The organism is Sphingobium sp. RC1 (genome assembly GCF_059738765.1).
In genome coordinates this window covers 1-55,973 of record NZ_AP027308.1, presented here as the reverse complement: position 1 = coordinate 55,973, position 55,973 = coordinate 1, and the positions used below count along the sequence as shown (strand labels likewise).

Genomic DNA, 55,973 nt, shown 5'->3' with positions numbered 1-55,973 from the left:
CGATGAATGCGCCGCTGCTCCACAGTCTGGCAGGCGAAGCAGCGGACGCCGACCTGATCGTCGCGGAGGGCGTGATGGGCCTGTTCGACGGCGCTCCGGCGCGCGGCGCAAGCGGCAACGGCAGCAGCTCCGACATAGCGGCTGCGCTTGGCTGGCCGGTCATCCTGATCATCGATGTATCGGGACAGAGCCAGTCGGCGGCTGCGATCGCGCATGGATTCCGCATGCTGCGGCCGGATGTGCACGTGGCAGGCGTCATCCTCAACCGCGTCGCTAGCTTCCGCCACGAGGCCATGATCCGGCAGGCGATGGCGGATGTGGGCATGCCCGTGCTGGGCGCGATCCCGCGATCTGCGGCCCTCTCCATCCCCGAACGGCACCTTGGCCTTGTCCAGGCGAACGAGCAGAAAGAGGTTGAGCAGACGATCGACGCCATCGCGGATATGATCGAGGCGCATGTCGATATTGCGGCTCTTCAAAAGGCGGCCGACGCGTTCCCCGGCACATCAGCGCTCCCCTATAGCTGCCCCCCACCGGGGCAGCGGATTGCACTGGCGCAGGATGCCGCCTTCTCCTTCACCTACGCCCATATGCTGAACGGCTGGCGCGCGGCGGGGGCGGAGATATTACCCTTTTCCCCCTTGGCTGATGAAGCGCCCGACCGCCAGGCCGACGCCATCTGGCTGCCCGGTGGTTATCCCGAACTGCATGCGGCTCAGATCGCCAATGCAGCGCGGTTTCTGGATGGCCTGCGCTTTCATGCGCTCAACCGTCCGATCCACGGCGAATGCGGCGGCTATATGGTGTTGGGACAAGCGATCATCGATGCGCAGGGGCGGTCGCATGCGATGGCAGGGCTGCTCGGGCTGGTATCCAGCTTTGCCGAACGACGGTTGCAACTGGGCTATCGGCAAGCGCAGCTGCTAGCGCCGATGGGCGGCCATGAGGCGGGAGCGGCGTTGTACGGGCATGAGTTTCACTATTCGACGATCGTGGATCAGCCCGACGCACCGCTTGCCCATGTCGTGGATGCGATGGACGCTGCCGTCGCCGCGACTGGATCGCACCGGGGACGGGTGACGGGCAGCTTCTTCCATCTTATCGCGGGTGCCGCATGATCCGCTTGTCACTGATCGGCATCGGCACGGGCAATCCCGATCATCTGACGCTCGCCGCCATCCGGGCGATGAACGATGCTGACCTGATCCTGCTGCCGCGCAAGGGAGAGGCCAAGTCCGACCTGATCGACCTGCGCCGGTCCATCTGTGCGCAGCTACTGACCGGCCCCGCACAGGTCGTCGAATTCGACATGCCCACGCGCGCCGATCAGGCCGCCTATGTCGAGGCGGTCCTCAACTGGCATGATGCAATCGCCGCGATCTGGATGGAGCAGATCGCGCTGCACCTGCCCGATGGCGGTACGGTTGCGCTGCTCGTCTGGGGTGACCCTTCGCTCTATGACAGCAGCCTGCGGATCGCGGAACGGCTTGGCCCATCGGTCGAGGTCAGCGTCGTGCCCGGCATCACCAGCGTTCAGGTGTTGACGGCCGCGCATGGCATCTGCCTCAACCGCCTGGCTGACCCGGTGCTGATCACCACCGGCAGGCAGTTGCGCGAACGCGGCTGGCCCAGTGGCATGCGCGATGTCGTCGTGATGCTGGACGGGGACTGCACCTTCCAGACGCTGGAGTCGGCAAAGCTGACGATCTGGTGGGGCGCCTATCTGGGCATGGAGCATCAGGCGCTGGCGCACGGTCCTTTGGCCGTGACGGGACCGGAAATCATCGACCGCCGGGCACAGCTGCGCCAGCGATATGGATGGATCATGGACGTGTATCTGCTGCGCCGGGACGCCTGAGGAAAAAGCGCTTCAGGCGGCGTTGACGGTCAGCTCGATTACCGGTTTGCTGATCACCGGACTAACTCCATCGATCGTCCCCATCGCGGCACGACGACGAAATTCGGCGGCCATTGCCTGATGCATGGTCCGCGCGGACGCATCGGCGGTTGTTGCCGCAAGCTGTTCATGCATCCGGGCTCGTTCAAGACATTCTTGTGCATTGAGGGCATGAGTCATGAAAATGCTCTCCTGCTTCTTTTTGAGCGCTCCATGCATCGCAGGATAAGACCGATCGCTGGAGCCACTCGCGAAACGCGGCAGAATTTACGCTTTTCCGCCTTGCTTTGGAAATGGAATCTTCGGACCGCCGGGGGCTGGCCGCCACGGCGCACCGCTTCAGCCGATCCAGCCCTGCTGTGGCTGGCAACGATGGCTTTTCAACTCCTTGCGGCTCTCGGCATGAACTTCGCTTAGCGCCACCTCATAACCCCATAGATTGGCGAGACTTTGCAGCACCATCGTCGCATCGGACGCGTCCAACACCACCCCATCGATGACCGCATGTTCCAGCATCAGCGTCCGGTCGCCCGCCAGGTCGACATCCACCACCTGGATATCGGGCTCCTGCCGGGCAATGTCATGCTCACGCGCGAGGGCGCGGCGGATACGGCGATAGCCGCGCTCATCATGAATGGCATCGACGCGCAGTTCCGACTCGCTTTCATGGTCGATCAGCTTGAACAGGCGCCACTGGCGGATAAGGTGCGGGCTAAGGAACTGCGATACGAAGCTTTCGTCGCGATAATTGGCCCAGATATCCTTCAGCACCTCGACCGGGTCGCGCGAACCGGCAATGTCGCTGAACCATTCGCGGTCTTCCGGCGTCGGGTCCATGCAGATCCGCTCGATGTCGGACATGATGCCAAAGCCCAGCGCATAGGGATTGAAGCCACCGAAATGGCCGGAATCGAACGTCGGCTGATAGACGACGCCTGTATGCGACTGGATGAATTCCATGAACGCGCCATCGGTTATCCAGCCGCGATCGTGCAGGATCGTCATGATGCGATAATGGGTGTAGGTGGCGCAGCCCTCGTTCATCGCCTTGGTCTGGCGCTGGGGGTAGAAATATTGGGCGATCAGGCGGACGATGCGCAAAATCTCGCGCTGCCAGCTTTGGAGGAGCGGGCCGGTCTTTTCCAGGAAATAGAGGATATTCTCCTGCGGCAGGCCAAGCGCGGCGCGGCGCTCGTCCGAGGGGACGGCGGCCGCTTTCGCGCCGACGGGGACGGTACGCCAGAGGTCGTCATAAATGCGATCGCGATAGGCTTGGCGCTCCGCCTCCCGCTCCGCCTCCGCCCTCAGGTCCCGGGGGCGAATGCGCGGATAACGGTGCACGCCCTGGTTCATGAGCGCATGGGCGGCGTCCAGCACTCGCTCGACGGCCAGTTGACCATATCGCTCTTCGCATTGCGTGATGTAGCCCTTGGCAAATTCCAGATAATCGAGAATGCCTTCCGCGTCCGTCCATTGGCGAAAGACATAATTATTCTTGAAGAAGTGGTTATGCCCGAAAGCAGCATGGGCGATGACCAGCGTCTGCATGGTCGCGCTGTTTTCCTGCATCAGATAGTTGATGCAGGGATCGCTGTTGATCACCAGCTCATAGGCTAGGCCGCGAAGCCCCTTGCGATAGAGCATTTCATTGGTCACGAACTGCTTGCCGAACGACCAATGTTTATAAAATAACGGCATGCCGATGGACGAATAGGCATCCAGCATCTGTTCGGCGCTGATGATCTCTATCTGATTGGGATAGATGTTGAGCTTCATCTCCTGAAGCGCGATCGGTTCGATCACTTCATAAATGCGGTTGATCAGCGAAAAATCCCAGTCGCTGCCGGTGAACAGCGGGGCGGATGCGCGCTCCCCCGTCAAGCGGGTGTCCCTTCGCCAACACCACGCCGCTGGAACAGTTCGCGGAACACCGGATATATTTCCCGCCGGTGCGACACCTTGCGCATCGTGAATTGCCGGTTCGCCTGACTGACGGGCGCATAAGCTTCCCAAAGCCCCGTGGCGGAAGTTGCCGCTTCGATCGAGGCGAACTCTTCCCGGCCGACTTCCAAATAGGCGAAATATTGGCAGAAGGGCAGGATTTCATTCTGCATCAGGTTGGCCACCCGCGCATTGTCCGACGCCAGCGTGTCGCCGTCCGAAGCCTGCGCGACATAGATGTTCCAGTCGCTGGGGCTGTACCGATCCTTGACCACCTCGATCAGCTTGTCGAGCGCGCTCGATACCAGCGTCCCGCCCGTCACCGTGCTGTAGAAGAATGTTTCCTCATCCACTTCGGCCGCGCGGTCGGTATGGTGGATGAACACCACGTCCACATGCTCGTAGCAGCGCGACAGAAACAGGTGAAGCAGCGCAAAGAAGCGCTTGGCGAGATCCTTCATATGCGCCGTCATGGAACCCGAAACGTCCATCAGGCAGAACATCACCGCCTGGGCCACGGGCCGGGGAACCGGCTCGAAACGGCGGAAACGCAGGTCGACGGGATCGATATAGGCGATGAGGTTGCGACGGCGAATGATGTGCGCTCGTTCCTCCTTCAGCCTTTCCAGCGCCACGGCATCGTCGGGCAAAGGCACCGCACGCCCCTCGATCTCGGCGATGGCCTCGTCAACCCGGCTAAGGTCGCGGCCACTCGGACGGCGCAGTGCGATGCGGCGGGACATCGCCTTTTGCATCGTGCGTGGGACGGACAGGTTGGACGGGTTGCCGATCGTCGAATAACCCGCCCGGCGCATGCCCTCTATCTTGCCCGCAACCAGCTTCTTCTTGGCCATGTCGGGCAGTTCAAGATCGTCGAGGAAAAGGTCGAGAAACTCCTCGCGGCTAAGCGCGAAGCGGAAATCATCCTGATCCTCGCCCTCCCCAGCCTGTGACCCGCCACCACCGCCGCCGTCGGGGCGCTTGATCCGGTCGCCTTCCAGAAACTCCTTATTGCCCGGCAGCACGCGTTCCCGGTCGCCGCCCTTTGCCGATCGATGCAGCGTGGGTTCGTGGATCGCGTCGCGCCGGATGGTGATTTCGCCTTCTCCGGCGAGGTCCTTGATGCTGCGGTCCTTCAGGCTGTCGCGCACCGCCTGGCTGACATAGGCCTTCGCCCTCCTCAGGAACCGTTGCCGGTTGACAAGGCTCTTGCCCCCTGGGTTCAGCCGTCTGTCGACTATGTGCATGGTGGCCTAAGCACCTCCATCCGTTTATCCGGCCTGCTTGACCCTTATATACCATTCCACCAGCCGACGGACCTGCCGTTCGGTGTAGCCACGCTCGATCATCCGCGCGACGAACTCGTCATGCTTGCCCGCCGTGTCGCCGTCCTTCTTGGACCCGAAGCTGATGACGGGCAGAAGGTCCTCGACCTGGCTGAACATCCGCTTTTCGATGACTTCGCGGATTTTCTCATAGCTCGTCCAGCTGGGATTGCGCCCGTCATTGCTGGCCCGCATGCGCAGCGCGAACTTCACGACCTCGTTCCGAAAATCCTTGGGATTGGCGATCCCGGCAGGCTTTTCGGTCTTGGACAATTCCTGATTGATGATTTCGCGATCAAGAAGCTGCCCGGTGTCGGGGTCCTTGAAATCCAAATCCTCGATCCACGCGTCGGCATAGGCGACATAGCGGTCGAACAGGTTCTGCCCATAGTCGTTATAGGATTCCAGATAGGCCTTCTGGATTTCATTGCCGATGAACTCGGCATAACGTGGCGCAAGCTCGCCCTTGATGAATTCCAGATATTTGGCCTCGACATCGGCGGGGAATTGTTCCTGCCGGACCATTCCTTCCAGCACATACATGAGGTGAACGGGGTCGGCGGCTATCTCACTGCTGTCATGGTTGAAGGTCGCAGACAGCGCCTTGAAGGCGAAGCGGGTAGACGTGCCCGACATGCCCTCATCCACACCGGCGGCATCGCGATATTCCTGCATGCTCTTGGCGCGCGGGTCGATCTCCCGCAGCATTTCGCCGTCGTAAACTCGCATCTTGGAATATAGATTGCTGTTCTCATGCTCCCGCAGGCGGGTCAGGACAGAAAAGCGCGCCAGCATGTCCAATGTCCCCGGAGCGCAAGGCGCCTTGCTGAGGTCAGATTCCCTCAGCAGTTTTTCATACACATGCCGTTCTTCAGTCGCCTGCAAGCTATAAGGCACCTTAATGACATAGATACGGTCAATGAAAGCTTCATTATTCTTGTTATTCTTGAAATTCGACCATTCCGATTCATTGGAATGGGCCATGATGATGCCATTGAAGGGGATGGCTCCGATATTCTCGGTGCCGATATAATTGCCCTCCTGCGTCGCGGTCAGCAGCGGATGGAGCATCTTGATCGGGGCCTTGAACATCTCGACAAACTCGAGCATCCCCTGGTTCGCACGATTCAGGCCACCGGAATAGCTGTAGGCGTCGGGATCGTTTTGCGACAGCATCTCCAGCTTGCGGATATCGACCTTACCGACCAACGAGCTGATGTCCTGATTATTCTCATCGCCCGGCTCGGTCTTGGCTATCGCGATCTGCCGCATGCGTGACGGCATGAGGCGGATGACCTTGAACTGAGAGATATCGCCTGAAAACTCATCCAGCCGCTTGCGTGCCCACGGGCTGATCATGCCAGTCAGGCGGCGGCGCGGGATGCTGTAATTATCCTCGATAAACGCGCCATGCGTTTCCGCGTCGAACAATGCCAGCGGGCTTTCGAAGATCGGGCTGATCTCGTCCCCCGCCTTGAGCGCATAGATGGGGTGCGTTTCCATCAACGCCTTGAGCCGTTCGGCCAGCGATGACTTGCCGCCGCCGACGGGGCCGAGCAGGTAGAGGATCTGCTTACGCTCCTCCAGACCCTGGCTGGCATGGCGCAGGAAGCTGACGATATGTTCGATCGTCGCTTCCATGCCGTAGAAATTGGCGAAGCTTTTATATCGGCGGATGGTGCGGTTCATGAAGATCCGCCCGAGCCGCTGATCGCGGGATGTGTCTATGATTTCCGGCTCGCCGATCGCCGCCAGCAGGCGCTCCGGTGCTGATGCATGCATCAGAGGATCATTGCGGCATCCCAGCAAATAATCCTCAATCGACATCTCGGCTTGACGCCGTTCGTCAAAATTCCGGGTGAAGCTCGAAAACAGTTCGCTTTTCGTCACTGACGACTCCCGCCGCAGTAGTCATGTTACGAATATAATACGCGCGAGACCGCAAAAATAGTCCTACAAAATTGAATGACTGTAAAAATTATTCCTGACCATCCGGATATTTCACGATAAACTGCCTGCGGAGCGCAGTCACCTTGACGATGTATGCGCCCCGCCGCGAACTCTGTCGCAGCGAGCGGAGCGAGCCTCATTGCTCCGCTCCCGAAGCCTTACTTCTTGCCGTTGCCGTTGCCCGAGCTTCCATTCCCGGAACTGCCGTTACCCGAACTCCCGTTCCCGGAGCTGCCATTTCCGGAGCTTCCATTGCCCGAGCTGGTGCCGCCCGTCGTAGTCCCGCCAGTGCTCGTCGTCGTGGTGCCACCTCCGCCGGTGCTGGAGCTACTTCCGCCGGTCGATGAGCCGCCAGCACTCGATCCACCGCTGGATGAACTTGACGAACTGGCCGAGCTACTCCCTGCGGATGATGCGAACAGGGCTACCTGCTGGTTCATCTGGCTACCTACCGCCTGCCCCAACAGCCAGGTTGCCCCGACCATCCCGCCGCCGATGATGGCCAGCAAAAGCGCATATTCGGCTGCCGTAGCGCCTCCATGATCGCGCCACAGTCCTGATATTGAAGCTGAAAAGATTCCAGACATGATGCTTCCCCCATTCGCCGATGCGCCTTCCCGGCGCACGGCGTCCACACCCGCCTTTAGATATATAGCATAAATGCTATTAACCGCGATGGGCAAAGAAGGGTATAAGAAGGCGACCGTTTCGCGGTCTTAAGAGCATGGAGAGGTGCGATGACATCCATTCTGCTCCACATTCACGACGATAGCGGCATGGAGAGCCGAATCCAGGCCGCCAGTGACATTGCCCGGGCGCTCGATGCGCATATCCACTGCGTGCAGGTCACCTCCATGCCTAACCTTGTCGCCGGGGATCTTTACGGCGGGGCATCCATCGCCCCCGCGATCATGGCCGAACTGCATCAGATCGATGCACGGATGCGTGCGAAGGTAGAACAACGGCTGCAACGCGAAGACGTGAATTGGGATTGGCGGCAGGTCGATGGCGACATTGTTCACGGCCTGCTTTCAGCGTCCGCCCTATGCGACTTCATGATCGTGACGCTGCCCGCTGGCCCTCGCCGTGAAATGAGCGATCCGTTGCATCTCGCCGCCGATCTGGCGATGGGCGGCCGCACACCAGTCCTCGCCGTGCCGGAGGACGCGCGGGGCATGATGATCACGGGCCGGGCGCTCGTCGCCTGGGAAGGATCGCGCGAGGCATCGGCCGCGCTCCGTCTGGCCGTGCCGCTGCTGAAGCATGCCGCCGAAGTGGATGTGGTAACCGTGGAGGAGGCAGGCAAATACCCCTTCCCCGCGACCGATGCGCCCGAATATCTCTCCCGCCATGGCGTCAGGACGCAATTCCACACATGGCCCCAGGATGGCCGCACCGTGGAGGCGACACTGAAAGCCGCGATCAATGTGCTGAAGCCCGATTGGATGGTGATGGGCGCTTTCGGGCACAGCCGCTGGCGCGAACTCGTCTTTGGTGGCGTAACCCGCACGATGCTGCGCGAGGCCCATGTCCCGCTGTTGCTGGCGCACTGACGAGGCCGCAGCGAAGCTCCGATCCGGAGAGATTGCGCCAAATTGAACCTTTCACGGGCCTGGGCACACGCAAGAAAAGCCCTTGCGCGCGCCGCGCCACGCAAATGCCGGGCGAAGAAGTTAACGCCGGGCAATCTTTGCCCCTCCGGTCCCATCAAATCGGCGGCATCTCCGGTCCCATCGGCCGCCGATAAAGCATAGATTCCCCGAAGCTACAGGGTCTTGCCTCCACGCGGGGCGAATTGCGTGGACGCAAGATCAAGGGGGGAATTGATGCAATTGGGGTGGAAAGCCAGGATCATGATGGTTGCAGGCATGGTTGCCGCCATGCTGTTCCTGCTGCTGGGCGTTCGCGAAATGCAACGATCGTCAGCCGCGACGGTCCCGCCGATCCGCTCGGAAGCGGACAGTCGATCCCCCCAACCCGTCGTCCTTGCATCCGCCGCCCGCCCGATCCGGACAGGCGAGACGATCACCGCCGCGATGATCCGCAATGCGATAGCTGACCCCACTCGCCACCCGACCGCCGCCACGCCCGCCGAACTGATCGGCAAGGTCGCCACCCGCGCCATTGCCGCAGGTGCGCTTATCCCCCGGGACGCGGTCGGCGGCGAGGAAAAGCTCGCGATCCGCGTGCCCGTAGGCATGCGGGCGATCAGCATCGACACCACGGCCGAAATCGCGGTGGCAGGCCTTGTCCGCCCCGGCGACCGCGTGGACGTGCAGGTCGTCTATCCCGGCGCTGACGCCATCAGCGGCGCGCGCGGCGCAGGCCGCAGCCGCGCCCAGACATTGCTTCAGATGGTTCAGGTGCTTGCCGTGGGCGACGCCGTCCTCGGCACCGCGCCAGCATCAGGGACGAAAGACCAGCTTTCCGCCCCGCCACTGCCCGCCCGAACCGTGACACTGGCGCTCGATCCCCGCCAAGTCTCCATCCTGTCGTTGGCTAAAAGCACGGGCGCGCTCACTCTTTCCCTTCGCAATCCGGTAGACAGCGAGCAGGTCGCGGTCGCGGCGGCCAATTCCAACAGTCCTGATCCCGCCCCGCTCGCCCCGGCCCTGGCCGCGCGCCCTGCGCCCGTGTCCGCGCAGGCCCGCCCCGCCCCTGCCCCCCGCCAGCCGATCGAGCTGGTCATCGGCGAGCGCCGCGAAACCATCTATTCGGGGAGCGCCCAGCGTTGAAGCTCATCCTCGCCCTCGCAGCAGCGCTCGCCGCAGCACCGCCCGCCCAGGCGCAGGACCAAAGGTCGCTGTCGATCCAGCAGAAGCGGACGCTCACCTACCCCCGCCCCATCGGTCGGATAGAGGTGGATCGCGACGACGTCATTTCGGTCGCCGCGCCAACCGCCCGGTCCTTGAGCGTGACCGGCATCGGGTCCGGCACCACCACAGTCAGCATATTCAGCCGCGACGGGTCGCTGATGGCGGAAACGCGCTTTGCCGTGTCGTCCTCCCCAGTAACCGCGCGGGAGCCGGGCGCACTCCTCAGCCCGCATATCGTCGCAGGCGAGCAGGTCGTCGCCGTCGATGTGCAATTCGCCGCCGTATCCTCCTCCACGCTCAAGGCTTTGGGGTTCAACTTCTCCAAACTGAGCGGCGACATTCAGGGCGCGGTCGTCTCCCCCAGCAGCTTCAAGAGCGCCAGCTTCGCACCCGGTGGCTCCTCGCTGGACGCAAGCGTGCCGATCCAGAATGCGTTCAACCTGTTCCTATCCGCCCCCAATCGCGGCATCAACGCGGTGCTGAGCGCCCTGTCCTCCAACGGGCTGTCCGAACTGCTGGCCCAGCCCACCCTGCTGGTCCGATCGGGCGAGCAGGCAAGCTTCCTCGCCGGGGGCGAAATACCGGTCCCGGTGCCGCAAGCGTCGGGCAACGGCAACGCCATCTCCATCCAATATAAGGAATTCGGCGTCCGCCTGTCCGTCACCCCCTTCGTCCTGTCACCCGACCAGATCGTGCTGAAAATCGCGCCGGAAGTCAGCGAACTCGACTATAATAGCGGCGTCCAGTTGCAGGGCTATGTCGTGCCGGGCCTGCGCCGCCGTTCTGCGGAAACCACAGTGGAACTTGGCAGCGGCCAGAGCTTCGTGATCGCGGGCCTAAGCTATTCCAGCCAATCGACCACACGGGAAAAGACGCCGCTGCTAGGCGACATTCCCGTGATCGGCGCCTTCTTCCGCCGCCAGCAGACGCAGAAGGAACGGCAGGAATTGGTCATCGTCGCAACCCCCCGGCTGGTGGGACCGGTGCAGGCAAAGGACGTGCCCGCCCTGCCCGGATCGCTGCTCGACACCAAAGACCCGATCGTCCCCTTCGGCGTGGTGAGGCCATGACGATGGCGCGCATCATCCTCCTGTCAGTCGACCACAGCCTCGCCGCCCGGATCAGCGATGCCATGGAAGGCCGCGCAGCGGTCGAGCTGGCACAAGCAGTCACGCCGGAGATGGTCGAGGGGCCATGCGTAATCCTGGTGGACCGGGACGCGATCCCTCCAGAACGCTCGATAGCAACAGCCCTGTCGGCAGTGGCCGAAGGCGCGACCGGACGCCCGATCGTGCTTGTCACCGGCGAAACGGGCGCCGACGAGATATTACACGCCATCCGTTCCGGCGCGGACGATGTCATTCCCCGCGCGGCGGAAGGTGACGAAATCGCCACTGTTCTCGGGCGCCTCCTCAACCGCTCGACCGCCGATCATGGCAAGGACGGACGGCTGACACTGGTCCTCGGCGCGGACGCCGAAGCCGCCGCGATGGTCGCGACCGACATGGCAGTCAGCCGCGCCCGCGCCGGTTCATCGACGCTGCTGATAGACTTCACCATGCCGACCAGCGCGGCCGAGGCCTATCTCGACCTCCCGGTAAGCTACGGCATTGCATCGGCCATCGCCGACATAGAGCGCCTCGACGCAAGCCTGCTGTCCAGCGCCCTCGCCCGGCATGATCCAAGCGGCCTGATGCTCCTCACGCTGGACGGCGGATCGGGAACAGAACCTGCGGGCATCGCCCCCGCCGATATCGCCGCGCTCGTCCGCCTGCTGCGTGCCTGCTGCGGCGACCTGATCCTCTGCGCGGGCAGTCTGCGTCATCCGGGCCTCCTGCGCACACTGGCTTCGCTCGCCGACCGCATCGAGCTGGTCTGCGCGCAATCAATCCGCGAGATGGACGCCTGCCGCCGCCTGCTGGAGCGCATCGGCGATGATGAAAGCACGCTCGCCCGCACACGCCTGCTCGTCTGGGATCATCAGCCCGCCATTTTGCTGGACAGCCGCCGCATGAGCGACATCCTGCGCACCAGCAGCACCCTGCCGCTCCCCATCGACCAGATAGGCCTGCGCAACGCCCTGAATGCGGGCCGCCCGCTCGCCATGGAGGCCGCGCCGGATCGCTATATGCGCGCCATCCGCACCGCCTGCGGCATCGAACCACAGCGATCGTCCAACAACCTCGAACGCCTGCGCCGCCTGCTCCAGCGCCCGGTCGAGCCAGCAGCGTGAGCCTGCTCTTCGACACCAGCCTGCCACGCGGCACGGCACGGCCCGCTCCGGTGGCGCAGCCAGCCGCCCAGCGGATGAGCGATAGCTATCAGGCCGTCATGGCGCAGACCTGCGCGCAAGTCATCGAACAGCTGGAAGAACGCGGCAGCACCGCCGAAACATTAGGCGCCCGAGCCCTCCGCGCCGAAATAGAACAAGTCATCACCAGCCGCAGCAGGCGCGGACAACTCGCCCTCAATTCAGCGGAACGGCTGCTGCTGATCGAGGATGTGGAGGATGAGGTCGCCGGGCTCGGCCCGCTCGCGCCGCTGCTCCGCGATGGCAGCATCGACGACATCATCGTCAACGGCCCCGGCACCATCTATGTCGAACGCAGCGGCCTGCTGGAGAAGGTGGACCGGCGCTTCCGCGACGACGCGCATCTTATGAACATCATCCAGCGGATCGTCGGCCCCATCGGCCGCCGCGTGGATGAAGCCAGCCCCTATGTCGACGCGCGCCTTGCCGACGGCTCCCGCGTCAATATCGTCATCCCGCCGGTCGCCCTCGACGGCCCCATGCTGTCCATCCGCAAGTTCCGCATGCAGGCGCTGGGCATAGAGGATTTCATCAACCGCCAGGTGATGAGCGCCGAAATGGCCGCCTATCTTGCCGCCGCCGTGCGGTCGCGGCTCAACATCCTCATCTGCGGCGGCACCGGCGCGGGCAAATCCACCCTGCTGAACATGCTGTCCCACTTCATCAGCGAGCGCGAGCGGCTGATCACCATAGAGGATGCCGCCGAGTTGCAATTGCGGCAGGACCATGTCGTCCGGCTGGAAACCCGCCCGCCCAATGTCGATGGCAATCGAGAGATCAGCGCGCGCGAACTCGTCCGCAACGCGCTGCGCATGCGGCCCGACCGCATCATCCTGGGCGAGGTACGCGGGGTCGAGGTCGTGGAGATGCTGCAAGCCATGTCCACCGGCCATGACGGGTCGATGGCGACGCTGCACGGCAACAGCCCCCGCGATGCCTTCGCCCGTCTCGAAATGCTGATGGGCTTTGCCGGGGTCCAGAATGACATCCGCGCGATCCGCCGCTTCATCGCCAACAGCGTGCATGTCGTAGTGCATATCCAGCGCCTGTCGAACGGCAGCCGCCGCGTCACCGGCGTGACGGAAGTCACCGGCATTGAGGGCGAAGCCTATTCCTTCAACGAGCTGTTCAGCTTTCACGAACAGCCCGCCATGTCCGGCATGGGCGAATTTCGCAGCCACTCGCCTCGGCCCTATTTCGCGCCGCGCCTGCGCGATTATGCGCCCGCCCCCCTCCGGCAGGGCATAGTATGAAGGCGGCGGCGTTCCTCCTGCTCGCGCTGCTGACGCTGGCAGCGGCGGCCTCCCCGCTGCTCGCCCTGCGCATGCGGGAACAGGCGCGCCTTACACGGCGGCTGGCCGCGATCGCTCCCGGCAATGCCCCGGCGCTTCGGCAAAACGTCCGCCTGACGGTCCCCAGCCTCGCCGCGCCACTGCTGGCCCGCGCGCAACTGGAGGTCACGACGCGCGCGATCGGCATCTTCGGCGGCTGCATGGCGTTGTTCACCCTCGCCACATTGCTGGCCGCCGGTCCCATCGCGACGGTGATCGTGCTGCCCCTGCCGCCTGCACTCATGTTCCTGTGGATCAGGTCGCGCGCTCAGCGCCGGGTGAATGCCCTTATCGAGGCCCTCCCCTTCTACATCGATGCCGTACGCCAGATGCAGGCGGTCGGCAGCTCCCTGCCGCAAGCGCTGGAACGATCACTCACCGACGCACCCGGCATCGTCCGCAGCTATCTTGCGCCAGCCGCACGCCGCCTCGAACTCGGCGCCCCGGTGAGCGAGGCGATGCAGCAACTCGCAGACCGGCTGCGCGTTCCTGAAATGTCGATGCTGGCCGCCGCGATCCGCACCAATATGCGCTATGGCGGCCCCGTCAGCGCGGTGCTGTCGAACCTTTCCGCGATCCTGCGCGAACGCATCCGCATCGCCCGCGAGCTAAAGGCCGCGACCTCGGAAGCCAAGGTCAGCTCCCGCGTGCTGATCGCCATGCCGATCGTCGCGATGGCGCTGCTGATGGCATCCAACCCCGCCTATATCGACTTCTTCCTCGACGACGCGCGCGGCCACCGCATGGCTGTGATCGCCATCGGGCTTCAGATCGCAGGCATGCTGGTCATGCGCCGGGTGATGAGGCTCGCCTTCTGATGCAGTCGGCCTTCCTCCTCGCCTGCCTCCTCATGGCGCTCATCGGACTCGGCATAGCCTTGCTCGGCAGCCGGATGCTGATCGCCGACCAAAGGCTGGAGGCACGGCTCGCCCGGATTACGCCAACGAGGCAAGCCAAGCCCACGCTCCGCCTGCCCACCATCCTCGGCGCCGAGGGCCGCGATCGGTCCAGCCTCGAAAAACAATTGCAGCTAGCGGGTTATCAAGACCCGCGCGCCATCAACCACTTCCTCTGGCTGCGCCTGGCCACAACCATCCTGGCGGCGCTGCTGGCCGCGCTTCTATGCCGCATCGCCTGGGGCGGCTGGCTATCGCGCCCAATGCTCATCATCATCGCCGCAGGACTCGCCTTCGTCGGCGCGCGCCAAGCGCTGAACCTGCTCGCATCCGGCCGGGCAAGGAAGATCACCGCCGAATTTCCCTTCCTGCTCGATCTCATGCTGATGATGCTGGAAAGCGGCGTGTCGCTAGACCAATGCTTCCGCTCGATCGCGCGCGACGAACAGGTGGCGGTGCCGCACCACGGCCAACTGATCGCCCTGCTCGTCACTGACCTCGACCGGGGCATGCGTTACGAACTGGCGCTCGACCGCTGGGCCGCGCGGGTGGCAGTCAGCGGCGCGAAAGAACTCGCATCCCTCTTCCGCCAGGCCATGTTCCAGGGGATAGAGCTTGCCCCGGCCCTGCGCGAATTTGCCCGCGAATTCACCCAGCGCCGCGTCGCCCGCGCGCGGGAAGCAATGGGCGGCATTACCGTGCGCATGGTCGTGCTGATGATCCTCTTCTTCATGCCCGCCCTGTTCATCGTTCTGGGCGGGCCTCCCGTGGTCGCCATCCTCGACACCTTGCGGGCGAGCGCGCGATGATGTGGCTCCTCCCCCTGCTGCTGGCCGCCACCGACATGTCCGGTTCGACGCGCAGCCTTTACTTGCAACTCATCCATCAGGCGCGCGCCGATGGCAGGCCCCGCGCGGCCATCGCCTATCTCGACGATTTCGACCGCCGCTATCCCGGCGACCGCGACGCGCGCATCCTGCGCATCAACAGCCTGCTCGACCTCAACGACCTCAATGGAGCCGAAGCAGCCGCCGCAGCGCTCCCCGACGGCGGCGGCAGCGCGGTGCGCGGCCATCTGCTCGCCGCACGCGGACGCTGGTCCGAAGCCATCGCGCCCTACAGCCAAGCCGTTCAGGCAAGCCCCGCCAACCCCATGCTCCGCAACGCGCTCGGCTTCGCCCAGCTACGCGCGGGGCTGGCGACAGAGGCGGCGGAAAGCCTGCGCGGCGCGCTGGACCTGTCGCCGGGCACCCCAGTGATCCGCAACAACCTGCTGCTGGCGTTGAAAGCAGCCGGTCAAAATAACGAGGCGGAAGCCCTCCTCTCCACCATCCGCGATGAGCCTCAGCGTGACGCCCTCCGCCGCCAGATCGCCACCGAAGCCGCTCGCCTCCCTGCACCAAAGGACCGCTGATGCTCTGCCTTTGCCTTCTATTGGCTTCCGCCCCCACGCTCCCCCAGCCCGACCAGGCACGCCGCGTCATCGAATGGCAGCTACGCTCGCCGCCCCGCGCGCAGGAAAGCACCGGCCTAAGCGCGGAAGAAGCAGAGGTGATCCGCAACCGCTACCTGCAATCCATCGGCCAGCGCCTGCCCCGCTCCGCCGATCAGGACGCCCCCGCCTTTCCATGATGCTGCTCCGCCGCCTGCATGCCCTGTGGCACGACCGGCGTGCAGCCGTGGTGCCGATGGTCGCGGCATTCGGCGCCGTGCTGGTCGGGGCGATGGGCTTCGCCCTCGACGCGGGCCTCTATTATGCCGGGAGCCGCGACCTGCGCGCGGCAACCGAAAGCGCCGCGCTCGCCGCCGCCATGTATCCCGCGCAGGCAGAGGCGCGCGCGCGCGACAGCCTCAGCCGCAACGGCTATGATCCCGCTATCCTGCGTTCGGTGGAGCTTGGCCGCTATTGCGCCGACGCGGCCCTTTCCGCGTCCCAGCGGTTCGACGCCAGCTTCACCCGCTGCCCCGGCAATGGACAGCCCGACGCCGTGCGCATCCGCACCGGCAAGCCGAGCCGTCAATTCTTCACCCTCGTCCTGGGGGGCGCCAATCCCATACCCGACCTGTCCGCCACCGCCACCGCCGCGCGCATCGACGAAGCAGGCGTCGGCGTCAGCTCCGGCATCCTCACCGTCACCAACTCGCTGGTGAACAGCGTCAACGACCTCCTCGGCGGGCTCCTTGGTATCCAACTGCAATTGGGAATCAGCGACGTCCAGACGCTGATGGGCGGCTATGTCGATGCAGGCCGCTTCTTCGACGCTCTTGCGCAGCGCATCGGCGAAACGGGCACTTATGGCACCCTGACCGCCCGCAGCGTGGGATTGCGTGACCTGATGCTGGCGGCGGCAAGCGCGGCCGACCAACCAGCCACCGCCGCCACCCTGACCCTCGTCGCAGGCCGGGTGAGCAATAGCTACTCCGTGCCATTGCAGGGCCTCTTCGGGCTTGGCGTATGGAAGAACATGCCGGTCGGCGAAGCGGACGAGCAACCCGGCCTGCGCGCCGGACTCAACGCCTATCAGCTTTTCGCCTTCGCCGTCCAGGCGGGCAATGGCAGCATCGACCTGTCCGACGCCATCAGCCGCGTCGCATCGGGCAGCACGATCCGCCTCGCCGCCGTCGCCACCGGCCCCATCGACAGGCCGCGCTTCTCCTTCGGACCAGCGGGCGAGACCAGCGCCAGCACATCAGCGCTGCGGTTGCAGCTGAACCTTGGGCTCAACCTCAACATTCTGGGGATCGGCGTCGAATCCGTCCCGCTGCTTATCGACGTCGCCGCAGCCCGTGCCGAAGTCAGCGCCATAGATTGCGCCAACACGGCGGAGCAGGCGCGCGACAGCCGGGTCAGCATTCTCGCCAGCTCCGGCCTCGTCAACGCCTATATCGGTCAGGCGCCCGCCAACGCCATGAGCCGCCCGATGCCGCCGCTTTCCGCCAGCGACATAGCCCCCGCCCGCATCCTGAACGTCCTCAACCTCATCACCGCCGACGCCCGCGCGGTCGCGCAGCCGGTGATGGGCAACAGCGGAACGCTGGTCTTCGGGCCGGGCGGTCAGGGGACGATTGGACGCCCCGGCGCGCCCGGAACACCCGCCACCATCGGCAACGGGTCGCAAACGGGGCCGCTGCTGACATCCCTCACCAATAGCCTCAGCGGCCCGAGCGGCCTTCAGGTGAAGGCGCTCAACCTCTGCATCTGGCCAGTCTGCGATGCAGGCGCCACGCGGTCCCAACTGCTCGGCGCGATCACCACGCCGCTGGCGACGCTCATCGGCAACACCGCCGATCCACTGCTCGACAATCTGCTCGCCGCCCTCGGCATCCAGCTTGGCCATGCGACCATCTGGGTCACGGGCGCGCGCTGCGGCGTGCCGGTGCTGATTTAAGGAGACCGGCGGCGCGATCCCCCTCCACGCGCCGCCGATCATGACCGGAGGGATATGAGGAGAATGACGATGATCATCGATGTGGCACGAAAGTTCATGAAGCGGCTGGCGCGCGATCAGAAGGGCCTGACCGCCGTGGAATATGCGGTGCTGGGCGGCGTGATCGTGGCCGCGATCACGGCGCTTCAGACCGACTTCACCAATGGCCTGAAGGGCGCCTTCACCGCCCTGTTCAACAGCGTCAGCTAAACCACCGATGACAGTCCGCCGCAGGAGGAGCCGCGCCCCCGCGTCCCGGCTCCTCCACTGTCAGAAAGGCATCGCGGCGCTGGAATTCGCGCTCGTCACTCCAGCGCTGCTGATGCTCATCTTCGCGATCATCATCTATTCTTTCTGGTTCTCGGCGCTGCTCGGCGTCCGCCATGCCGCTGCGGAAGGGGCGCGCGCTGCGATGGCGGGCCTTTCCTCCAACGAACGCGCTACCCTCGCCCGTACCCGCGCACAGGCTGTGATCAACGGCTATGGCACGCTGCTCTCTTCCGGAGGGACAGCCGACATTCAGGCCGCGCCAGACGGCATCGGGCAGTTCAAGGTCCAGGTTCGCTACGACATGAGCGGGTCGCCGCTGATGCGCTACTCCACCTTCATCCCGCTCCCCTCGACCACGCTCGGCGCAACCGTGATCGTCACCAACGGCAGCTACTGACCGGCCCGGCTTGCCGCCCTGCCGCACCGTCTACGAATATCAACAATCCCCTTTCCTTTTCGCCAACGGCTGCGTAACTGTCCGCTCTCGCCAAGACGCGCGCGCAATATTGATTGTCCGCGCGTCGCGGGATGCCCGGAACGGCGCCAAGCGCCAGTTCGGATGTCCGCGGGGTAGTTTAGGGCACGCTTTTGCACCCGCAAAAGACGCCGCCATGCAGGAGTTAGCCATGCTTTCAAAGGTCACGCTCGCCAATACCGACCTCTCGGTCAGCCGTCTGTGCTACGGCACCAACATGCTCGGCTGGTCGATCGACCAGGACCGCAGCAACGCGATCCTCGACAAGTTCCTGGAGCTGGGCGGCAATTTCGTCGATACCGCTCGCTCCTATGGCGACTGGATGCCCGACGCGCCCAAGGGCGCCAGCGAACGCGCCATCGGCGCCTGGCTGAAGGGCAAGAAGCGCGAAGACGTCATCGTCGCGACCAAGGGCGGTCATTTCGATATGCGCGCGGGCGACTATCGCAACCGCGTCAACCCGACCGACATCGGCAGCGACCTCAATGAGAGCCTTGAGCATCTGGGCGTCGACACGATCGACCTCTACTGGGTCCACATGGACAATCCGGAAACCCCGGTTGCAGAACTGATCGACTTCCTGAACGATGCCAAGAATGCGGGCAAGATCCGCTATTTCGGCGCGTCCAACTGGTCGGACGCCCGCGTGCTGGAAGCCAATGAATACGCCAAGGCGAACGGCAAGGCCGGCTTCATCGCCGTCGAACCCTTCTGGGGCCTCGCCAAGCCGAATGAAGAGGCTGCCACCGCTCAGGGCTACCAGATGTATTTCGAAGATCATGGCGGCAAGCTCAAGGATGCTGGCCTCGCCATCATCCCCTATTGCTCGCAGAGCCGCGGCTACTTTGCCTTCGCCGAAAAGGGCGAAGTTCCCGAACATCTTCAGGGCTTCTACGACAACCCGGTGAACAAGGACCGCCTGGCCGCCGCCAAGGACGTCGCCGCCAAGCATGGCGTCAGCGTTTCGGACGTAGTGCTCGCCTATCTCCTGAACCAGCCGCAGCAGGTGATCCCCATCTTCGGCGCGTCCAGCCCGGCCCGTATCGAGGAAGCCGTCAAGGCCGCCTCGGTCACCCTGTCGGCTGACGAAGTGGCGGCGCTGAAGATCGGCTGATCTTCCTAAGCGCAAAAAGAATGAAAGGGGGCGATCGGGTGATCGCCCCCTTTTTTATTGTTCATCCTGATCAAATTTGCGCGAAGCGATCAATCTGGAAAGAATTTTACAAATTATTACGCGATCAACGTTATTTTTTCCTGACTAACCGCGAATGAGGAGGTAAAAGGCGAGAAGACCATACGCATGTGGCAAATGTAGGAGATGATGATGACCGCTGCCCCTGCCCTTTCACAATCACGGTCGGGCGCGGCGCCTGCATCTCTCACCACGCCGGGCCAGATCGGCGCGCTGACCCTCCCCAACCGAATCATCGTTACCGCCATGGGCGTCAGCCTGGCCGAAGCAGACGGCACGGTCAGCCAGCGCTTGATCGATTATCATGTCGCGCAGGCAAAGGGCGGCGCGGGCCTGATCATCATGGGCGTCACCGGCGTCGCTTGGCCAGTGGGCGCGGTTCAGCCCAACCAGACCGCGATCTCGGACGACCGCTTCCTACCGGGACTCACGAAACTCACCGAGGCCGTCCACGCGGCTGGCGGACGGATCGCGGCACAGCTCCACCATGGCGGCCTCGTCGCCGGGCATAGCGCGCAGGACGGCCATCCCCTTTGGGCTCCGGCCTATCCGCCCCCCTTTGCAGGCGACTTCCCCGACTTTTTCCTACCCGAAGAAATGGCGGCTTTCGCTGGCGGCGTTGAACCGCAGGTAAAGGTTCTGGAGAAGGCCGACATCGAAGCCGCCGTCCGCCAGTTCGCCGACGCCGCGCTCCGCGCCAAGCGCGCCGGAATGGACGGTCTGGAAATCCATGGCGGCCATGGCTACCTGCTCTCCTCCTTCGTCTCCCCCTCCACCAACACGCGGCAGGATGAATATGGCGGCGACGTGCCGGGCCGTGCGCGCCTGTTGCTGGAGGTTGTACGCGCCGTTCGCGCGGCGGTCGGTCCCGACTTCCCGATGTGGGTCAAGATGGACTCGCGCGAACTGGGCAAGAAGAACGGCATCACCATCGACCATGCCCTCGAACTTGCGCCGCTGGTCGAAGCAGCGGGCGCCGACGCGCTCACCATCACCGCCTATCATGATGTTGGCCAGGGCAAGCTCCACTCCGGCTCCAACATCCCGCACGAACCCGCCTTCAATCTGGAAGCCGCCGCCGCCATCCGGAAGGTCGTTTCCATCCCGGTGATCGCATCGGGCCGGGTGGAAATCGACCGGGGCGAAAAGGGATTGGCTCAGGGCGAATTCGACTTCCTCGCCATGGGACGCAAACTGCTTGCGGACCCCGATCTGCCCCGCAAGCTGACCGAAGGCCGGGTGGCCGACATCCGCCCCTGCATCTACTGCTATACCTGCGTCAGCACCGCCTATCTGCGCGAACAGGTGCGCTGCGCCGTCCGATCGGAAACGGGCTATGAGGACCTCGATTGGTCCCCGGCCAAGGTTCCGGGCCATGTCGTGATCGTCGGCGGTGGCCCCGGCGGCATGGAGGCCGCGCGCAGGCTGGACCTTGCGGGCGCCAGGGTCACGCTCATTGAAAAGTCCGATCGTCTGGGCGGCACGCTGCGCTTCGCAGGTCTCGCCTATGAACCCAATGAGCGGCTGCTCAACTGGCTGCGCGACCAGATCGGCCAGTCGAAGGTCGATGTGCGCCTGAAGACGGTGGCGACCCCGGACCTCATCGCCAGCCTGATGCCCGACAAGGTCATCGTTGCGACCGGCGCTGTGCGCGACATGCCGCCGATCCCCGGCAATGATCAGGACTTCGTTCTGTCGGGCGACGACCTGCGCGGCATGATGCTGGGCGAGGACTCCGCCGAAATCCGCCGCAAGACCAGCTGGACGACCCGCGTCGCGACAAAGCTCGGCGCGGCCACCGGCGCGACCGCCAATCTCGATCTGGTGCGCAAGGCGACCCACGCCTGGATGCCGCTCGGCAAGCGCGTCGTCATCATCGGCGGCGAACTGGTCGGCGTCGAACTCGCCGAATTCCTGATGGAACGTGGCCGTGAGGTAACGGTCATCGGCGAAGCCCCCCGGTTCGGCGGCGGCCTGCTGCTGGTGCGCCGCATGCGCCTGCTAGCCGAGCTGCGCGAACATGGCGTGGCCATGTTCCCCGGCGCGAGCGGCATCGCGATCGGCAAGAACAGCGTCAGCTTCACCAATGCAGACGGCGAGCAGAAGAGCGTCGCTGCCGATCATGTCGTGGTGGCCATGGGCGCCCACGGCGACTCCACCCTCGCCAACGCGCTTCGCGCACAGGGCCATGATGTGGTGGAGGTCGGCGACGGCACCGGCGTCACCTACATCGAAGGCGCGATCCGTGGCGCGGCTGAAGCCGTAGCCGCCATGGGACGCTGATCGGACGTTCAACGTCAAAGAAAAGGGGAGCGCCGCAACGCTCCCCTTTTTGTATCTAGGCGGCCCTTATCTTGACCACCTCTCCCCGTTCGCCCTGAGCCTGTCGAAGGGCTTTACTTCCTTTTAGCAGTGAAGGGCTTCGACAAGCTCAGCCCGAACGGATTTGAGGGATTAAAAACCCTCACCGCCCGACCAATTCAGCCCCAGCCTCAACCCGATAATCCGCCAACACCGGCGCCGCCATGGCATCGGCAAACGCCTCATAGCTCCAGGGCCAGCTAGCCGGGACGCCCGTCGCATCCAGATACCAACTGCTGCAACCCGATCCGAAGATCGTCGTCCGGGCAGCCGCGATGCGCCTTTCCTCATAATCCGCATGAGCGTCAGCACTCGGTTCAACCGCCCGCGCCTCTCCGGATCGCAGGAGGTCCAGCAACTGATCGACATACGCCCATTGCTTCTCCGCAATATCGATCAGGGAGAAGTTTCCGACTGGTCCAGTCGGCCCATTCAGCATGAAGAAGTTCGGAAAGCCCGGGATCGTCACCGCATAATAGGCCGTCGGACGAACGGACCACACATCATCCAGCGAAACGCCGCCCCGGCCCAGCACCGTTGTCGGGCGGATGAAGCGATCTGCATGAAAGCCGGTCGCCAGCACCAGCGTATCCAGTTCGTGCAGCCGCCCGTCCTCCATCCGTACGCCCTTCGCTTCCACACGGGCAATGCGGTCACGCTCCACCTCGACATTGGGATGCTGGACGGCATCATAATAGGACCAGCTGTAGATCAGCCGCTTGCACGCCGCGCGGTAATTGGGGCGCAACTTTTCCTTGAGCTCCGGATCGCGAATGCTGTTCTCCAGATTGTCGAGGCAGATTTGCTCGATCGCCGCGATCTCCGGACCATGCGTATCCGTGATGGCGTGAGTGAAGCGGAAGATGCTGTCCCAATATTCCTTATTGTTGCGAATGTCGTCGATCAACGCTGGATCGCGGCGGAACGCCTCTTTTTCCTCTTCGCTATACTGGAAATAGGGAACCGGCATGATCCACTGCGGCGACCGCTGGAAATGCACCAGTTTCGACGCACGTGTATTGAGTGCCGTGATGATCTGCACACCCGTGGACCCATTGCCGATCACGCCGACCCGCGCGCCATCGACCGGGGCATCATCCTGCCAGCGGGCACTGTGGAAAGCCCGCCCTTCAAAGCTGTCCAGCCCTTCAATGTCGGGCAGCTTGGGATGGTGCAGAACGCCCGAAGCCGCTATGACGACCTCCGCCTCGACCTCTTCACCGGTGATCAGCCCCAGACGCCAGACGCCAACGCCCTCGTCCCAGACAGTGGACACGACTTCGCTGTCGAAGCGGACATGCGGCATGATGCCGTATTTCTCCGCCGTCTTCTCGAAATAGGTCTGGATCTCGCCGCCCTTGGCATAATAGGCATCCCATTCCGCATAGGGCTCGAAACTGTATGTATAGGCGTGCGCTGGCACGTCGCAGGTCAGGCCCGGATAGCGGTTTTCCCGCCAGGTGCCGCCCAGCCTTCCGGCCTTTTCATAAACGGTGAAATCCTCGCCCGCCTGGCGCAGGCGGATGGCGGCAAGGATGCCCGCCATGCCCGCTCCAATAACGGCGAAGCGCAGACCTTTACGGCCCTGATCGATGGACAAGTCACTCTCCTGTCGGTTGTGTTCCTGACCATCCTGATGATGCGACGGGCCACGCCGCACATCATGCAAATGGATCAGGTCTTGACCGACAGGTGAAAATCAGCCCCGCGCAGCCTTCCGCCCGGCCTGCCGTCCGAAGAAAGTGCAGTCGGCAAGGCTGAGGCCGGAACTATAACCATGCCCCCATGCCGGAAGCCCCGAAGTACAACGCCCCGCCGCGAACAGGCCCGCGACCGGCACGCCAGCCCGGTCCAGCACCTCGCCATCGGTCGATGTCCTTAAGCCCCCCAGCGTGAAGAAGCTGAAATAGCTGGTCGCAAAATTCAGCTCCAGCGCCACGAACGGTCCCTGATCCAGCGGCGTCAAGATCGGCGCGCGCTTGTGGAACAGCGGATCACGCCCCTCCCGCGCATGTTCATTATAGAAGGCCATGGTGGCCGACAGCGTGCCCGGCGCCATTTCCAGTTCGGCTTCCACCTCTTCCCAGCTGTCGCCGGTGCCTGCGATCGTTATGCCTGCCATGGGGAGCGGCTCTTCGAAATGGGCGATGTCGAGCAGCAGATAGACGCGGTCCCCCAGCTGGTCGATCGCCGCGCGACTGACCCGGCCGTGATAGCAATCCTCATTGATGAAGCGTTGCCCCGCCTGATTGACGAACACACCATAGGCCTGCGGCTCCGGCATGGTCCAGGGACAGGTTGTGAAGAACTGCTCCATATGAACGGCATCGCCACCCGCGCTGACGCCCAGTTCGATGCCCACGCCGTCATCCTGATCGCCGATCGGGCTGCTGATCTTGAACGTCTCGGGACAATAGCGGCGGCGCATATCCTCGTTGAAGGCAAAGCCGCCCGTGCACAGGATAACGCCCTTCGCCGCCCGGACGAAGCGATTGACGTTGTCGATGCGTACGATGACGCCGACCACCCGCCGATCGTCATCCTGCACCAGCGCCACCGCCCGCGCGTCCGTCGTCACCTCAACGCCCAGCGCCTTTGCCCGAGCTTCCAGCAGGTCGATGAGCGGCCGACCACCGCCCCAACCCATATGGGCGATCACATGCCCACGCGGGGCAGGCTTTGCCTTCTCGCAAAAGGGCCACGCCGCCTCGCTGCCCGACCAGATCAGCGTGGAATCGTCGGTCGGCTCGATATGCTTTCCGGGCAGGAAGTTGCCGCGATAGGGGATGCCCTGCTCCTTCAGCCAGGCATAGTGGTTGAGCGATTCCTGCGCATAAAGGTCGCACTTCGCCTCATCCGCGCACGGCCCGCCCGCCGCCTTCAGATAGGCGGCCAGATCCTCCGTGCTGTCTTCGAACCCCGCCGCGCGCTGGGCATCCGTCCCGCCGCCACCGCCGATATAAATCTCACCGCCCGACAGTGCCGACGCGCCGCCACTGCCCGAACCACGTTCGAACAGCATGACCCGCGCACCGCCCGTCGCTGCTTCGATCGCCGCGCACGCACCCGTCGCGCCAAAGCCGATCACCGCGACGTCGGTCTCGAAATCCCACTGCTCAACCTTGCTGGCGGGATAGGGGCGATGAAGCATAATGTCGGTCACGAAAGAACTTTCCTCTCCTAGATGATAGGGATCAGAAAGCCTTTGTCTGCCCCCCATCCACCATCAGTGTTTGGCCGGTGATATAACCTGCCGCGTCGCTTGCCAAGAATACGGCGGCCGCTCCAATGTCTTTTTCGCAATCGCCAATACGCTTCAGGGAAACCTTGTTGATCTGCGTATCATAGTCGGCGGGCGCCCATTCCTTCCACGCCATCACCCCCGGAGAATTGGCGAACGGGCAGACGATGTTCACCCGCACCGCTTCCGCGCCCCATTCGCTCGCCGCGATCTTGGAAATGGCGCGGATCGCTTCCTTCGCCGCGCAGTAAGACCCCTGCGTCGGAATAGCATCGAACGCCGCGCCGGTCGCGAAGTTGATGACGGAGCCCTTGGCTTTAACCAGATGCGGATAGGCCTCGCGCATCAACACGAAAGTCGGCCAGAACCCGGTGTCGAAAGCAAGTTCCATGGCCTCGTCGGTCGTTTCGGCAATCGGCAACTGGCGCGAAGCCTGCGCCGCGTTCACCAGCACATCCAAACCGCCGAAATGCCCGACCGCCGCCTCGACGATCTTCGGCAACTCGGCTCGCCGCGCCAGGTCAACCGCCAGGAAATGCGCCTCTCCGCCCAGCGCGCGCAGCTCCGCCTCGGTCGCGCGGCCAAGCTCCTCCTCCCGGTCAACGATCAGGACACGCGCCCCCGCCTTGACGAAAGCGGTCGCCACACCTTTGGCCACCCCGCGCGCGCCACCGGTTACGATCGCTGCCTTGCCTTCCAGTGCCTTCATGTCCTGCTCCAATCCGTTCTATTTATGTGAAGTAAGCCCCGCCATTCACCGTCACGATGCTGCCGGTGGCAAAGCTGCCGTCATCGCCTGCCAGAAACGCCACGGCGCCTGCGATCTCGTCCGGATGGGCCAGACGCTTCATCAGGCTGTCCGCCGCGATCATGTCCTTCATCTCCGTAGGCAAAGTGGCATAGATGGGCGTTTCGGTAGCCCCCGGATTGACCGCATTGACCCGGATACCCCGATCCGCCAGCTCCCGCGCCATCGCCCGCGTCATGCCCAGCACCGCTGCCTTCGCCGCGCAATAGGGGATGGGTCCATCGCCCTTCACGCCAGACGTCGATCCGATGTTGACGATGCTGCCGCCAGTCCCCTGTTCCGCCATCAACCGAACCGCCGCCCGGCTGCATTTGAACGTACCGTCCAAAGTCACGGCAAGCACGCCCGACCAGCCCTCATCCCCGCAATGGATGGTCTGATCGACGAAGGTCGTAGGCTCCTCGCCACGCGCAATCTGCTCAGCCCGCTCCGCCTGTGCCGCATAATAGCGGTCCATGCCGTCGCCCGCCGCGCTACCCCGCCCGGCATTATTGACCAGCACATCGACGCCGCCCAGCGCCTGCTTCACTTGCGCAAAGGCTCTGTCCACCGACGCCGTGTCCGCCACGTTGCAGGCAATCCCCACATGCGGCGCGGGCAGCACCGCACCAGCCGCCGCCGCATCCAGATCAAGTATCGCGACCGTCGCCCCTTCGGCAGCGAGACGCCGCGCAATAGCCGCGCCAATCCCCTGCGCGCCGCCGGTCACGACAGCACGTTTTCCCTTCAGCCGTCCCATGGCGATCAATCCTCTACTTCAGGCCGCCAGGCCACGCCGTTCACCTGCGCGCCGCCGTCGGCAAAGAGGGTATTGCCGCTCATATAGCCGCCGCCCTCGCTCGCCAGGAAGACCGCGACCGGCCCGATATCCTTTTCCGCGTCGCCAAAGCGCCCGGCCGGAACCTGTTGCAGGATCGCCTGCGTCATCTCCGGATTGGCCGCGAAATAATCCTTTGCCTGCGGGCTCGTCGCCGAAGGGCAGATGGTGTTGCAGGTGATGCCGTGCGGCCCCCACTCCACCGCCGCCGTCCGGGTCAGCGCCCGCATCGCTTCCTTGCTGGCATTATAGGCGACGGTGAACATATGCGCGTTGACGCCGTTCAGCGATCCCAGGTTGATCACGCGGCCATAGCCTTGCGCCTTCATGATCGGGAAAGCCGCTTTCATGGCCCAGAACACGGCATAATAGTTGAGGGCGAAGGAACCCTCCATATCCTCGTCCGTGTGCTTTTCGATCCGCTTGGGGAAGCTGGCGCCCGCATTGTTGACCAATATGTCGAGCCGCCCGAACCGCTGGTGCGCGGCCTCCACCATGGCTTCCGCCTCGGCGCGCTGCGTCACATCGGTACGGATGAAAAAGGCGTCGACGCCATGCGTGTCGCGCAGATACTGCGCCTCTTCCTCGCCCTGATCAGCCTTGCGCTGAGCGATCGCGACATTCGCCCCGGCAGCGGCCAGCGCCCGCACGATGCCCTGACCAACACCCTGCCCACCCCCGGTGACGAGCGCCGTGCGCCCTTCCAGCAGCTTTGCCATATTAGCTCTCCTTATATTCTCGTGACCCTGCTGACCGCTCAGGCGTCCAGCAGCGCATAATCCAGATAGCCGACCCGATCGTCGCCATCGCCAGTGTAGAAGCTGGCCTTATTGGCCTTGTTGAGCGCAGCCCCCGTCTGGAAGCGTTCCACCAGATCGGGGTTGGCGATGTAGAGATAGCCGAACGACACTGCCTCGGCCTTCCCCTCCGCGACCACCGCCGAAGCTTTCTCCAGGTTCAGCCCGCCATTCTCGATCACCGCCCCGCTCCAGTTGGCACGGACCAACTCCAGCGCATCCTGCCCTTCCAGCGGAATGTGGATAAGATGGCAGTAGGCCAGGCCCATGCCGTCAACGGCCTTGAGCAGCGCCGCATAGGTTTCATGCGGGTTCGCATCATCCATGCCGTTGAACTTGACCCCCGGACAGATGCGGAAGCCGACCCGGCCCGCACCCACGGCACCGGCCAGCGCCTCCAGCAACTCGACCACGAAACGAATGCGGTTCTCCACCGACCCGCCATAACGATCCGTGCGCTGGTTGCTGTTCGAAGACAGAAACTGCATCGGCAGATACCCGCTGGCGCAATGCAGCTCGATCCCGTCCAGACCAGCGGCGATCGCGTTGCCCGCGGCGGTAAGATATTCCGCAATGACGCCGGGAATCTCGTCTGTTTCCAACGCGCGCGGCACGACCGTTTCCACCGGAACGCCATCAGGGCCGGGGATCTTGTCCGGGCACTGAATGGCTGAGGGCGAAATCGTCTCTGCGTCCGCATCCTTGTTCGCCTGCACGGCAGCGCGGCCGACATGCATCAGTTGCATGACGATCTTTCCGCCCCCGCCATGGACGGCGTCGGCGACCTTGCGCCATCCTTCGACCTGCGCCTCGCTATGGATGCCGGGCGTGCGCCAATATCCCTTGCCCGTCGGCGAAGGCTGCGTCCCCTCGGTCACGATCAGCCCGGCGCTTGCGCGCTGACGATAATATTCGACCATGATGTCGGTCGGCACGTCGCCCGGCCCCGCCCTGTCGCGGGTCATCGGCGCCATGACGATCCGGTTGGACAGCGCAATTTCACCCAATGTCACGGGCGAGAAAATATCCGTCATAGCAAATCAGCTCCGTACGCGCGGCTTGGGCAAGGGAGCGCCGCGCCGCATCGTTTCAATGAATTTTTCCAGCGGCGCAGGCGCCTCGACCGGCCCGTCATGCGGCTGACCCAGACGATCCCAATAGCTTTTCCAGCTCGGGAACAGGTCGTGGAAGCTGCCATGATAGGGCTGCACGCCCGGCCAGCGCATCTTGCGATCACCGATCGGCGGCTTGTTGAGGTCAGTCGCGTACCAATAAAGCGGCAGACGGCGGCGGAAATACCAGCGGCCGTCGATCCGCTCATATTTGTCGAAATACATCATCTGCATGATGACCCACTCTGCGCCGGTCTCATGCTCATTTTTCGAATAGACGACGCCCTGCGCATGGTCGGGGTCATCGAAATCGATGATGTGGCCGCCAATATGATGGGACGTGCCATCAAACTGCATCGAATGGGTTTCGTCGAACCAGTCGCGCAGGTCCTTGCGCCCCTGCTTGCCGACACCGACCTTCACATCTTCGGGGAACAGGTTCACCCAGGCGTCGGAGTCGCGCATGTCCAGCGCCAGCGAATATTTCGCGGCCAGCTGACGGATCGCATCCAGCGATTCCAACCGGTCTATGCGCGCAATCAGGCTCTCGTCCGCCACCCTCTCGATCCTTTCTATTTGAAGCCTTTGTTTCCCCTTTCTCCCCACCTCTGGAAATGCCAGAATAGCTCAAAGGTCATGACAAAAAAGCTCAACACCAAACATCTGTCGCGCCCGGTGGCAACGCGTGTCCCCGTCGCCATCGCCCGCGATCTGCTGCGGCTGGTGGCGGAAATCGGTGTCGATCCCGCCGATCTTCTGCGGCAGGCGAGCCTGTCCCACCTCATAGGGCCGCCGATCGGCGGAACCGCCGCGCAGCGCGGGCTTTCGCAGGATGATTTCACCCGCCTCTACGCCCATTGCACCTGGGCTCTCGATGCGCAGGCCGCGCGGCAGGAGGGCCGCGAGCCTCTGACCAAGGCGGGGGTGGACATGCTCTGCCACTGCATCATCACCTGCCGCACCTTGGCGGATGTGATCGATCGGACGGATCGCTTTTCCGAGCTTATCGGCCCGCGCGCCGGGCGGCTGCGGCTGAAGGTCGACGACGGCGTCGCGCGGCTCGACATGGCGACCCCGCGCCAGATCAGGAACGCCAGCGCCTATGTGTCCGACCTTGCGGGCCTTTCCACCTATTACCGGCTGTTCGGCTGGCTGATCGGCGAGGATATTCCGCTGCTCGGCGCGGCCATGCGCTACCCGCCCCTGCTGGACGAGCAGACCATCTCCTACCTCATGCCCGTGCCCATGCAGCATGGCGCGCCCGAAAACAGCCTGCGCTTCCCCGCCAGCTATCTCGACCGCCCGGTGCTGCGCAGCCATCATGAGCTGGAGCATCTGCTCGAACGCTTCCCCTTCGACGTCGAACAGCCGCAATCGCTGGACGCCCCGCTGTCGGAGCGTATCCAGCACATGTTCAGCGCCATGCTGGGAAGTGGCGAGGCGCCCGCAACCGCGCACCAACTCGCCCGCCAGTTCAGCATCAGCGTCGCCACGCTCAAACGCCGCCTCGCCGATGAAGGCACATCGCTCGTGCAACTCAAGACCGAGGCGCGCCGCGCGCTCGCAACCCGGCTGCTCGACGACCCCCGCCTCACCATCACCGAAGTCGGCCGCCGTACTCAGTTCAGCGACACCGGCGCCTTCCGCCGCGCCTTCCAGCAATGGACCGGATCATCACCAAGCCGCTGGCGCGAACTGCGCCAAGGCGGCGGCGAGACGCCGATCAGTACCGGCTGATGATCTTCTCGGCAAAGCGGTTGAGATCGTCGATCTTTTCCTGCAACGGCTGGCTGTCCTCTTCCACCGCATAGAGATTGCGGAAAGAGGCGACGACATCGGTCACGCCCGCATCCTCCTGTCGACGGATCATATCCCGATCGACCTCCCCCATGGCCGAACCGAAGATGCGGAACGGGGCATCCTTGCGCCCCAGTTCCTCCCGATACGCCGCCAGCTTCTCCAGCATCGGCAGCATCATATCCATGCCACCCCCCGCGAACATCCAGCCATCGTTGCGCGCCGCGCGCTTCAGCGCCGGGTCGGAATGGCCGCCGATCAGGATCGGCACAGGCTTTGTCGGAACGGGATTGAGCTTCACCGGCGGCAGGTCGAAAAACTCGCCATGATATTCGAAATAGCCGCCATTGGTCAGGCCCCGGACGATATCGATGCACTCATCGAACCGCTTGCCTCGCCCTTCCCACGGCACGCCCATGACCGCATAATCTTCCGGCCATACGCTCAGACCCACGCCAAAGTTGAAGCGGTTGTCGAACAAGGCTTCGATCGACGCTACGATCTTCGCGACATAGAGCGGCGGCCGCACCGGCAGCTTGACGACATTGGTCGTGACCTCCAGCGTCTGCGTCGCGGCGAGCATCGCGGTCACATGGATGAACGACTCGAGGAACGGCTTGTTCTCCAGGAATTCGCGCCCGCCATCGTCGGTATAGCTATATTTGGTGCCGGAACTTTTCGGATAGATCAGGCTGTCGGGCACCGTAACACCCGCATAGCCCGCCGCTTCCGCCGCCTTGGCCAGCGGCGCATAATATTGGATCGCGGTCATCGATTCGCCCAGATGAAAGCGCATCGTCCTCTCCTTCCACATTATATATTCAGGCCCGGCGGGCCGTGCCGATCAGGCCCGATATGCTTTCGACCTTATCCCCTCAGTGGGAAATTCAGTCAACTCTGCCGCTGATCCGGTTCGTGCGCATTGGCGCCCGCCACTACGCATATGATGGTAAAATATCGCACAATGTTGCAAAAGGCGCATTGATCAAATGTTTTTTTCACCTATCTTGCGCGCCAAAGCCGCTGCCCGCATGACGGACAGACGGAACAAGGTTTAGGAAAGGAAAGAGGATGCTGCTCAAGGATAAGGTTGTGATCGTCAGCGGCGTTGGCCCCGGCATGGGTCAGGCGCTGGCCCGGCTAGCCGCAGCCGAGGGCGCAAGCGTCGTGCTCGCCGCCCGTAACCAGACCTTCCTTGATGAAGTATGCGGCGACATCCAGGCAAAGGGCGGCAAAGCCATCGCCGTCCCCTGCGACGTCAGCGATGAAGCTCAGTGCAAGACGCTGGCCGAACGCGCCGCCGCCGAATTTGGCGGCCGCGTCCACGGCCTCGTCAACAGCGCCTATTTCCACGGCGACTGGTGCTTTGTCGACAATGCCGACCTGGGCGACTTCGCCAAGGCATTCGACGTCAACTGCCTCGGCGCCCTGCGCCTGACGCGCGCCTGCGTCCCCTATCTGCGCGATGGCGGCGCGGTCGTGAACGTGTCCACCATGGCGACGGTCAATCCCTATGGCCACGAAGGCGGCATGGAAATGCCTTATGCCGTGGCTAAGGGCGCGCTCAACACGCTGGGCAAATATATGGCGTCCGACCTTGGCCGCCACGGCATCCGCGTCAACACCTGCCGCATGGGCTGGATCCATGGCGAGCCGGTCGAAAGCTTCATCGCCTCGCAGGTCGATGCCGGTTTCAAGCGTGATGATGTGATCGCGGGCGTCACCAAGAATATCCCGATCGGCATCATCCCGCCCGAAGATGACTGCGCCCGCGCCGTGTTGATGATGATCTCCGACTATTCGCGCGTCGTCAGCGGAGCGTCGCTGGACGTCAACGGCGGCCAGTGGATGGCGCCATAATCCTCAAGGAGGTGCGCCGATGTTCAAATGCATCGCACTGCTGAAACGCAGGCCGGATCTATCCCGCGAAGCATTCGTCGACTATTATGAAAGGCAGCACGCGCCCCTGATCCGGCGCCTGCTGCCAGGCATAGTCGATTATCGGCGCAATTATGTCGAACTGGAGGGCGCCTTCCTTTTCCCCGGCGCCGCGCCGATCGACTTCGACGTGATCACCGAAATCTGGCTCGCCGACCGCGAAGCCTATGACCGCTTCACCGCCGCCGCCGCGCAAGAGGACATCGCCAACCAGATCGCGCAGGATGAGGAAAACTTCCTCGACCGCACGGCCACGCGCATGCTGGTGGTAGACGAAAAAGGCACAGACATGTCCAACGCCATCACCCTCCAGGCATTGCTGGACGAGCGGGAAATCATACGCGGCCTGTCCCGCTTCGCCCGCATCCTCGACAATAAACAGTGGGACCGCCTGGGCGATGTGTTCGCCGATGATCTCAGCTTCGACTATGGCACCGGCGGCGACCAGTACGGCATGGCGGCGCTCACCACCAATATGCGCCGCTTCCTCGACCACTGCGGCGGCACGCAGCATCTCATCGGCAGCATCCTGGTCGATGTCGATGGCGACCGCGCAACGAGCCGATCCTATGTTCAGGCCCGGCATCAGCGGGTGGACGACCCCGCCGGACCCATATTCGATTCCAACGGCGAATATGTCGATCAATGGGAAAGGCGCGCCGAAGGCTGGCGCATCGTGCGCCGCGACGCGATCTGGGCCGCGCATACGGGCGACCCGATGATCCTGCACGCTGCACCGGGCAATCTGGGCTGATCGCGCCGCCCGGTCAGAACACAAACATCTTAGAACCCGGCGCCGCTTCTTGTCTCCGTTCGCCCTGAGCCTGTCGAAGGGCTTCACTTCTTTTAGAAAGAAAATGGCTTCGAGAAGCTCAGCCCGAACGGAGATAAGTGTTCGCAATAATCCACGGATTCTCTAAACTCACGCCACCTCTGCAAAGGGCAGGCACACGCTGTCGAACCCCAGCACATGGGCAACACGGCCCAATCCTACCCACGCCGCCACGCTATGCGCCAGGTCGACAATCTCCTCGTCGGAAAACAGCGCATGCGCCCGTTCCCAGAAATCCTCATCCTGCGCGATCGACTTCGGCTCCTGCGCAAATCGCTCGGCAAATTCAATCGCCGTCCGCTCGCGAGGACTGAAGACAGGCGAGGTCCGCCAATTCTCGACCGCCGCATAAAAGTCTTCATCCGGCGCTGATCCATTGTCGGCAACCGTATGACCGGGCCGCTGCCCCGATGCGGCAAACATCGATTGAACGTCCCGCGCCGCGCGAAATTGCTGGCAGATCACACAACCGTTGATCTGCGCCGTCCGTGACCGCGCACCTTCAAATTCCCGCAGCGACAACAGGCTGTGCTGATAGACCGCCTTGGAAAAGCCGCCCGCCGCACCCATGATCTCACGCGCATAATTGCGCGATGCATAGCCATAGGGGTCGGCGGCATCCTGCTCGGGTAAGTCGATACGGATCATGGCATCTCTCCTTATGTTGCTGTCTTGTCGTTCACCCGCCGCTATTCAATCCACGCCCGGCGCACCGGGAAATTGTGCATAATATTGCCCGGTCAGCATGCCGCCATCCACGGCAATCTCCGCGCCCGCCAGATAGGACGCCTCGTCGCTCGCCAGGAACAGGGTCGCGCGCGCCACTTCCTCCGGCGCGCCGACCCGTTGCAGCGGCACATTGCCGAACCGCTCGCTCACCTTTTCGCGCGTCGATCCGTCATGATTGGTCATCGCCGTATCCACGCCGCCCGGATGCACCGAATTGACACGAATGCCCCGATGCCCCAGCTCCAGCGCGGCGACACGGGTCAGCCCCCGCACGCCCCATTTGCTGGATGAATAGGCGGCAAGCCCGTTCGCGCCCTTCATCCCGTCGACGGAAGAGATGTTGACGATCGCGCCCTTGCCACGGGCGATCATCCCCGGCGCAACGGCCTTGATGCCCAGAAACTCGCCGGTCAGATTGACCTTCAACACCCGCTCATATTCGGCAAGGCTCGTGTCCAGCAGCGTGCGGAACAGCAATATGCCCGCATTGTTCACCAATATGTCGACCGGACCAAGATCGGCTTCGACCGCGCCGACCAGTTCGGCCCAGCCCTGCTCGCTCGTCACGTCATGATGATAGAAACGCGCTGCGTCGCCCAGTTCGGTCGCCAGTTGCGTGCCCACCTCGTCCAGCACATCGGTGATGGCGACCTTCGCGCCCTCCTCCGCAAAGAGGCGGCTGGTGGCGGCGCCCATGCCGCGAGCCCCCCCGGTGATGATCGCAACCTTACCCTGCAAACGGCCCATGGCGCCCTGCCTCTCCAACAAATTTTCCGCGCCGCGATACGCATTTTGGCGTTATTTCTTCGCAGGCATCTTGATACGCGTGGATAAACCGGCGCAAGAACAAGGGCAACCGGAATCGGGTCTTGGTCTCAAAAGGCACCAGAAATCCCGGAAAGGAGAGTGCTGCCATGCTGTTGAAGGACAAGGTGATCGTGATCAGCGGCGTCGGCCCCGGCATGGGTCAGGCGCTTGCGAAACTCGCCGCGCAGGAAGGCGCAAAGGTCGTCATGGGCGCCCGCAACATCGATTATCTCGAACAGGTGCGCGCCGAAATCGCGGATCAGGGCGGACAAGCCATCGCCGTCAAATGCGACGTCAGCGATGACGGGCAGTGCCGCGATCTCGCTGAAAAGGCGGCCACCGCATTTGGCGGCCGCATCCACGGCCTCATCAACAGCGCTTATTATCATGGCGAATGGACCTTCGTTGACAACGCAGACGCAGCCCAATGGGCCAAAATCTATGACGTCAACTGCCTCGGCGCACTGCGCCTGACGCGTGCTTGCGTGCCCCGTCTGAAAGGCGGCGGCGCGGTGGTCAATGTTTCGACCATCGGCACGCTCCGGCCCGCGGGCGGCGAACATGGCATGGAAATGGGCTATGCCGTGTCGAAAGGCGGCCTCAACGTCCTCACCAAATATATGGCCGCCGATCTCGGCCGGTTCGGAATACGGGTGAACAGCTGCCGCATGGGCTGGATCTACGGCGCGCCCGTACAAAGCTATATCGACTCCCTCGTGACGGAAGGAACCAGCGCGGAAGACGTCATCGCGGCGGTGACCAAGGACATTCCCCTCGGCATCATCCCGCCCCAGGACGATTGCGCCCGCGCGGTACTCATGATGCTTTCCGATTATGCGGCAGCCGTCACCGGCGCGGCGCTGGACGTCAACGGCGGCCATTGGATGGCGCCCTGATCAAGTTGGGTAAGGCTAGCTCTCGTCAATCCAAAATGGCGAAAGCCAATGGCTTATTGCAGCTTTCTCAGTTTGGCGCAAAGGCGCGAATTTCTCTCTGCGGCCTCTGCGTGAAATATCTCTATTTCCTGGTTCACGCGGAGACGCGGAGCCGCAGAGATAGCGCCTCCGCTAAAGCCTTTATAACAGCGCCATCTTCAACCCGAAGCCAGAATGAAAGCAGCCAAAGTCGCTCGCGCAACCCCTTCGCGTCTCCGCGTCTCCGCGTGAACCCCATGACTCCGCTTAAAGCAGGGCTTAGCCATCGCCCCCTTTCGGCATTGACAGGCGAACGGCGACGGACGGTGTCAAAAGGGCAGGAACCAAAATCGCACCCCTGCCCTCACGAACTCAAGCCGCAGCGGGCATCTCACCCCAGGCCAGGTAACGCGGCGTGCCATCCTCGCCAATCTCTTCGGTCAGGATGGATGTGACGCGGCTCACCGACTCCGCGATCCACCAGCGCCCGTCCTGCTTGCGATAGACATCCTGATATTCCACCGCGAGCCGGGTCACCGACCGCGTGGCAAGGATGATCGTCCGGAAATTGAGTGACCACAGCCCCCGCGCTTCATCCGCGCTCACCAATTCGATATCCGCATTGGTCGCGTGGTGAATGTCATAAACGCCACCTGCCATCGCCATTTTCTGGAATATGGCGATGAACTCGTCGCGATCCGTGAATAGCGGGAAATTCTGGTAATCCAGCCTTATGCCCTGCGGCAGGAACGTCTCACGCAATTCGTCCACCAGCTTCAGGTCGCAGGCGCGCAGGTAACGCGCCTTCAACTGACGGATGGCGTTGACGTCTTCCAATGCCGTCACGCGGGCGGCAAGCTCTTCCAGATTGATCGACATGATACTCTCCTCAGGGGTTGAACCTCCCCCCGTTTTTCTGCGGTTGGACAGATCGACCGTCCCCGCTTGTTTCAGGGCGTAAACTCATAAATATCGCGTTCGAGGCGCCAAAATGGCGAACTTATCGGGCCGAAATACGCGCCGCGAAGGTCATACACCTTTGCAAGCGTATTTCGGTTCGAGATGGAAGCCATTTTGGCGTCCTGCGGATTTGACCAAAAAGGCCCATCACCGCGTCGAGAGGGCTTGAAATATCGACATATTCCGGCGCCCTCTCTCCTTGTGCTGGGCCTTTTTGCCTCAAACCTCGAACGCGATATTTATGAGTTTACGCCCTAGTCGTCGGCCGCTTCTCGCGTAATCTTTGCGATGCCAGCCTCATATTTCAGATTATGGACGGACACGGACGTTTCCACCCGCTGGACGCCCGGCATCGGCCGGATGCGCTCCGTCACCAGATCGTTCAATTGCTCGATATTGGTGAACAGCCCCATCGCCAACAGGCTGTAACGGCCCAGCAGAACGATAACGCAGGTGATTTCCGGAATGTCGGATAGACGGCGCGCCAATTCCGACACATGGGATGGATCGGCATCGATCCCCATCATGCAAAGGTTGGGCGACCCTGCCATGCGGAAATCGGTGACGACGGTGAACTGGATAAGGCCTTCATTCTGCAACCGCTTGACGCGTGTGCGAATGGTGCCCTCCGTCACGCCCAGTTCGGCGGCGATGGCGCGGTTGGAAATACGCGCGTCGCGGGCGAGCTTTTCGACGATCCCCTGGTCCAGCTTGTCCAGGCGTGCCCAATCGGCCTTCCCGGTCACAGCGGCACCACGTTGAATTCATATTTCACGATGTCCACCGCCACCCCCGATGTGATGTGAACGACCCCGTCCACGCTGGCGATCTGCTCGAACAACATCTCCTGCACCTCGCCAAAATCCCTCAGCGCGACGAGCAATTCCACATCATGGTCGCCGCTCATGACATTGACGCTCAGCACCTCGGGAAGATCCGCCAGATCGCGGCCGACCTCCTGAACATTGCGGCCCTGGACCTTCACGCCCAGGGCGATGATCACATTATAGCCATGGGCCGCAAAATCGGTGACGGCAACGACGCGCATCGCTTTCCCGTCGTCCATCTTTTGCAGCCGGGCCGAAACGGTGGCAGCGGTAACGGACAGCCGTTCCGCAATTTCCTGATTGGTTGCGCGGCCGTTGGTCCGGAGTATCTCTATGATATTCGTATCGAGAGTATCCAGCGATGGCGGCGTCGTTTTCCGCCCGCTCCTGATCTGCATTCTTGCCCCGCCTTCAAAAATGTAGCCGGTTTAATAGCGCGCACTTGCGGGCAGCACCAGTGTCAAAGCTGATGCCGCCGCAATTTGCTTAGGCTATCTACCGCTCATCCTACCGTGTTTCGGCGGGATGCAGCGCCTTGCGAAGGGCCGCGACCGCGTCGTGCTTCATCTGGCGGACTGGCGCGGCGTCGGGCGTCACGTCAAAACCGTGATAGGCCCCCGGATAGACGTGCAGTTCTGCCGCAACGCCTGCTTCGATCAGCCGTCGGGCATAATCCATGTCCTCAACCAGAAAAAGATCGAGCGCGCCCACGCAGATGAAGGCGGGCGGCAGGCCAGTCAGGCTCTCCGCCCGCGCGGGGGACGCGTAGGGCGATACGTCCGCCGATCCGGGCTCCTTACCCAGCAGGGATCTCCAGCCAAAGACATTGGCCTGCGGCGTCCAGACAAATGCGCCCAGATGGTCGGGCTGGCGGGTGATGCAGGTACGGTCGTCCAGCATCGGGTAGATCAGGTTCTGGTGCGCGATCGCCGGGCCGCCCCGGTCGCGTGCCAGCAGCGCCAGAGCCGCGGCCAACCCGCCGCCCGCGCTCTCCCCGCGAATGGCGATCCTCGCCGGGTCGATGCCCAACTGCTCCGCGCCGTCATGCAGCCATTGCAGCGCCGCATAACAATCCTCGACCGCGCCCGGCGCCACCGTCTCGGGCGCAAGCCGATAATCGACTGAAACAACGAGGGCGAAAGCGGAAAGCGCAAGCTCGATATTGGAAAGGTGATTGGTACGCACCGACCCCATCACATAGCCGCCGCCATGAATATGCAGGATCGCGGGGAGCGTCCCGTGCGCATCCGCCGGACGATAAACCCTGACCAGCAGATCATGCCCATCGGGCGCCGTGATCCGCTCCTCCCGCCATTCAACACCACTATCCTGCGGCTCGGGCGCCATCGCCGTCATCTGCTCCATACCCTCGCGTATCGCGGGCAGGCTCTCTGCCGTGATGTCCAGCGCCGGCATGAAATCCAACCCCGGCAACAGGGTCGGGTCGATCAGGTCACGCATCTTACTCTCCTATTTTTCCTATTTTTCCTATTTCTTGTTTTTCAGTCCGTTCTTTTCACCACTTCCTTCACGCAATCCACCGCCCATTGTGCCCGTTGATGGGCGTTGAACCCTTGGTCGATGGCGTATTGCTGGGGTATTTCGACGCTGAGGGGTGTTGTGGGGTTGAGGGCGTGGAGGAACCTGGGGATGTTGAACGTGCCTTGTCCGGGGAGTTGGCGCTGGATGCCGGCTTCGCGTTCGATCTGGTCGGGATCGATGGTTGGTGGGCCGTCGGCTATCTGGGCGATGGCGATGGCGGGGTGATTGAGGAGGGGGAAGCTGGTTTCGGGTTCGGGTCCGCGCATGATGTGGAGGAGGTCTGCTGTGACCTTGATGTCGGATCGGCCGGAGCGGGTGATTTCCTCGAGGGCGGCGCTTAAGGTTTGGACCTGGGAGGGGGGATAAAATTCGATTGCAAGCGCGATATCGAACGGGGCGGCGAGCTCGGCCAGTTCGACGAGCTTCTCGGTGCGGCGATTGGGATCGCGGTCGTAGCACAGGACATTGGCCTGGCGCGCGCCGAGCGCGGCGGCGGTTTGGAGCGCGGGGATAAAGTCCTGCGGGTTGGTACGTCCTGCCATGGTGAAGGGGTAGACAAGGTCGACCGTGACCCCGGTGGCGGCGAGCGCATCACGGGTCTGGCGCAGCGCCTGGGGATCGCGCACCAGGTCATAGGCGGGCATGGCGGGCAGCACCTCCATCGAGTGGAGGAACGGACAGATGCCCTGGCATCCCACCTCTGCGGCGATGTGCGCAAGCTGCCAGGGGGTGGTGTCGGTGACGGTGATATGGTCGAGCGACAGGCGTCTATCGGCCATATCCTCTCCTCCTGTTGCGTGTGCCGTGCCGGGCGCGAACAAGCCGCGCCCGGCGGCTGATCAGGCTGCGGCTTCGCGTGCCTTGACCATGTCGAGGGCGACATCGACGATCATGTCCTCTTGGCCCCCGACCATCTTGCGACGGCCGAGTTCCACGAGGATGGTACGGGTGTCGAGGCCGTAGGTTTCGGCGGCCTTCTCGGCGTGACGCAAGAACGAGGAATAGACCCCGGCATAGCCAAGCGCCAAGGTTTCGCGATCGACCCGGACCGGGCGGTCCTGCAAGGGGCGAACCAGATCCTCGGCCGCGTCCATCAGCGCCATGACGTTGCAGCCATGGTTCCATCCCTTGCGCTCGGCAGCGGCGATGAACACTTCGAGCGGCGCATTGCCAGCACCTGCGCCCATGCCGGTGAGCGAGGCGTCGATGCGCACCGCGCCGCATTGGGCGGCGACGATCGAGTTGGCGACGCCGAGCGAGAGATTGTGGTGGGCGTGGATGCCGCGCTGGGTTTCGGGCTTGAGGACGCGGTCATAGGCTTCGAGGCGGGCCTTCACCCCGTCCATGTCGAGCGCGCCGCCGCTGTCGGTCACATAGACGCACTGCGCGCCATAGCTTTCCATGAGCAGAGCTTGGGCAGCGAGCTTCTCGGCATCGATCATATGGCTCATCATCAGGAAGCCCGAGACGTCCATGCCAAGGTCGCGGGCGATGCCGATATGCTGCTTGGAGACATCCGCCTCGGTGCAATGAGTCGCGACCCGCACCGAGCGCACGCCGATATCATAGGCGCGGCGCAGTTCCTCCACCGTGCCGACGCCGGGCAGGATCAGCGTGGTGAGCACGGATTTGGTCAGCACCGAAGCGACCGCTTCGAGCCATTCCCAATCGGTATGCGCGCCAAAGCCATAGTTGAAGCTCGCGCCATTGAGGCCGTCGCCATGGGCGACCTCGATCGCGTCGACCCCTGCGTCATCCAGTGCCTTGGCGATCGATTTCACATGGTCGATGCCATACATGTGGCGGATGGCGTGCATGCCATCGCGCAGGGTGACGTCCTGGATGTAGAGCTTGTCGCCCGCCTCGACGTTGAACGGCTTGTTGGACTGGGCGCTCATGCTGCCACCTTCTTTCCTTGCGCGATGCGCTGCGCGAGCAGTTCGCCGGTCGCCTTGGCGGCGGCGGTCATGATGTCGAGATTGCCCGAATAGCTCGGCAGATAGTCGCCCGCCCCTTCGACCTCGAGCAGGATCATGGTCTTGATGCCGGTGAACGCGCCGCGGCCGGGGATGGTGAGCTTGTTGTTGTCGCCGAAACGCTCGAACTGCACGTCCTGCTTGAGGCGATAGCCTGGCACATAGGCCTGGACCTTCTTGACCATCGCTTCGACCGAGGCGCGGATGGTCTCTTCGTCCGCGCCTTCGGACAGGGTAAACACCGTGTCGCGCATGATCATCGGCGGTTCGGCGGGATTGAGGATGATGATCGCCTTGCCCTGCGCCGCGCCGCCGACCTTTTCGATGGCGCCAGCGGTGGTGCGGGTGAACTCGTCGATATTGGCGCGGGTGCCAGGACCTGCCGAGCGCGAGGAGACCGAGGCCACGATCTCGGCATAATGGACGGTCGCGACCTGGCTGACCGCAGCGACCATCGGGATCGTCGCCTGGCCGCCGCAGGTCACCATGTTGACATTGCCAGCATCGAGATTGGCTTCGCCGTTGACGGTCGGGATGGTGTAGGGGCCGATCGCGGCGGGGGTGAGGTCCACCACCTGCTTGCCGTCCTTGCGCAGCGCTGCGTCATGGACCTTGTGGGCGTAAGCCGAGGTCGCGTCGAACACGATGCCGATCTCAGGGTAGACGTCCATCTTCTGAAGGCCTTCAAGGCCCTCATGGGTGGTGGCGACGCCGCGCTCGCGCGCCATGGCGAGCCCTTCGGACGCCTCGTCGATGCCGACCACCGCCACCAGTTCCATATTCTGCGGATATTTGATCATCTTGATCATGAGGTCGGTGCCGATATTGCCCGACCCGATGATCGCCGCCTTGACCTTGCCCGTCATTACTTACTCCTCACAGGGCTCGCATGGCTTGCAGCGATGCCCTCTCACAAATCTAGATAAAGCACGCGGTGCAGCTGCCGACCCCTGCAAGCTGCATCTCGAACACATCTCCTGGCCGTGCCGGTTCGAGCGGCACCAGGCTGCCTGACAATATCACATCGCCCGCCTCCAGGGTAACGCCATAGGCGCCCAGCGTGTTGGCAAGCCAGGCGACCGCCTGGGCAGGCGAGCCCTGCACCGCATGGCCATAGCCCTCCGACAAAGGCTGCCCGTTTTTGGTGACGGTGACATGAAGATTGGGGAGATCATGGGCGCGTGGATCGACGCGCGCGTCCCCCAGCACATAGACGCCGCAGGACGCATTGTCGGCGACGGTATCGACGATGCCGATCTTCCAGTCCTGGATGCGGCTGTCGACGATCTCGAAACAGGGGACGATGCTTGCCGTCGCGGCGATCACATCTTCTGCCGTGACGCCGGGACCCTTGAGGCTGTCTTTCAGGATGAAGCCGATCTCGGCTTCGGAACGCGGGGCGATGAGGCCGTTTGCCGCGACATCGATGTCACCCTCGATGAACATCCGGTCGGTCAGGAACCCGAAGTCGGGCTGGTGGACGCCCAGCATGTCCTGCACCGCCTTGGAGGTGACGCCGATCTTCTTGCCGATGACCCGCTCGCCATCCGCCTTACGGCGTTCGAGCGCGCCAAGCGAGATCGCATAGGCGTCATCGATGCCAAGCTGCGGGTAGCGCGCCATCAAGGGCTGCACGGTGCGCCCCTCGCGCAGCGCCTGGTAGAGCTCTTCGGCAAGCTGCTCGTTCAGGGTCTGGCTCACAGATAGGCTCCGTCCTGGAAGATGAGGGGATCGACCGCGTCCGACAGGCGCACCGCCTTGACCCGGGCGATGACGATGCTGTGGGTGCCAAAGGGGGTCATGCTCTCGACCGTGCAGGAGAGGTTGGCCTGCGCTTCATCGAGGATGGGGAGGCCATGGGCATCGGGGGTCCAGCTGCCAACGCCAAAGCGCGCCTCGCGCGCCACCGCGCCGCCGAATGCTGCCGACACTTCGCGCTGGTGGCGCGAGAGGAGGTTGATGCTGACCGGGCAGCCGGGCGAGAGATGGGCGTGGATGCCGGCTGTCTGGTTGACGCAGACGAGGACCGCAGGCGGGTCCATGGTGAGCGAGGTGATCGAGGTCGCGGCCATGCCGACCGGCGTCTTGCCCTCGCCCAGCGCGGTGACGATCGCCACGCCCGAGGGCAGGCGGCGCATCGCGCCCTTCAGCCCTGTGGTAACGTCCACGGGCTCTGGAACAGGTACGGATTGCGCAGGAGCAGCGTCAGCCATTCTTCAGGAAGTCCAGTGAGTAGCGGTTGAATTCTTGAGCGCGCTCGACCTGCACCCAATGGCCGGTCTGCGAGAAGGTGAGGCAGCGCACGTCGGGGCATGCGTCGAGGAAGAGGCGGGCGTGGCTTTCAGGGCAGAATTCGTCATTGAGGCCCCAGAGGACGAAGATCGGCTGCGTAACCTCGCCAAGACGCGGACCAAGATCGGGGGTCTTCACCCGCGCCAGCACATCCTTGGGCTGGGTGCGCGCGACGGCAAAACGCTCCTCGACCAGCGCGTCGGTGACGTGGTGGAGCGAGGAGGGATGCATGAGGTTGCCGATCAGGCGGCGCTGTTCCTCGACATTGAAGTCGGCGCTGCCAAAGCCCGAGCGCATCTTGGCGATGCCGGGCATGGTGAAATAGCTCGCCTGCTCGGCAACGCAGCCCGGCGCCATCAGGACGAGCTTGCCGATGGTGAATTGCGGATGGTCGAGCGCGATCTGGAGGGCGATGCCGCCGCCCAGCGAATTGCCGATGAGGTGGCCGCCGGTGATCCCATGCTGCGTCAGAGCCTCGAGCAGGGTCTGGGTGAAGAGCTCGAGCGGATAGTCGGTCTCGGGCTTGGAGGAGGCGCCATAGCCGATGAGGTCGGGCAGGATGACGCGGTAGCCAGCATCGGCAAAGGCCTGGGCATTGTTGCGGAAGTTGGACGCGCCCGATGCGCCAGGACCACTACCATGGATGAAGATGACGGTCGGGGCATCGGCCGACGCCCCTGCTATTTCCGCGATCGCAATCTCATATCCACCCGCGACGCTGTAGCTCTTGCGGGTCACTTCACTGGCCATGGGGATCGTTCCTTTGGGGCATCATGCGAAAAGCTTGGCCCTGGGTCTTGCCTGAGGGGGAGCTGGTTTTCCAGTCCCGCTGAACGTGACGGCAAGGCTGGAGCGCGCGGCGCGCGCTCCAGCGCAAGACGCTAGATAAAGGTGAAGGCGGGCGGTTCGCCGTTCATCGTGCCGATGACGTCGCTGGTGCGGTTGGCCGGGTCGTTGGCGACATGGGCGCGCGCGGCGTGGAGGTCGAGCCAGGGCTGGAGGATCGGGCTCGACATGTAGACCGCCCGGCCGCCCAAGAGCTTGACCATGCCGTCGGCCAGTTCCGCCATGCGGCGCACGACATTGGCGGACTGGTAGGCAAAGAGCGCGCGCTTTTCCATCGGGACGGGCTCATTGCGGCCAGCATAGTCCATCAGTTCGTTGAAGGTGGTCCTGTGGGTCAGCTCCATCTCATTGGTCTCGGCGATCGCGCGGGCGATGGCGGCGTGGAGATTGGGGTCGGCCTTGGACGCCTTGCCGGTGTTGGTCGAAACGCGGCTTGCCATGATCTCCATCGCGGCCGAGGTGGCGGCGCGGATACCGCCGAAGGCGGCGCTGGAGACCGAGCGGATGAAGAGCTGCGCCCAGGGGATGCGGTAGAGGGGCGCTGTGTTGGTTTCCTGACCCGGATTGGTGCCGGCAAAGCCGTCGCTCGCCTTGTGGGTGCGATGTTCGGGCACGAAGACGCGCTCGACCACGATGTCGAAGCTGCCGGTGCCCTGGAGACCGAACGTATCCCAGGTGCCTTCGATCACCTGATAGTCGGAGCGCGGCAACAGGAAGGTGCGCATGTCGGGCGGGCCGCCATCGGTGTCGAAATTGATCGCGCCCAAGAGCACCCAACCGCAATGCGAGGAGCCCGACGAGAAGCCCCAGCGGCCCGACAGGTAAAAGCCGCCATCGACCTTTTCCACCTTGCCGACCGGCTGATAGGTGGAGGAGACGAGCATGTCGGGATTATCGCCCCACACTTCCTTCTGCGCCTCGTCATGGAAGAGGGCGAGTTCATAGGGGTGGCAGCCCAGCACGCCGTAGATCCAGCCTGTCGACATGCAGCCTTCGGCGAGCGCCTTCTGGATTTCGAAGAAGACATTGGGGTGCATCTCATAGCCGCCATAGCGCTTGGGCTGGAGCACGCGGAAGAAGCCTGCCGCCTTCATCTCGGCAACGGTCTCGGGGGGCACGTCATGGGCGATCGTGCAGGCGCGCGCGCGTTCCCGCAGCGTCGGGATCATCGCCTTGGCTTTGGCAATCAGGCTTTCGGGCGAAGCTATCCCGGCATTCGCCTCGTCAATGGGTCGGCTTGCTACTGCCCCGGTCATGATCTTCTCCATTGTAGGCGACTCTTCTTCAAATTTGCTATATGCGTAGTTTATGTAAATTGCTATTACGCAAACTGTCAAGGCAAACAGGGCTTGCGCATTTGGGTCGATGCTTATAGGCGGATCTGGAACGAATTGCCATAAGCTCGTTGAGCGCGCAGATTGCGCCTCCCCATATAAGCGCAAAACATGCGGCAGTGCTTGCCATATGCGGATGGGGGAGGCCATTTTGAAACGCTCTGCGGGAATATGGTCGGCAGACAGGAAGAAGGGCGAGGCGGCGGAAATGGCAGTGATATCGCTGGGCTATGTGGTGATCGAGGCGCAGGACCTGGGATCCTGGCAGGATTTTGCCTGCAATATCGCAGGCCTCATGGCCGCCCCCTCCCCCAATGACGATGTCGCGCTGTTCCGCATGGACGACCGGCCCTACCGCCTGTGGGTGGAGAAGGGCGCGGCCGACCGGTTCGTGGCGCCAGGCTGGGAATGCGCGAATCGCGAGGCGTTCGAATCGCTGCTGGAAAGGCTCGAGGCGGCAGGCCGCCCGGTGGAACGCGCAGGCGTCATGGAAGCGCGTGGCCGTCAGGTCTATGAACTGGCCCGCTCGTCGGACCCGGCAGGCAATCCCATGGAGCTCTTCTACGGCCGCTTCGTCGACTATGCCCCCTTCACCTCGCCCGCAGGCGTCAGCCGCTTCGTGACCGGCAGCCCCCATGGCGCGGATGGCGACATGGGGATGGGCCATGTCGTGCTGACCGCCCCCAATTTCGAGGAAACCCATGCTTTCTATAAAAGCGTGATGGGTTTTGGCGACACCGACCTTGGCCGCTTCTATCTGATGGGTGGCGGGCCTGACGACCCGGGCATCGGCTTTGCCTTCCTGCACTGCAACCCGCGCCACCACAGCCTGGCGCTGGGGCAGCTGCCCGAAAGCCCCAATGGCGCGGTGCACATGATGCTGGAGGTCGGCTCCCTGGAGGATGTCGGCCGCGCCTATGACCGGGTCTTGAAGAGCAAGGGCAAGGTGCCCCTCTCGGCAACGCTGGGCCGTCATGTCAATGACAAGATGACCTCTTTCTACATGCAGACACCAGGCGGCTTTGACATCGAATATGGCTGGAATGGCCTGGTAATAGACCCGGACACATGGGTGCCCACCACCAGCCTTTCGGTAAGCGACTGGGGCCATAAATGGGCTCATGAGCAAGATTAACTGGTAGGACTATTTGCAGGGCAAGCCCTGCAGGACTGACGCAAAAGGATGACTGACACTATGCTCGACAAGCGCATGACGGTGGACGACATCGTCGACCAGATTTCCGACGGGATGACCATCGGCATCGGTGGATGGGCCACCCGCCGCAAGCCCATGGCGCTGATCCGCGCCATCGCCCGCTCGAACCTGAAGGACCTGACCGTCATGGCGGGCTATGGCGGCATGGACATCGGCCTGCTCGCCGCGACCGGCAAGATCAAAAAGCTCGTCTTCGCCTTTGCCAGCCTCGACCATTATCCGCTCGAGCCCCATTTCCGCAACGCCCGCCAGGCGGGCGCCTTTGAAGTGCTCGAGCTTGACGAGGGCATGTATCATTGGGGCCTGCGCGCAGGCGCGATGAAGCTGCCCTTCCTGCCGACGCGCGTCGGCATCGGCACCGACATCATCACGCAAGACGGCTTCGACTTCAAATTTGTGAAGAGCCCCTATGCCGATGGCGAGGAATTCGTCGCCATGCCAGCGCTGGTGCCCGACATTGCCCTCATCCATGCCCATCGTTCCGACGAGCGCGGCAATTTGCTGACGCTCAGCAAGGACGCGCTGTTCGACGAACTGCTGGTGCGCGCTGCGGGCAAGAGCTACGCCACGGTCGAGAAGATCGTGCCGACCGGCGAGCTCGATATGCAGAAGAACAGCCGCTACAATCTGGTCGAGCGGGCGATGATCACCGGCGTGGCAGAGGCGCCGCTGGGCGCGCATCCCGCAAGCGCCGATCCCGACTATCAGCTCGATCTCAAGCACATCAAGACCTATGTCGAAAGCGCCGCCTCGCCCGAAGCCTGGGCCGAGTATAAGGCGAAGTTCATCGATGTGTCCGAAGCCGATTATCAGGCAGCGATCGGCGGCGAAGACGCCGTCAAGCAGCTCCCCGTTCCTATTTACTAAGCGAGAGACCCATGACCCAGAACAGCTATTCGCTCGCTGAACTCGTCATCGCCGCCTGCGCCGAGGTGTGGCGCAGTGATGGCGAGGTGATGGCGACCGGCATCGGCCCCCTGCCCCGCATCGGCGCAGGCCTTGCCAAGCTGAGCTTTGCCCCCGCGATCCAGACCACCGACGGCGAATGCTTCTATACCAGCGAACCCGTCGGCCCCGGCAAACGCACCGCCGAACCGGAATTTGAAGGCATCGCCAATTATGACCGCGTCTTCTCCGCCCTGTGGAGCGGCCGCCGCCACGCACTGGTCGGCCCGGTGCAGATCGACCGTTTCGGCCAGGCGAACATCTCGGTGATCGGCGACCATAAGAAGCCCAAGGCCGCGATGCTCGGCGCGCGCGGCTTTCCGGGCAATTCGATCAGCCATCCCAACAGCTTCTTCTTTGCCAGCCACAACAAGCGGGCGTTCGTCGAAGGCGAGGTCGATTTCGTCTGCATGGCGGGCTACAACCCGGCGCGCTATCGCAATGGCGCTCCGCCCCAGGGCCTGGACCTGCGCCAGATCATCACCAATCTGTGCGTGATGGACTTTGGCGGCCCCGATCACCAGATCCGCGTGATCTCGCTGCATCCGGGCGTCACCTTCGAGGAAGTGCAGGACAATACCGGCTTCCCGCTTGCCAAGGTTGAGGGTGAAATTCCCACCACCCCTGCACCTACGCCTGAGCAACTGGACCTGATCGCGAAGATCGACCCCAACAATGTCCGCGCCACCGTGTTCAAGGACAATCCGGCCGGAGACAGAAGGGCAGCCTGACATGAATGAAGTTGATCGCCTGGTCGAAACCGCAGCAGGTCGACATTGTTTACGAGACCGACGAGCCGGTCACCTATGAGGTGATCGACCATGTCGCATGGATCATGATGAACCGTCCGGGCTTCAACAATGCCCAGAACGGCCAGATGACCTACGCGCTCGACGACGCCTTCATCAAGGCGACGAACGACGATGACGTCCGCTGCATCGTGCTGGGCGGCAACGGCAAGCATTTCTCGGCCGGGCATGACATCGGCACGCCGGGCCGCGACGTGCACAGGCATTTCGAGAACCGGCTGATGGTGCCGGGTCATGTCAACAAACCTGCCGCGGAACTGCTCTACACCCGCGAGAAGGAACAATATGTCGGCATGTGCCGGCGCTGGCGCGATACGCCCAAGCCCACCATTGCCATGGTGCAGGGGGCGTGCGTCGCGGGCGGGCTGATGCTCGCCTGGGTATGCGACCTGATCGTCGCCACCGACGACGCCTTCTTCCAGGACCCGGTCAACCGCATGGGCATTCCGGGCGTCGAATATTTCGCCCACGCCTATGAGCTCCCCCCGCGCATCGCCAAGGAATTCCTGCTGCTGGGCGAGCGAATGAGCGCGCAGCGGGCCGAGCAGTTCGGCATGGTCAACAAGATCGTGACCCGCGAGGCGCTGCGCGAGACGGTGGCGGCGATGGCCGCCAAGCTCGTGGCGCAACCCCGCCTTGGCAACTGGCTGACCAAGCAGGCGATCAACCATGTCGAGGAGCTGATGGGCAAGCGCAACGCGATGGAAGCGCAATATCATATGCACCATTTCGCCCATGCCCAGAATGACCTCGTCCAGGGCAGCTCGATCGCGGGCCTCGACGCCAAGAAGATGGCCGAGGCGAATAAGAAGCAGGCGAGCGAATGATGGGCGATCCGCTGCATACGGTGCTGACCGAGCGGCTTGGCTGCCGCTGGCCGATCATCCAGACCGCGATGGGATGGGTGGCGGAACCCAGCCTCGTCATCGGGTCGAGCAATGCAGGCGCGTTCGGCTTTTTGGGCGCAGCGGTGATGACGCCGGACGAAGCGCGCGAGAAGATCCTGGCTGTCCGCAATGGCACCGACAAGCCTTTCGGCGTCAATTTCCACAGCTTTCAGCCCGGCGCAGACCAAATCGTCGAGCTGATCCTCGCCAACAAGGATCAGGTGCGCGCGGTCAGCTTCGGGCGTGGTCCCAATGCCAAGATGATCGGCCGCTTCAAGGATGCAGGGATCCTCTGCATCCCGACCGTCGGCGCGGTCAAGCATGCGCAGAAGATGGTGGAGCTGGGCGTCGACATGGTCAATGTGCAGGGCGGCGAAGGCGGCGGGCATACGGGCTCGGTGCCCACCACCGTGCTGCTCCCCCAGGTATTGGACGCCGTCAACGTGCCGGTGATCGCGAGCGGCGGCTTTGCCGACGGGCGCGGCCTCGCCGCAGCGCTCGCCTATGGCGCGGTCGGCATCGCCATGGGCACGCGCTTCCTTTTGACCAAGGAAAGCCCGGTGCCCGACAGCGCCAAGGCGGAATATCTGAAAGCCTCGACCGACCGCATCGTCGTCACCACCAAGCTTGACGGCATCCCGCAGCGGATGGTGCGCACCAAGCTGATGGACAAGATCGAAAAGTCCGGAAAGCTCGCCATGTGGCTGCGCGCGCTGGAAGCGAGCGCGGCGATGAAGAAGCTGAGCGGGGCGAGCTGGATCGACATGATCAAGTCGGCCAAGGGCATGACCGGCCATGGTCAGGTGCCGCTCAAACAGGCGATGATGGCCGCGACCATGCCGATGCTGATCCAGAAGGCGGTGGTCGAGGGCGACATCGAACATGGCGTGATGGCGACCGGCGTGGTCGGCGGACGCATTGATGAAATACCCAGCTGCCAGGAGCTGGTCGACCGCATCGTCAGCGAGGCGCATGAGCGGCTGAACGCGCTGGCCGCACTGGGCCGCGAGGCCGCAAGCGCGGCCTGAGGAGAGGAAGAACAATGCCGATTACGCTCACGATCAAGGACAAGATCGCCGAAATCCTGTTCGACCATCCGCCGGTCAACGCCTTCGACACCAAGGGCTGGGAATCGATCCCCGCGCTGGTTTACGAAGCGGCCGCCAACGAGGATGTGCGCTGCATCCTGATCCGGGCCGAGGGCAAGGGCTTTTGCGGCGGCGTCGATATCAAGGAGATGGCGGCGCATCCCGAACGCATCGCCAAATTGAACAAGGATAATTACCTGACCTTCAAGGCGATCCGCGAATGCGCGATCCCGGTGGTCGGCGCGCTCCACGGCTTCGTCATTGGCGGCGGCGTCAATATCGCAGGCGCCTGCGACGCGCTGATCGCGGCCGAGGGCGCCTATTTCTCGCTGCCCGAGATCGATCGCGGCGCGATGGGCGGCGCGGCCTTCATGAGCCGCATGCTGCCCGTGCAGATGGTGCGCGCCAACTTCTTCACCGGGGGCCGTATTTCGGTCGAGGACGCGCATCGTCATGGCTCGGTGCACAAGGTCGTGCCGCTCGAAAATCTGAAGGACGAGGCTTACGCCTTCTGCGAAGTCATCGCGTCCAAGAGCCGCGCCGCGCTGGTCATCGCCAAGCAGGCCTTGAACCTGATCGAGCCCACCGACCCCTCGGCCCATTACCGGATCGAGCAGGGCTTCACGCTCGAAATGTATATGCATGAAGACAGCCAGAAGGCGCGCGACGCCTTCGTCGACAACAAGGGCGCGGCGAAATTCTGATGGACTTGACCTATACCCCCGAACAGCAGGCGTTCCGCGCCGAGGTGCGCAACTGGCTGGAAGCCCATGTGCCGCAGGGATCGCTGGAGCATTTCGACGCGACCCGCGAAGGCTTCGAGGCGCACCGGCAATGGGAAAAGACGCTGAAGTCGGGCGACTGGGGTATGGTGACCTGGCCAAAGGAATATGGCGGCCGCGGTCTCGACCTCATCCAGTGGCTGATCTTCGAGGAAGAATATTATCGCGCCGGAGCCCCAGGCCGCGTCAACCAGAATGGCATTTTCCTACTGGGGCCGACGCTCATCGAATTCGGCACCCATGAGCAGAAGCAGCGCTTCCTGCCCAAGATGGCGTCAGGCGAGGAAATCTGGGCGCAGGCCTGGTCCGAACCGATGGCCGGGTCCGATCTGGCAGGCGTGCGCGCCACCGCAACGCGAGACGGCGACGAATACATCCTCAACGGCCACAAAATCTGGTCGAGCCGCGCGGTCTTCGCCGACTGGGCGTTCGGCCTGTTCCGCGAGCCGGGCTCCGAGCGCCACAAGGGGATGAGCCTCATCTCTTCCCGCTCGACGCGCCGGGCGTGACGGTCAATGCGATCAAGAAGATCAACGGCCATGTCGGCTTTGCCGAGATCTTCCTTGAAAATGTCCGCGTCCCCGCCTTCAACCGCCTCGGCGACGAGGGCCAGGGCTGGCATATCTGCATGGCGACCGCCGGGTTCGAGCGTGGCCTGATGCTGCGCTCACCCGCCCGCTATCAGGTGGCGGCGAAGAAGCTCGCGGAACTCTGGACCGCCAACAAGGAAACGGCCGACCCCGCGCTCGAAGCCGATGTCGTGCGCGCGCACATGAATGCCGACGCCTATGCGCTCAACATCTACCAGACCGCCTCGCGGCTGATGGCGGGCACGAAGATCGGTCCCGAAGCCTCGACCAACAAGATCTTCTGGTCTGAACTCGACATTCATCTGACGCAGACCGCCTTGGCGATCCTCGGGGCCCAGGCCGAACTCACCCACGAAGCGCCCGGCGCGAACCCCGTCGATTGGATCGACGACTATATCTTCGCGCTCGCAGGACCCATCTATGCCGGGTCGAACGAGATCCAGCGCAACATCATCGCCGAGCGCATGCTCGGCCTGCCGCGCTAAGGGGAATTGAGATGGACTTCACCCTCAGCGACGAACAGCTGATGTTTGCCGAGACCGCACGCACCCTGTTCGCCGACAGCTGCACGCCCGATCATTGGCGCCGCATGATGGAAGCGGGCGTCGCGCGCGACGATGCGCGCTGGGCCGCGATCGTCGAGACCGGCCTCACCCTCATCCTGCTGCCTGAAGAAGCGGGCGGCATTGATCTGACCGAAACCGACTTTGCTCTCATCGCGCAGGAAGCGGGCTATGTCGTCCTGCCCGAACCGCTGGTCGAGAGCGCAGGCGTCGCAGCGCCCCTGCTCGCTGCCCTTGCGCCCGATCATCCGCTGCTCGCCGATCCGATGGCGACCATCGCCATCGCCCACCCCGCCAACCCCTATGTCGCCAATGCCGACAGCGCGGCCGCGATCCTGCTCGAAAAGGATGGCGAGGCTTTCCTCGCCACGCCCGATCAGGTGACGCTGACCGCCCAGCCCAGCATCGATCCCTTCCGCCGCCTCTTCTCGGTAGAATGGAGCCCAAGCAACGCAACGCCGCTCGGGCCAAATAATCAAAATGGGGCCGACTGGGACCTCGCTTTCGACCGCGCCGCCCTGTTCAACGCCGCCTTCGCGCTTGGTCTTGCCCAGCGTTCGGTCGATCTTGCCGTCGATTATGCCAAGGAACGCCAGCAGTTCGGCAAACCCATCGGCAGCTACCAGGCGGTCAAGCATCACCTCGCCTCCGCGCAGGTGGCGATCGAGTTCGCCAAGCCCGTGGTCGCCGCCGCCGCAGCCGAGATCGGCGCGCGTGACACCCAGGCCCGCGCCCGCGTCAGCCATGCCAAGCTGGTGGCGCTCGAAGCCGCCGACAAGGCCGCCCGCGCCTCGATCCAGGTGCATGGCGCGATGGGCTACAGCTGGGAAGTGGACGTCCACCTGTTCCTGAAACGCGCGCTCGCGCTGACCCAGAGCTGGGGTACGCCCGCCACTCACCGCGCGCGCATCGCCACGCGCATCTTCACCCAGCCCATGGGGCCGGACCAGACCTTCGCCCGGGAAGCCAACAATGCCTGAAGCCTATATCATCGACGCCGTCCGCACCCCCGTCGGCCGCAAGAAGGGCAGCCTTGCCCAGGTCCACCCGGCCGATCTGGGCGCCCATCCGATCCGCGAACTGGTCAAGCGCACCGGCATCGATCCCTCTCAGGTCGAAGACGTGGTCTGGGGCTGCACCGAGACAATCGGCGGCCAGGCGGGCGATATCGGCCGCACCGCATGGCTGGTCGCAGGGCTCCCTGAAGAGGTGCCCGGCGTCACCGTCGACCGCCAGTGCGGATCGTCGCAGCAGGCGGTGCACTTCGCCGCGCAGGGCGTGATGAGCGGCACGCAGGACCTGGTCGTCGCGGGCGGCAGCCAGGCGATGAACCAGATCCCGATCATGGCCGCGATGATCGCGGGCGCGCAATATGGCTTTGACAGCCCTTTCCACGGGTCGAAGGGCTGGGTCGAGCGCTATGGCATGGAAGAGGTCAACCAGATCAAGTCCGCCGAGATGATCGCCGACAAATGGGGCATCAGCCGTGAAGCGATGGAGGCGTTCGCGCTCGCCTCGCACCAGCGCGCGCAGGCGGCCTGGGACAATGGCTGGTTCGATCATGAAGTGGCGCCCCTCGAAGGGCTGGCCAGGGATGAAACCATCCGTCCCACCACCTCGCTGGAGGGCCTCGCGTCCTTGAAGCCCGTCAATGAAGGCGGCATCATCACCGCAGGCGTCGCCAGCCAGAATTGCGACGCGGCCGCAGCCCTCCTCATTGCCAGCGAGAAGGCGGTCAAGGACCATGGCCTGAAACCCCGCGCCCGCATTCATCACCTGTCCGTGCGCGCCGCCAATCCGGTCTGGATGCTGACCGGTCCGATCCCCGCCACCCAATATGCGCTGAAGAAAGCGGGCATGGCGATCGGCGACATCGACCTGTTCGAATGTAACGAGGCTTTCGCCAGCGTCACCATGGCGTGGATGAAGGAACTCGACATCCCCCATGAGAAGGTCAATGTGCAGGGCGGCGCAATCGCGCTGGGCCATCCGATCGGCGCGACCGGGGCGCGGCTGATGACCACGTTGCTGGGTGCGCTCGAACGCACCGGCGGGCGCTATGGCCTCCAGACCATGTGCGAAGGCGGCGGCCAGGCCAACGTCACCATCATCGAACGGCTCTAAGAGGGAAAGCGCGGCCCCATGCCCTGCTACGCCTATCAGGGGATCACACCCGTCGTCGATCCGACCAGCTACGTCCATCCGCTGGCGTCGCTGATCGGCGACGTGATCGTCGGACCGGGCTGCTTCATCGCGCCGGGCGCCTCGCTGCGCGGCGATTTCGGGCGGATCGTGGTGGAAGGCGACAGCTCGATCCAGGACAATGTGTCGGTCCATGCCAACCAGCTGCGCGATACCATCATCAAGCGTGGCGCGACCATCGCCCATGGCTCGATCATCCATGGCTGCGAGATCGGCGAAAATGCGCTCATCGGCATGAACGCGGTGATCCTCGACAATGCCATCATAGGTGACGAAAATCTCGTCGCCGCCCTTGCCCTTGTGAAGTCCGACACGGTGACCCCGCCACGCAGCCTGGTCGTCGGCAATCCGGCCAAGGTGGTCAAGAGTTTCGAGCCGCACCAGGTCACCTGGCGCAACAATGGGACAAGCGAATATCAAAAGCTCGCCAAAGCCGCGCTGACTGGACTGGTCGAAGCCGAGCCGCTGGGCGAAGCCAGCCCGGAGCGGCAGGCGCAGCGCGTCGCCTCCGACGCCATCGCCGTGCGCCTGACCGGCAGCACCGCGCAGCATCGCGAACGCCAGGCGGCGCAGCGAGAGGGTCAGCCATGAGCAGCGCCACGGCGATCACCAATCTGCTCTACCGCTATGCCGAACTGATGGACGCAGGCGACCTTGAAGCCGTCGCCGCCCTGTTCGAGCGCGCCCGGATCAAGACAGGCGGCGGCGAAATGGTCGAAGGCGCAGCGCCGATGCTGGCGCTGTGGCAGGCCCATGTACGCATCCATGACGATGGCACGCCGCGCACCAAGCATGTCATCACCAATCCCATCGTCGAGCTGGACGAGGACGCAGGCACCGCCACCTGCCGCTCTTACTATACCGTGTTTCAGGCGACCCCGGACCTGCCGTTGCAGGCGATCTGCGCGGGCCGCTATCATGACAGCTTCACCTACGTGGATGGGGCATGGCATTTTTCCGGCGGGATTATTCCCTGCTCGATCTCGTTGGGGACCTGAGCCAGCATCTGCTGATCCCCGTCGCAGCGCAATGAAGGAGTAAGGCAAGTGGGTATCTGCGAAGGACGTGTTGCGATCGTGACCGGGCGGGCAATGGCTGGGCAAGGCCTATGCGCTGGGCCTGGCGGCGC

56 protein-coding genes and 1 pseudogene (1 of these 57 running past the window's edge) are annotated in these 55,973 nt (G+C 63.4%); 32 read left to right on the top strand and 25 right to left on the bottom strand.

The window, feature by feature from the left end; translation table 11 throughout:
- Together AC6JBC_RS14340 and cobF are read left to right on the top strand one after the other, a co-directional pair.
- Positions 1–1,118, top strand: the 3' portion of a protein-coding gene (locus AC6JBC_RS14340) for a cobyrinic acid a,c-diamide synthase CobB (protein WP_498026169.1). 190 nt of this gene lie to the left of the window's left edge; the window shows 1,118 of its 1,308 coding nt (coding positions 191–1,308); its start codon lies beyond the left edge, outside the window; the stop codon is at positions 1,116–1,118.
- The gene (cobF, locus tag AC6JBC_RS14335) at positions 1,115–1,858 is read left to right on the top strand and encodes a precorrin-6A synthase (deacetylating) (RefSeq protein WP_498026168.1); all 744 of its coding nucleotides are present in this window, start codon (positions 1,115–1,117) and stop codon (positions 1,856–1,858) included. Before AC6JBC_RS14340 ends, cobF begins: the two co-directional genes overlap by 4 nt.
- A 12-nt stretch (positions 1,859–1,870) precedes the next feature.
- Here cobF and AC6JBC_RS14330 read toward each other — a convergent pair whose 3' ends face one another.
- The 4 genes from AC6JBC_RS14330 to AC6JBC_RS14315 all read right to left on the bottom strand — a co-directional run bounded on the left by AC6JBC_RS14330 (position 1,871) and on the right by AC6JBC_RS14315 (position 7,053).
- Complete coding sequence (locus tag AC6JBC_RS14330) at positions 1,871–2,077, bottom strand: hypothetical protein (RefSeq protein WP_196227046.1); 207 nt, start codon at positions 2,075–2,077, stop codon at positions 1,871–1,873.
- Positions 2,078–2,236: 159 nt separating this feature from the next.
- Positions 2,237–3,778, bottom strand: coding sequence for a SpoVR family protein (locus AC6JBC_RS14325; protein ID WP_498026167.1), 1,542 nt, complete (start codon positions 3,776–3,778; stop codon positions 2,237–2,239).
- Positions 3,775–5,085 carry a YeaH/YhbH family protein gene (locus tag AC6JBC_RS14320; RefSeq protein ID WP_498026166.1) on the bottom strand — a complete coding sequence of 437 codons (1,311 nt, stop codon included), beginning with the start codon at positions 5,083–5,085 and terminating at the stop codon, positions 3,775–3,777. The genes AC6JBC_RS14325 and AC6JBC_RS14320 overlap by 4 nt, the downstream gene beginning before the upstream one ends.
- A 24-nt stretch (positions 5,086–5,109) precedes the next feature.
- Positions 5,110–7,053, bottom strand: a complete 1,944-nt coding sequence (locus AC6JBC_RS14315; RefSeq protein ID WP_464789291.1) for a PrkA family serine protein kinase — start codon at positions 7,051–7,053, stop codon at positions 5,110–5,112.
- Between the two features lie 312 nt (positions 7,054–7,365).
- On the opposite strand from AC6JBC_RS14315, the gene AC6JBC_RS14310 reads away from it, so the two are divergent.
- The 15 genes from AC6JBC_RS14310 (at position 7,366) to AC6JBC_RS14240 (ending at position 22,115) form a co-directional block, all read left to right on the top strand.
- The gene (locus tag AC6JBC_RS14310) at positions 7,366–7,656 is read left to right on the top strand and encodes a hypothetical protein (protein ID WP_498026165.1); all 291 of its coding nucleotides are present in this window, start codon (positions 7,366–7,368) and stop codon (positions 7,654–7,656) included.
- Positions 7,657–7,850: 194 nt separating this feature from the next.
- A complete protein-coding gene (locus AC6JBC_RS14305) occupies positions 7,851–8,666 on the top strand; it encodes a universal stress protein (RefSeq protein ID WP_498026164.1) in 816 nt (271 codons plus the stop codon).
- Positions 8,667–8,966: 300 nt separating this feature from the next.
- Positions 8,967–9,848, top strand: a complete 882-nt coding sequence (gene cpaB, locus AC6JBC_RS14300; RefSeq protein WP_498026163.1) for a Flp pilus assembly protein CpaB — start codon at positions 8,967–8,969, stop codon at positions 9,846–9,848.
- Positions 9,845–10,999, top strand: coding sequence for a type II and III secretion system protein family protein (locus AC6JBC_RS14295; protein ID WP_498026162.1), 1,155 nt, complete (start codon positions 9,845–9,847; stop codon positions 10,997–10,999). Before cpaB ends, AC6JBC_RS14295 begins: the two co-directional genes overlap by 4 nt.
- Before the next feature lie 2 nt (positions 11,000–11,001).
- Positions 11,002–12,162: a CpaE/TadZ family protein gene (locus tag AC6JBC_RS14290; protein ID WP_498026161.1), complete on the top strand. Its 1,161-nt coding sequence runs from the start codon at positions 11,002–11,004 to the stop codon at positions 12,160–12,162.
- The gene (locus AC6JBC_RS14285; protein ID WP_498026160.1) at positions 12,159–13,493 is read left to right on the top strand and encodes a TadA family conjugal transfer-associated ATPase; all 1,335 of its coding nucleotides are present in this window, start codon (positions 12,159–12,161) and stop codon (positions 13,491–13,493) included. The genes AC6JBC_RS14290 and AC6JBC_RS14285 overlap by 4 nt, the downstream gene beginning before the upstream one ends.
- Entirely contained in the window at positions 13,490–14,389 is a 900-nt protein-coding gene (locus tag AC6JBC_RS14280; RefSeq protein ID WP_498026159.1) for a type II secretion system F family protein, read from the top strand. Before AC6JBC_RS14285 ends, AC6JBC_RS14280 begins: the two co-directional genes overlap by 4 nt.
- Positions 14,389–15,276, top strand: a complete 888-nt coding sequence (locus tag AC6JBC_RS14275; protein WP_498026158.1) for a type II secretion system F family protein — start codon at positions 14,389–14,391, stop codon at positions 15,274–15,276. The genes AC6JBC_RS14280 and AC6JBC_RS14275 overlap by 1 nt, the downstream gene beginning before the upstream one ends.
- The gene (locus AC6JBC_RS14270) at positions 15,273–15,881 is read left to right on the top strand and encodes a tetratricopeptide repeat protein (RefSeq protein WP_498026157.1); all 609 of its coding nucleotides are present in this window, start codon (positions 15,273–15,275) and stop codon (positions 15,879–15,881) included. Before AC6JBC_RS14275 ends, AC6JBC_RS14270 begins: the two co-directional genes overlap by 4 nt.
- A 20-nt stretch (positions 15,882–15,901) precedes the next feature.
- Entirely contained in the window at positions 15,902–16,099 is a 198-nt protein-coding gene (locus AC6JBC_RS14265) for a hypothetical protein (protein WP_498026155.1), read from the top strand.
- On the top strand, positions 16,096–17,856 hold the full coding sequence (locus tag AC6JBC_RS14260; RefSeq protein ID WP_498026154.1) for a TadG family pilus assembly protein: 1,761 nt from the start codon (positions 16,096–16,098) through the stop codon (positions 17,854–17,856). The genes AC6JBC_RS14265 and AC6JBC_RS14260 overlap by 4 nt, the downstream gene beginning before the upstream one ends.
- A gap of 63 nt (positions 17,857–17,919) precedes the next feature.
- Positions 17,920–18,105, top strand: coding sequence for a Flp family type IVb pilin (locus tag AC6JBC_RS14255; RefSeq protein WP_464789303.1), 186 nt, complete (start codon positions 17,920–17,922; stop codon positions 18,103–18,105).
- Positions 18,106–18,112: 7 nt separating this feature from the next.
- A complete protein-coding gene (locus tag AC6JBC_RS14250) occupies positions 18,113–18,562 on the top strand; it encodes a TadE family protein (protein WP_498026153.1) in 450 nt (149 codons plus the stop codon).
- Between the two features lie 229 nt (positions 18,563–18,791).
- Entirely contained in the window at positions 18,792–19,754 is a 963-nt protein-coding gene (locus tag AC6JBC_RS14245) for an aldo/keto reductase (protein ID WP_498026151.1), read from the top strand.
- A gap of 210 nt (positions 19,755–19,964) precedes the next feature.
- Entirely contained in the window at positions 19,965–22,115 is a 2,151-nt protein-coding gene (locus AC6JBC_RS14240) for an oxidoreductase (RefSeq protein WP_498026150.1), read from the top strand.
- A 181-nt stretch (positions 22,116–22,296) separates the two neighbouring features.
- Here AC6JBC_RS14240 and AC6JBC_RS14235 read toward each other — a convergent pair whose 3' ends face one another.
- The 7 genes from AC6JBC_RS14235 to AC6JBC_RS14205 form a co-directional block, all read right to left on the bottom strand.
- Positions 22,297–23,793, bottom strand: coding sequence for a flavin-containing monooxygenase (locus tag AC6JBC_RS14235; RefSeq protein ID WP_498026149.1), 1,497 nt, complete (start codon positions 23,791–23,793; stop codon positions 22,297–22,299).
- A gap of 99 nt (positions 23,794–23,892) precedes the next feature.
- Positions 23,893–25,344 (bottom strand): FAD-dependent oxidoreductase, encoded by a 1,452-nt coding sequence (locus tag AC6JBC_RS14230; RefSeq protein WP_498026507.1) that lies wholly within the window; start codon positions 25,342–25,344, stop codon positions 23,893–23,895.
- A gap of 43 nt (positions 25,345–25,387) precedes the next feature.
- A complete protein-coding gene (locus AC6JBC_RS14225) occupies positions 25,388–26,143 on the bottom strand; it encodes an SDR family NAD(P)-dependent oxidoreductase (RefSeq protein WP_498026148.1) in 756 nt (251 codons plus the stop codon).
- Between the two features lie 22 nt (positions 26,144–26,165).
- Positions 26,166–26,981 (bottom strand): SDR family NAD(P)-dependent oxidoreductase, encoded by an 816-nt coding sequence (locus AC6JBC_RS14220; RefSeq protein WP_498026147.1) that lies wholly within the window; start codon positions 26,979–26,981, stop codon positions 26,166–26,168.
- Positions 26,982–26,986: 5 nt separating this feature from the next.
- Positions 26,987–27,778 (bottom strand): SDR family NAD(P)-dependent oxidoreductase, encoded by a 792-nt coding sequence (locus AC6JBC_RS14215; RefSeq protein WP_498026146.1) that lies wholly within the window; start codon positions 27,776–27,778, stop codon positions 26,987–26,989.
- A gap of 38 nt (positions 27,779–27,816) precedes the next feature.
- The gene (locus AC6JBC_RS14210; RefSeq protein ID WP_498026145.1) at positions 27,817–28,890 is read right to left on the bottom strand and encodes an alkene reductase; all 1,074 of its coding nucleotides are present in this window, start codon (positions 28,888–28,890) and stop codon (positions 27,817–27,819) included.
- A 6-nt stretch (positions 28,891–28,896) separates the two neighbouring features.
- Positions 28,897–29,526: a nuclear transport factor 2 family protein gene (locus tag AC6JBC_RS14205; RefSeq protein WP_498026144.1), complete on the bottom strand. Its 630-nt coding sequence runs from the start codon at positions 29,524–29,526 to the stop codon at positions 28,897–28,899.
- A gap of 78 nt (positions 29,527–29,604) precedes the next feature.
- Between AC6JBC_RS14205 and AC6JBC_RS14200 the strand changes: the two genes are divergently transcribed.
- Entirely contained in the window at positions 29,605–30,705 is a 1,101-nt protein-coding gene (locus AC6JBC_RS14200) for a helix-turn-helix transcriptional regulator (protein WP_498026143.1), read from the top strand.
- Here the strand turns inward: AC6JBC_RS14200 and AC6JBC_RS14195 are convergent.
- On the bottom strand, positions 30,692–31,561 hold the full coding sequence (locus AC6JBC_RS14195) for an LLM class flavin-dependent oxidoreductase (RefSeq protein ID WP_498026142.1): 870 nt from the start codon (positions 31,559–31,561) through the stop codon (positions 30,692–30,694). The two genes, AC6JBC_RS14200 and AC6JBC_RS14195, sit on opposite strands and share 14 nt — an antisense overlap.
- Positions 31,562–31,836: 275 nt before the next feature.
- On the opposite strand from AC6JBC_RS14195, the gene AC6JBC_RS14190 reads away from it, so the two are divergent.
- Both AC6JBC_RS14190 and AC6JBC_RS14185 read left to right on the top strand, forming a co-directional pair.
- On the top strand, positions 31,837–32,625 hold the full coding sequence (locus tag AC6JBC_RS14190; protein WP_498026141.1) for an SDR family oxidoreductase: 789 nt from the start codon (positions 31,837–31,839) through the stop codon (positions 32,623–32,625).
- Positions 32,626–32,644: 19 nt separating this feature from the next.
- The gene (locus AC6JBC_RS14185) at positions 32,645–33,457 is read left to right on the top strand and encodes an EthD family reductase (protein ID WP_498026140.1); all 813 of its coding nucleotides are present in this window, start codon (positions 32,645–32,647) and stop codon (positions 33,455–33,457) included.
- 168 nt (positions 33,458–33,625) lie between these two features.
- Here AC6JBC_RS14185 and AC6JBC_RS14180 read toward each other — a convergent pair whose 3' ends face one another.
- Both AC6JBC_RS14180 and AC6JBC_RS14175 read right to left on the bottom strand, forming a co-directional pair.
- Positions 33,626–34,183: a carboxymuconolactone decarboxylase family protein gene (locus tag AC6JBC_RS14180; RefSeq protein ID WP_449468780.1), complete on the bottom strand. Its 558-nt coding sequence runs from the start codon at positions 34,181–34,183 to the stop codon at positions 33,626–33,628.
- Positions 34,184–34,228: 45 nt separating this feature from the next.
- Entirely contained in the window at positions 34,229–35,011 is a 783-nt protein-coding gene (locus AC6JBC_RS14175; RefSeq protein WP_498026139.1) for a glucose 1-dehydrogenase, read from the bottom strand.
- Positions 35,012–35,178: 167 nt separating this feature from the next.
- Here AC6JBC_RS14175 and AC6JBC_RS14170 point away from each other — a divergent pair, with 167 nt between their 5' ends.
- A complete protein-coding gene (locus AC6JBC_RS14170; protein ID WP_498026138.1) occupies positions 35,179–35,967 on the top strand; it encodes an SDR family oxidoreductase in 789 nt (262 codons plus the stop codon).
- Between the two features lie 390 nt (positions 35,968–36,357).
- Here the strand turns inward: AC6JBC_RS14170 and AC6JBC_RS14165 are convergent, their stop codons facing one another.
- The 11 genes from AC6JBC_RS14165 to AC6JBC_RS14115 all read right to left on the bottom strand — a co-directional run bounded on the left by AC6JBC_RS14165 (position 36,358) and on the right by AC6JBC_RS14115 (position 45,684).
- The gene (locus AC6JBC_RS14165) at positions 36,358–36,864 is read right to left on the bottom strand and encodes a nuclear transport factor 2 family protein (protein ID WP_449468775.1); all 507 of its coding nucleotides are present in this window, start codon (positions 36,862–36,864) and stop codon (positions 36,358–36,360) included.
- A gap of 335 nt (positions 36,865–37,199) precedes the next feature.
- Positions 37,200–37,691 carry an Lrp/AsnC family transcriptional regulator gene (locus tag AC6JBC_RS14160; RefSeq protein ID WP_498026137.1) on the bottom strand — a complete coding sequence of 164 codons (492 nt, stop codon included), beginning with the start codon at positions 37,689–37,691 and terminating at the stop codon, positions 37,200–37,202.
- Entirely contained in the window at positions 37,688–38,170 is a 483-nt protein-coding gene (locus tag AC6JBC_RS14155; protein WP_498026135.1) for an Lrp/AsnC family transcriptional regulator, read from the bottom strand. The genes AC6JBC_RS14160 and AC6JBC_RS14155 overlap by 4 nt, the downstream gene beginning before the upstream one ends.
- Before the next feature lie 109 nt (positions 38,171–38,279).
- Positions 38,280–39,233: an alpha/beta hydrolase gene (locus AC6JBC_RS14150; RefSeq protein WP_498026134.1), complete on the bottom strand. Its 954-nt coding sequence runs from the start codon at positions 39,231–39,233 to the stop codon at positions 38,280–38,282.
- A gap of 41 nt (positions 39,234–39,274) precedes the next feature.
- Positions 39,275–40,093 (bottom strand): sugar phosphate isomerase/epimerase family protein, encoded by an 819-nt coding sequence (locus AC6JBC_RS14145; RefSeq protein ID WP_498026133.1) that lies wholly within the window; start codon positions 40,091–40,093, stop codon positions 39,275–39,277.
- Between the two features lie 60 nt (positions 40,094–40,153).
- A complete protein-coding gene (dmpG, locus tag AC6JBC_RS14140; RefSeq protein WP_498026132.1) occupies positions 40,154–41,212 on the bottom strand; it encodes a 4-hydroxy-2-oxovalerate aldolase in 1,059 nt (352 codons plus the stop codon).
- Complete coding sequence (locus AC6JBC_RS14135) at positions 41,209–42,156, bottom strand: acetaldehyde dehydrogenase (acetylating) (protein ID WP_498026131.1); 948 nt, start codon at positions 42,154–42,156, stop codon at positions 41,209–41,211. The genes dmpG and AC6JBC_RS14135 overlap by 4 nt, the downstream gene beginning before the upstream one ends.
- Positions 42,157–42,208: 52 nt before the next feature.
- Complete coding sequence (locus AC6JBC_RS14130) at positions 42,209–42,991, bottom strand: fumarylacetoacetate hydrolase family protein (RefSeq protein WP_498026130.1); 783 nt, start codon at positions 42,989–42,991, stop codon at positions 42,209–42,211.
- Complete coding sequence (locus AC6JBC_RS14125; RefSeq protein WP_498026129.1) at positions 42,988–43,503, bottom strand: flavin reductase family protein; 516 nt, start codon at positions 43,501–43,503, stop codon at positions 42,988–42,990. The genes AC6JBC_RS14130 and AC6JBC_RS14125 overlap by 4 nt, the downstream gene beginning before the upstream one ends.
- A complete protein-coding gene (locus tag AC6JBC_RS14120; protein WP_498026128.1) occupies positions 43,496–44,332 on the bottom strand; it encodes an alpha/beta fold hydrolase in 837 nt (278 codons plus the stop codon). The genes AC6JBC_RS14125 and AC6JBC_RS14120 overlap by 8 nt, the downstream gene beginning before the upstream one ends.
- A gap of 131 nt (positions 44,333–44,463) precedes the next feature.
- Positions 44,464–45,684 carry an acyl-CoA dehydrogenase family protein gene (locus AC6JBC_RS14115; RefSeq protein WP_498026127.1) on the bottom strand — a complete coding sequence of 407 codons (1,221 nt, stop codon included), beginning with the start codon at positions 45,682–45,684 and terminating at the stop codon, positions 44,464–44,466.
- Positions 45,685–45,913: 229 nt separating this feature from the next.
- Here AC6JBC_RS14115 and AC6JBC_RS14110 point away from each other — a divergent pair, with 229 nt between their 5' ends.
- From AC6JBC_RS14110 to AC6JBC_RS14060, 11 genes and pseudogenes are all read left to right on the top strand, one after another.
- A complete protein-coding gene (locus AC6JBC_RS14110; RefSeq protein WP_498026126.1) occupies positions 45,914–46,897 on the top strand; it encodes a VOC family protein in 984 nt (327 codons plus the stop codon).
- Between the two features lie 48 nt (positions 46,898–46,945).
- Entirely contained in the window at positions 46,946–47,845 is a 900-nt protein-coding gene (locus AC6JBC_RS14105) for a CoA transferase subunit A (RefSeq protein WP_498026125.1), read from the top strand.
- A gap of 11 nt (positions 47,846–47,856) precedes the next feature.
- On the top strand, positions 47,857–48,654 hold the full coding sequence (locus AC6JBC_RS14100) for a CoA-transferase subunit beta (protein WP_498026124.1): 798 nt from the start codon (positions 47,857–47,859) through the stop codon (positions 48,652–48,654).
- 5 nt (positions 48,655–48,659) lie between these two features.
- Positions 48,660–49,559 (top strand): enoyl-CoA hydratase, encoded by a 900-nt coding sequence (locus tag AC6JBC_RS14095; protein ID WP_498026123.1) that lies wholly within the window; start codon positions 48,660–48,662, stop codon positions 49,557–49,559.
- A complete protein-coding gene (locus AC6JBC_RS14090) occupies positions 49,559–50,647 on the top strand; it encodes an NAD(P)H-dependent flavin oxidoreductase (protein WP_498026506.1) in 1,089 nt (362 codons plus the stop codon). Before AC6JBC_RS14095 ends, AC6JBC_RS14090 begins: the two co-directional genes overlap by 1 nt.
- A gap of 14 nt (positions 50,648–50,661) precedes the next feature.
- Positions 50,662–51,411: an enoyl-CoA hydratase family protein gene (locus AC6JBC_RS14085; RefSeq protein WP_498026122.1), complete on the top strand. Its 750-nt coding sequence runs from the start codon at positions 50,662–50,664 to the stop codon at positions 51,409–51,411.
- Positions 51,411–52,564, top strand: a pseudogene (locus AC6JBC_RS14080) (acyl-CoA dehydrogenase). Before AC6JBC_RS14085 ends, AC6JBC_RS14080 begins: the two are co-directional and overlap by 1 nt.
- Before the next feature lie 11 nt (positions 52,565–52,575).
- Positions 52,576–53,622 carry an acyl-CoA dehydrogenase family protein gene (locus tag AC6JBC_RS14075; RefSeq protein ID WP_498026121.1) on the top strand — a complete coding sequence of 349 codons (1,047 nt, stop codon included), beginning with the start codon at positions 52,576–52,578 and terminating at the stop codon, positions 53,620–53,622.
- A complete protein-coding gene (locus AC6JBC_RS14070; protein WP_498026120.1) occupies positions 53,615–54,766 on the top strand; it encodes an acetyl-CoA C-acetyltransferase in 1,152 nt (383 codons plus the stop codon). Before AC6JBC_RS14075 ends, AC6JBC_RS14070 begins: the two co-directional genes overlap by 8 nt.
- An 18-nt stretch (positions 54,767–54,784) precedes the next feature.
- The gene (locus tag AC6JBC_RS14065) at positions 54,785–55,435 is read left to right on the top strand and encodes a gamma carbonic anhydrase family protein (RefSeq protein WP_498026119.1); all 651 of its coding nucleotides are present in this window, start codon (positions 54,785–54,787) and stop codon (positions 55,433–55,435) included.
- Complete coding sequence (locus AC6JBC_RS14060; protein WP_498026118.1) at positions 55,432–55,842, top strand: nuclear transport factor 2 family protein; 411 nt, start codon at positions 55,432–55,434, stop codon at positions 55,840–55,842. The genes AC6JBC_RS14065 and AC6JBC_RS14060 overlap by 4 nt, the downstream gene beginning before the upstream one ends.
- Positions 55,843–55,973: the final 131 nt, after the last annotated feature.

What these genes read in the sequence shown, in the direction of transcription:
- AC6JBC_RS14180 (WP_449468780.1), bottom strand. Translation starts at nt 34,183, where the DNA reads ATGATCCGTATCGACTTACCCGAGCAGGATGCCGCCGACCCCTATGGC.
- AC6JBC_RS14225 (WP_498026148.1), bottom strand. Translation starts at nt 26,143, where the DNA reads ATGAAGGCACTGGAAGGCAAGGCAGCGATCGTAACCGGTGGCGCGCGC.
- AC6JBC_RS14125 (WP_498026129.1), bottom strand. Translation starts at nt 43,503, where the DNA reads ATGGCTGACGCTGCTCCTGCGCAATCCGTACCTGTTCCAGAGCCCGTG.
- AC6JBC_RS14090 (WP_498026506.1), top strand. Translation starts at nt 49,559, where the DNA reads ATGGGCGATCCGCTGCATACGGTGCTGACCGAGCGGCTTGGCTGCCGC.
- AC6JBC_RS14155 (WP_498026135.1), bottom strand. Translation starts at nt 38,170, where the DNA reads ATGCAGATCAGGAGCGGGCGGAAAACGACGCCGCCATCGCTGGATACT.
- cobF (WP_498026168.1), top strand. Translation starts at nt 1,115, where the DNA reads ATGATCCGCTTGTCACTGATCGGCATCGGCACGGGCAATCCCGATCAT.
- AC6JBC_RS14230 (WP_498026507.1), bottom strand. Translation starts at nt 25,344, where the DNA reads ATGCTTCATCGCCCCTATCCCGCCAGCAAGGTTGAGCAGTGGGATTTC.
- AC6JBC_RS14115 (WP_498026127.1), bottom strand. Translation starts at nt 45,684, where the DNA reads ATGACCGGGGCAGTAGCAAGCCGACCCATTGACGAGGCGAATGCCGGG.
- AC6JBC_RS14250 (WP_498026153.1), top strand. Translation starts at nt 18,113, where the DNA reads ATGACAGTCCGCCGCAGGAGGAGCCGCGCCCCCGCGTCCCGGCTCCTC.
- AC6JBC_RS14165 (WP_449468775.1), bottom strand. Translation starts at nt 36,864, where the DNA reads ATGTCGATCAATCTGGAAGAGCTTGCCGCCCGCGTGACGGCATTGGAA.
- AC6JBC_RS14175 (WP_498026139.1), bottom strand. Translation starts at nt 35,011, where the DNA reads ATGGGCCGTTTGCAGGGTAAGGTTGCGATCATCACCGGGGGGGCTCGC.
- AC6JBC_RS14075 (WP_498026121.1), top strand. Translation starts at nt 52,576, where the DNA reads ATGGACTTCACCCTCAGCGACGAACAGCTGATGTTTGCCGAGACCGCA.
- AC6JBC_RS14070 (WP_498026120.1), top strand. Translation starts at nt 53,615, where the DNA reads ATGCCTGAAGCCTATATCATCGACGCCGTCCGCACCCCCGTCGGCCGC.
- AC6JBC_RS14085 (WP_498026122.1), top strand. Translation starts at nt 50,662, where the DNA reads ATGCCGATTACGCTCACGATCAAGGACAAGATCGCCGAAATCCTGTTC.
- AC6JBC_RS14305 (WP_498026164.1), top strand. Translation starts at nt 7,851, where the DNA reads ATGACATCCATTCTGCTCCACATTCACGACGATAGCGGCATGGAGAGC.
- AC6JBC_RS14290 (WP_498026161.1), top strand. Translation starts at nt 11,002, where the DNA reads ATGGCGCGCATCATCCTCCTGTCAGTCGACCACAGCCTCGCCGCCCGG.
- AC6JBC_RS14150 (WP_498026134.1), bottom strand. Translation starts at nt 39,233, where the DNA reads ATGCGTGACCTGATCGACCCGACCCTGTTGCCGGGGTTGGATTTCATG.
- AC6JBC_RS14185 (WP_498026140.1), top strand. Translation starts at nt 32,645, where the DNA reads ATGTTCAAATGCATCGCACTGCTGAAACGCAGGCCGGATCTATCCCGC.
- AC6JBC_RS14200 (WP_498026143.1), top strand. Translation starts at nt 29,605, where the DNA reads ATGACAAAAAAGCTCAACACCAAACATCTGTCGCGCCCGGTGGCAACG.
- AC6JBC_RS14320 (WP_498026166.1), bottom strand. Translation starts at nt 5,085, where the DNA reads ATGCACATAGTCGACAGACGGCTGAACCCAGGGGGCAAGAGCCTTGTC.
- cpaB (WP_498026163.1), top strand. Translation starts at nt 8,967, where the DNA reads ATGATGGTTGCAGGCATGGTTGCCGCCATGCTGTTCCTGCTGCTGGGC.
- AC6JBC_RS14120 (WP_498026128.1), bottom strand. Translation starts at nt 44,332, where the DNA reads ATGGCCAGTGAAGTGACCCGCAAGAGCTACAGCGTCGCGGGTGGATAT.
- AC6JBC_RS14275 (WP_498026158.1), top strand. Translation starts at nt 14,389, where the DNA reads ATGCAGTCGGCCTTCCTCCTCGCCTGCCTCCTCATGGCGCTCATCGGA.
- AC6JBC_RS14260 (WP_498026154.1), top strand. Translation starts at nt 16,096, where the DNA reads ATGATGCTGCTCCGCCGCCTGCATGCCCTGTGGCACGACCGGCGTGCA.
- AC6JBC_RS14060 (WP_498026118.1), top strand. Translation starts at nt 55,432, where the DNA reads ATGAGCAGCGCCACGGCGATCACCAATCTGCTCTACCGCTATGCCGAA.
- AC6JBC_RS14210 (WP_498026145.1), bottom strand. Translation starts at nt 28,890, where the DNA reads ATGACGGATATTTTCTCGCCCGTGACATTGGGTGAAATTGCGCTGTCC.
- AC6JBC_RS14065 (WP_498026119.1), top strand. Translation starts at nt 54,785, where the DNA reads ATGCCCTGCTACGCCTATCAGGGGATCACACCCGTCGTCGATCCGACC.
- AC6JBC_RS14145 (WP_498026133.1), bottom strand. Translation starts at nt 40,093, where the DNA reads ATGGCCGATAGACGCCTGTCGCTCGACCATATCACCGTCACCGACACC.
- dmpG (WP_498026132.1), bottom strand. Translation starts at nt 41,212, where the DNA reads ATGAGCGCCCAGTCCAACAAGCCGTTCAACGTCGAGGCGGGCGACAAG.
- AC6JBC_RS14240 (WP_498026150.1), top strand. Translation starts at nt 19,965, where the DNA reads ATGACCGCTGCCCCTGCCCTTTCACAATCACGGTCGGGCGCGGCGCCT.
- AC6JBC_RS14245 (WP_498026151.1), top strand. Translation starts at nt 18,792, where the DNA reads ATGCTTTCAAAGGTCACGCTCGCCAATACCGACCTCTCGGTCAGCCGT.
- AC6JBC_RS14100 (WP_498026124.1), top strand. Translation starts at nt 47,857, where the DNA reads ATGACCCAGAACAGCTATTCGCTCGCTGAACTCGTCATCGCCGCCTGC.
- AC6JBC_RS14135 (WP_498026131.1), bottom strand. Translation starts at nt 42,156, where the DNA reads ATGACGGGCAAGGTCAAGGCGGCGATCATCGGGTCGGGCAATATCGGC.
- AC6JBC_RS14170 (WP_498026138.1), top strand. Translation starts at nt 35,179, where the DNA reads ATGCTGTTGAAGGACAAGGTGATCGTGATCAGCGGCGTCGGCCCCGGC.
- AC6JBC_RS14195 (WP_498026142.1), bottom strand. Translation starts at nt 31,561, where the DNA reads ATGCGCTTTCATCTGGGCGAATCGATGACCGCGATCCAATATTATGCG.
- AC6JBC_RS14190 (WP_498026141.1), top strand. Translation starts at nt 31,837, where the DNA reads ATGCTGCTCAAGGATAAGGTTGTGATCGTCAGCGGCGTTGGCCCCGGC.
- AC6JBC_RS14255 (WP_464789303.1), top strand. Translation starts at nt 17,920, where the DNA reads ATGACGATGATCATCGATGTGGCACGAAAGTTCATGAAGCGGCTGGCG.
- AC6JBC_RS14270 (WP_498026157.1), top strand. Translation starts at nt 15,273, where the DNA reads ATGATGTGGCTCCTCCCCCTGCTGCTGGCCGCCACCGACATGTCCGGT.
- AC6JBC_RS14280 (WP_498026159.1), top strand. Translation starts at nt 13,490, where the DNA reads ATGAAGGCGGCGGCGTTCCTCCTGCTCGCGCTGCTGACGCTGGCAGCG.
- AC6JBC_RS14220 (WP_498026147.1), bottom strand. Translation starts at nt 26,981, where the DNA reads ATGGGACGGCTGAAGGGAAAACGTGCTGTCGTGACCGGCGGCGCGCAG.
- AC6JBC_RS14330 (WP_196227046.1), bottom strand. Translation starts at nt 2,077, where the DNA reads ATGACTCATGCCCTCAATGCACAAGAATGTCTTGAACGAGCCCGGATG.
- AC6JBC_RS14105 (WP_498026125.1), top strand. Translation starts at nt 46,946, where the DNA reads ATGACTGACACTATGCTCGACAAGCGCATGACGGTGGACGACATCGTC.
- AC6JBC_RS14095 (WP_498026123.1), top strand. Translation starts at nt 48,660, where the DNA reads ATGAAGTTGATCGCCTGGTCGAAACCGCAGCAGGTCGACATTGTTTAC.
- AC6JBC_RS14215 (WP_498026146.1), bottom strand. Translation starts at nt 27,778, where the DNA reads ATGGCAAAGCTGCTGGAAGGGCGCACGGCGCTCGTCACCGGGGGTGGG.